Origin of the sequence: Saliphagus sp. GCM10025317 (assembly GCF_042663665.1) — an archaeon.
Classification (GTDB): Archaea; Halobacteriota; Halobacteria; order Halobacteriales; family Natrialbaceae; genus Natronosalvus.
In genome coordinates, this window is the sequence record NZ_JBHTAQ010000005.1 from 1919532 (window position 1) to 1977202 (window position 57671).

Genomic DNA, 57671 nt, shown 5'->3' on the forward strand with positions numbered 1-57671 from the left:
GGCCGCGAGTCGGGACACTTCCTCGGTCTCCGAGTACACCTGCGGTGTGTAGACGAGTCCCGTCGAGAAGCCGATGGCGCCGTCCTCGAGGCCCTCACGGACGAGCGCTGCCATCTCCTCGAGCTCGTCGTCGGTCGGCTGGACGTCGTCCATGCCGAGCACGTCGTAGCGGGCGGTGCCGTGGCCGACGAGCGTCGCGACGTTTGGCGCGATGTCGGCGTCGTCGACCGCGTCGAGGTACTCGCCGAGGGAGTTCCACGACCACTCGCGCTCGAGTCTCCCTGCGAGGCCGCTGAGGTATTCCTGCCACGGGCCGATCCCCTCCTCGCGGTAGAGCGGGGCCATCGAGAACCCGTCCTGGCCGAGGATCTCGGTGGTGATTCCCTGCCGGGTCTTTGGCGCGAGCGAGGGGTCGGCGAACAGCTCGAGGTCGGAGTGGGAGTGGGCGTCGATGAAGCCCGGGCAGACGACGCTCCCGTCGGCGTCGATCCGCGTGTCGGCGTCGAGGCCGTGGTCGGGGGCCGTCGCGATTCGGTCGATGCGACCGTCGACGACGCCGACCGCGCCGCGGATCCAGGGCGCGCCCGTGCCGTCGACGATCCGGGCGTTCTCGACGAGTAAATCGAAGCTCATGCTCACCCAATTCGTTGCCCGCGTCCTAAATCCACCGCTCGGACGAGGCAAATGGCTCGCTGAGTGGGCTCCAGTCGCGTTCCCTTGATCGGCCTCGGGCCACCTGTCCTCGCGCTGAGTGAGCCTTCCTTTCGTGTTATCGTAAAAATGTATTCTTGTAATGAAAATCTATATATCCTACGAGTCCGAGTGTTATTTGATGTCACAGCGCAAGCAGCGTGAGCGTGAGCGTGAGGAGTCCCCCTCCGAAACGGGTAACGACCACCAATGGGAAATCGATCAGCTGGGCACGGTTCGGAACCCCCCGACGAATCCGAATCTCTCGCGACGATCGGTCCTGACGGCGACCGGTGCCGGGTTGCTCGCCGGATTGGTGCCAGCGGGTACTGCCACCGCAGCCGAAGACGACGAGCGCTATCACCGCAAAACGCGACCGACGATGTGGACCGAAGCGATGCGGTCGAACGCACAGCGAAACATCGACCGCTACGACTGGGCGGCGGGCCAGCGCGACAACGCCGTCGAATCGGCCGATAGCTACCTCGAGAAGTACGGCCCTGATCTCGACAGCCTCTGGAGTCTCGTTACGTCCCAGCAGGTCCCCCGTGGTGGTGGCCTCTCGAACGAACGTCTCATCCTGGGTGGCGACAGCGACCCCGGCACCGACCGCCTGTGGAAGATAGAGACGAACGACGACGACCCCCACGGCGACGGGAAGTTGACGGTGCCGACGAACGACTTCGGCGCCTACCGCGAGAGCGGCCTGGACGACCGGGGAATGTTCGACCCGGACCTCGCGGACGACTCGTTGCTGGTCAACGAGGAACATCCCGAGATGGGCGAAGGCTGGGGCGTCGACGACGGCTGGGGCTGGGTCGACGAGAACGACGATCTCGGGATGGGCGAGGGCAATCGGTGGAACTTCGTCGCCTACTACAACCACTGGTTCGTCTGGCGCCCCGGTGGGGTTCGTCGGATTCTCGACGCGCTGGTCGACGCCTACCTGCTCACCGAGGAATCGAAGTACGCGGTCGCGGGGCTAGTACTCATGGATCGGATCGCGGACGTATACCCCGAGATGACGATTGCAGACTACCAGCAGAACGCCCACGGCTTCTGGAACAGCCACGGCGGCCGCCAGACCGGTCGCATCATCGGGTCGCACTGGGAGGGCAACCTCGCCCGGCGGCTGCTGGTCGCCTACGACGCGTTCTTCCCCGCGCTCGACGATCCGTCCGTCGCGGATGAAGTCGTGAGCTTCCTGGACGGGAAGACCGACGAATACCCCGGACTGGCCGACAAGGATTCGGTCGCGCGTATCCGAGAGAACATCGAGGAGAACTACATCCAGGAGATTTTCCCGGCCGCGAAGGCCTCCCAGATCGCCCCTGGGCGGGGTCAGTTGTCGGCACTCGCAATTTCGGCCCGGGTGCTCGACGACACGCGCGAGAACGGCTATACGCGGGAGGCCATCGAGTGGATATTCCAGCCCGGCAACGAGTACTTCGACGGCGACGTCTGGAACGAGGAACCCGAGAACTGGTACACGACGGGTGGAAACGTACTCGCTCCGGTCGTCGACCAGTGCGACCGCGATGGGTACTGGCACGAGGGCTCACTCGGCTACAACCGGATCCGGATGTCCTCTATCCTGCAGGTCGCCCAGAACCTGCAAGGCTACGACGGGTTCGACGGCGCCGATCTCTACCAGCATCCGAAGTTCCAGAGCGCACTCAAGATCAACTCGGATCTCCTCCTTCTGGACGAGTTCTCGCCCGCACTCGGGGACACCCACCACCCGGCGGGCAACGAGATGAGCCAGAGCGGCATTTCGGACGGCTACGAGGTGACGGGCGACTCCCGATTCGCCAAGCTGTGGCACTACTCGAACGGCTACTCCACGGCCGGAATCAGGGGCTCGATCTACGACGCCGAACCCGAGGGACTCGCCGAGGAGATCCAGTCGATCATCGACGCCGATGGACCCCTCGACCTGCCGAGCCAGAACCTCGCCGGCTTCGGCTTTGCGGCCCTCCGGGATGGCGAGAACTACACGACCGAATCCTTCGGCGAGACCTACGACACGTCCGACCTGTTCGCTGAGGCCTCCGCGCCGATCAACGACAGCTTCGACGAGGCGATCCAGTTCGAAGCCAGCCAGGCGGGCGAGTGGTGGACGTTCGAGTTCGACGTCGCAGACGCCGACGAGTACGAACTCGAGCTCGAGACGCTGTTCGTCAGTACCTACGGCATCTACGACCTATCCGTCAACGGCGAGTACGTCGACACCATCGACTTCATGGCCGACGGCAGCGGTCGAGACACCATCTCGTACCTGCTCGAGTTGCCCGCGGGAACCAACACGATGCGCTTCGAGTGCGTCGGCAACAACGACGACTCCGGGGGCTACAAGATGGCGCTGTACTACCTGACGTTGCTCGACGAAGAAGCACGCGAACGTCGGGACGCGGCCGAACTGGGGAACGCGAAGCGCGCGTTCTGGATGTACTACGGCCGCAACGGAATCGGCGGTGGTGGAACCCCCCACGCCCACCGCGACACGCTACAGATCGGCGTCGCGGCCCACGAGATGGAACTCTCGCGAGACCTCGGCTATCCGGAAGCCACTGGCACCTATCCGCCTCGGCAGTTCTTCACGGACAACACGATCAGCCACAACACGGTCGTGGTCAACGAGCGCGGCCAGGATCACCACTGGGTCGGCACGCCTCGACATTTCGAGGGTGACGACGAGCGGGTGAACCTGATCGACGTCGAGGCACCCCACGTCTACGAGGAAGCCGACGAATACCGGCGAACGACCGCGTCGATCACCGTCGACGAAGAACACTCCTACGCCGTGGACTTCTTCCGCGTCGCCGGCGGCGACGACCACCGCTACAGCTTCCACACGACGAAAGCCGACCTTTCCACCGAGGGCCTCGATCTCGAGGCCCAGGACGGCGGGACGTTAGCCGGTGAGGGCGTTCCGTATGCAGATTCGTCGTACAACAGTGCGCGGTCGCCGGACTCGCGGGGGTCCGGGCTCAACTACTTCGATCAGGTCGAGCGCGACGACGACCCCGCAGACCGGGTCGTCCTCGACTGGGATGTCGAGGACCACTTCAATCTGCGTGACGACGACGCCGACGGCGTTCACCTGCGACTTACGTCGTTCGGCGACTTCGACGACGTCGAACTGGCCAACGGGTATCCACCGAACAGCTCCGGCGGCGCCGCGCCAGAGTCCAGTCTCAGGTACGCCTTCCTCAACCGGCGCGGGTCGGACCTCGAGACGACGTACACCTCCGTGATCGAACACTACGACGGCGACCGGGTTGTCGAGTCGATCGAGGAAGTTCCGGTTTCGGGCGGGCCGGGCCACGCCGTCAGGGTCGAGCTGACGAACGGGCGCACCGACTACGTGGTCTGCGCGTTCGAGAAGACCGACACGCTGACCGTCGACGACGCCTTCGAGTTCAAGGGCTTCTTCGGCCTCTACTCGGTCGAAGACGGCGAGTCCGAGTACGCTTACGTCCAGGACGGGACACACCTCGAGCCCCTCGACGAATCACCGCTCATCCGGGAGGCCGAGGGGTTCGTCCGGGGCACCGTCGAGGACTTCACCCGCGAAATGAGTCTCGAGAACGACCTGACGATCCGGGTTGCTGCCGATAGCAGCCTCCTCGAGCGCCACACCGGGTTCGTCTACGTCGACAACGACCAGCGCGACCCCTGGCGAGGCGAACCCGACCCCGAGAACCCGGTCCTGGGTCGCGATCAGCGCGGCCGAGGGAACGGTTCCTACCCGGTTGAGGCCCTGGAGGACGGGCGTGGAAACCTGCTGACGGTCGACGTCGGCGAGAAGACGTTCACCCGAGACTTCGTCGACCCCGACCAGCTCGAGGACGGCGGGTACAACTACATTATCGAGGAAGGCGACGACGTTCGGATTCCGTTGACGTCGGTGTGGTCGCGGGAGTAGGCGGTCGCGGTTCCCGTTTTTCTGTCCTCGCGTTCACGGTCTCGATTTTCTCTTCTCACGTTCGTAGTCTCGATTTTCTTCCCTCGCGTTCGTGTTCCCGACCCTCGCCGAGCCCCTCCCGACTTCCAGTCGGTGCATCTGGCTCGCACGTCGTCTCGTGTTCCGGCGCTCGAGCGAGTGGGATTCGGTCGAAACATTACAGCGCTCGAGCGGAGATCAGTTGGAACGGCGGAGTGCTCGAGCGGGGCTCGGCTGGAACGGCGGATCGCTCGAAAAACGGTCAGGCTCGCGATTCGTTCGTCGGCCGATCAGCCGACAGCGTCTCGACGTACTCGAGGAAGTTGTCGAACAGCACTTTGGCGTCGGCCGCCGTGACGACGTTCTCTTCGGTAATTCCATCGAGGACGGCGGCGATTCGATCCTCGGGCAGGTCCTTCTCGCGGGTGATCCGCTCGGCGGTCGCGCGGTCGTACTCGGGATGGAACTGGACGCCAAAGACGCGCCCGGCACGGAAGCCGTGAATCGAGTAATCGTTCTCGGCCGTGAGTTCGGCTCCAGGCGGGAGTTTCGTCACCTCGTCAGAGTGGGTCGTGAACGCCAGGAACCGGTCGGGGAGTCCCGACAGCAACTGCGAGTCGCCAACGCGTTCGATTTCCCGGTAGCCAATCTCGTACTCTCCCATCGGTTCGACCCGGCCGTCGAGGACGTGCGCGAGCAACTGGTGGCCGAAGCAGACGCCGAGCACGGGGAGGTCGCGGTCGATCGCCTCGTCTACCCACTCGAGCAGTGGCGGAATCCACGGTTCGTCGCCGTAAACCGACGCACCCGACCCGCTGACGATCACGGCGTCGTAGTCGTAGGTCTCGGGGAGATCGCCTTCGTCCACCGCGAACGAGCGGAGGTTGGCCTGTACGTCTCGATCGAAGTTCCGCGCCGTCGCCTCGTCGTGGTACGAGGCGTTCAACAGCGCGACTCGGAGTGCGTCCATATTTGTTGACCGGTACGAAACACTGGAGGGGGAAATACGTTACCGTCCCGTCGAGACGATCGATCGGATAGTCTCGAGGTCGGCCTCGATCGCCTCCCGGTAGGGACGTTCGTCGGTCACGAACTCCACGTTCGCGAAGCCGTCGAATCCACCCTCGAGGAACGGCTCCAGGATCGCCTCGAGGTCGTAGTACGCCTCCGCAAGCGGGGCGCGAGCGCGTTCGGTTCGCTCGCGCGTCGTCTGGAGGTGGAGCTGATTCGAGAGCGGCGCGAGTTCCCGGGCCTCGCGCTCGAGTTCGGGTGCTGGAATCGAAAAGCCTGGCTGGTAGTTCAGGCGACAGCGCTCGTCGTCGATCGCTTCGATCAGCCGTCTGGCACCCTCACGGGTGTGCGTGACCGTGTTGTTGTGCTTCTCGACGGTGATCTCGATGTCGTAGTCGGCGGCCCGTTCGGTCAGTCGCTCGAGGTCGGCGACGACTCGATCCCAGTGGTCCTCGTCGTGATCACCGTATTCCTGGCTGCCCGCCCAGACCCGGATGATATCCGTGTCGAGGCGATCCGTCACCGCGAGTTCGTGCTCGAGGTCGTCGGCGAAGTCGTCGCTGCCACAGCGCAGGTACGAGCCGTAGGAGGCAATCTCGAGGCCGCGAGCGCTCGCCGCCTCGTTGATCCGCTCGCAGGTCGCCTCGGAGCCGTCACCGACGTGATCGCGGCCCCAGAGTTCGACGCCGTCGTACCCGGCGTTGCTGGCCAGCTCGAGGATCTCCTCGAGGGGGCGCTCCTTGGCGGAGATTGTACACAGGCCGACGCGGATCGTCATCGCTCTCCCTCCACGTTAACGTAGGCGTCCGTGATACGCTCCAGCTGGTCGTCGGTCACCGACAGGTCCATCGCCCCCGCGTTCTCCTCGAGTTGGCCGACCGTCCGGGCACCGACGATGGGGACGCAGGTGAATCGGTCGCGATCCATACACCACCGGAGGGCGACCTGCGCGGGCGTCGCCTCGGTCTCGGTCGCGACCGACCGGACGGCCTCGAGGACGCGCCACTGCCGCTCGTCGAACCGGTCGTTCCACCCGTCCAGGTCGCCCCGCGATCCGGCGGGCACCTCGCTGTCGCGGTCGTACTTCCCCGTGAGGAAACCGCCCTCGAGGGGCGAGTACGGACAGACCGCCAGGCCCTGGTCGGCACAGACGTCGAGGTACTCGGCGACCTCGTCCCGGTAGGCGGCGTTGAATCGCGGCTGGGTAATCTCGAAGCGCTCGAGGTCCTCGCGGTCGCTCTGCCAGAGCGCCTTCGTCAGCTTCCAGGCCGCACCTGCAGACGCCCCGAGGTAGCGGACGGTGCCCTCCCGGACGAGGTCGTCGAGAGTTCGCAGCGTCTCCCGGAGGGGCGTCCCGTCGTCGAATCGATGGATGTAGTAGACGTCGAGGTAGTCCGTGTCGAGTCGCTCGAGCGTGTCCTGGATCTCCGAGCGGATCGACTTTCGCGAGAGGCTCGTCTCGGGCACGCCGCGCGTTCGCCACCAGACTTTGCTGGCGATCACGACGTCCTCGCGGTCGTGGTCGGCGAGCCACTCGCCGATCCAGCGTTCGCTTCGCCCGCCGCCGTAGCTGTTGGCCGTGTCGACGAAGTTGATCCCCTGCTCCCAGGCCGCATCCAGCAGGTCGTGTGCGGTTTCGCGGTCCGTCTCGAGCGTCCCGTTCGACTCCTTGCCGAACCGCCAGGTGCCAAGACACAGCGGCGACACCGTCAGCCCGGTCGAGCCCAGTCGTCGGTACTCCATGTGTGGGTACTGTGACCCCGCCACCAAAGAGATAGGGGGAGCGGCAGGGTACGCGGTCGGTCGCTGGTGTGTCGCCTCGCGGCTATCGATTCTCGAGGGGTACCGTTCGCCATCGCTCGCTCGACTCACTCAAGTCGCTCACTTGCTCGACTCACTCACTCGTCCGGCGGCAACTCCCCCGACTCGATGAGCGCAGCCAGCGGATTGTCCTCGATTTCCAGCGGGAGGCTGACGCGCCCCCGTTTGCGCGCCGACTCCCAGATACCGAAGACGAGCTCCGTCGATCCGAGCGCTCGTCGGCCACTGATGATCGGCTCCTCGCCGGTCTCGAGGGCCTCGAGGAGCGTCACGATGGCCGCGTCCTGGGCGGCGTCGCCGCCGACCTCGACGGTCCGCCACTCGCCGTCGGTTCGGATGCGATACTCGTCGCCGAGTTGGAACTCGATCTCGCCATCGGTCCCGACGAAGCGATTGGTGTGGTGGCCGACGGCCTCGGCACCCGCACCCGTCGAGCAGAGTGCGTGAACGCCGGATTCGTACGCCCACATGCCGAGTCCCTGGCGTTCGGACGGCATGTTCGTGTACCAGACGTGCTCGTCCGGGTAGTTGATCTGCCCGAGCACCCACGCCACCGATTCGTCGCCGAGGACGTAGTTCGCGAGGTCGATGTGGTGAAGCCCCGTCTGGAGCAGGTCCTGGCGACCGATCTCGACGCGCTCGAGGTCGCCGATCGCCCCGTTTTCGATGACCCGCTTGATCTCGCCAGCGGCGTCGCTGCACCGGTTCTGGAGGTTGATCGTCAACTGGACGTCAGCGTCTTCACAGACCTCGACGAGACGCCGGCTCTCCCCGACCGTCTCGGCCATCGGCTTCTCGCAGTGGACCGCCTGCACCGACTCGTGGCGGGCACACGTTTCGACCAGCTCCCCGTGCGTCGACGGTGGGGTGCAGATACTGACGACGTCGGGGGTTGCCCCATCGAGCATCGCCTGGACGTCCGTGAAGACCTGGTCGTCGTCGAGACCGAACTCGTCCCCGAACGCGGCTGCGTGATCGGCCACGATATCCACGCAGGCGGCCACCCGACAACCGTCGGCCCGTCGAAAACTCCGTGCGTGACGGTGACCCATTGAGTAGCCGTCGTGATCCGAGTCCTCGGGGTGTGGCCCGGTTCCGACGATTCCAACCGTGTAGTCGCTCATGGTGTGACGGGTCGTAGTTCCGGCGACCGTCCTATAAGCGTGCCGGTGGCCTCGAGGACGGCTACGTCGCGGACGCGTCGGTATCGACGTCGACCCACTCGCCCGTCTCCGCGGAATCGTAGGCGGCGTCGAGAATGCGAAGAACTGCAACGGCGTCCTCGAGCGTGACTGGTGGGTCGCCCTTTCCGTCGCAGGCCTCGAAGAATTCCTCGACGAAGTCCTTCCCCCACGATCCGCCGTAGCCCGGGGTCGGGTCGTACTCGTGGGTGATCCTCCGGTGGGGCGTACACGCCCACTCGCCGCTCGTGTCGTCGAGTTCGAGCGTCGTCTCGCCCTCGAACCCGAACTTCCGTCCCATCGGATCCCAGCTACTCCGACCGTCGCTTCCGTACAGGTCGATTCTGGTGTCGTAGACGCCCTCGCCGAGATGGTAGCCGCAGTGGAGCGTGCCGATCGCACCCCCGGCCGTCTCGAGCTGGAGCGTCGCGACGTCCTCGACAGTGATCCCCTCGGTACCTGATACCATGTTCGCGTTGACGCGTACGATGGGTTCCTCGAGGAGGGAGTCGATCAGCTGGAGCCAGTGGATGCCGAGCCACTGGAGGATGCCACCGCGACTCGCGTCCTCGTCGAAGATGAAGTGGTCGGTGTCCCGGAACGACAGCTGGGAGGCGACGTAGCGCGCCTCGAACGCGCGGACGTCGCCGAAGAAGCTGTCCTCGACCAGTCCACGAAGGTCTCGAGTGATCGGGTGCGATTGCCACGGATACGACACGCAGACAGTTTCGTCGGCAGTGGCGGCTCGCTCGAGCACGAGCTCGAGGTCGGCGACCTGGCGGGCTGCTGGCTTCTCCGTGTAGACGTCGACTCCGGCGTCGAGTGCCCGTTCGATGGCGTCGGGCGTATCGCGGTTCGGCAGCGTGAGGAAGACAGTATCGACCGACTCGGCTGACAGTAGTGCCTCGAGCGAGTCGTAGATGGGGACGTCGCCGAGGGAGTCGACGGTGGACAGATCGAAAGCCGGATTCGGTTCGCACGCGCACGTCACCGTCGCCTTCGCCTGTAGGGCGTCGAGGGTCTGCAGATAGGGCTCTGCGTGGTGGTGATCGAGGCCGACGTAGCCGACGGCTCGGTCCGTCATTTCGTTGCCTCCAGGCCGTCGCCAGTTCGGTCGAACGTGTGACCGATGCGATGACGGCCCTCGTTCCTGTTGCACCGAGTCGTTCGCCACCGGTAGCGGACGAGGATTGTCGGCATTGCTGTCTGCCTGGCGACGGTATTCGATTCGCACGGTCCAGTGACGTGTCCGGTTCGGGGACCATGAGGGATCACGTCAGGCTCACCTGCGGAAGATCCGATTCGCATAGCTGCATCGTTATCACTCGGTTCATGGTGGCAAGTTGTAATGTACGTTGTGGTGAGAGACGTGTCACGACTCGATGGACGGGTGTTTCGGGAATCCAAATTCGAACACACTTTACCACGGATGATGGAGGGTGCCGGTCGCGATAGTACCGTACTCGAGCCAGAGCGGTCGAAGACGCCGTTACGACCAAACAGCGAACGTGGACAAACCGGAAATCGTTTTGCACACGTAAACAGCCATTCACGCTCGAGAACGAACGTCGTTACTGCCGTATTTCGCCATTATATCGGTAATGACTGCCACAGAGAACCATAACGTGACTCTCATACGTCTGTAACAGCCTGTGACTATTTCACACTCTCTGTTTTGTTATGTAAAACAGTGGCCGGAACTCTTCGAACGTACCGTCCCTCTGAGGTACTCGTTCGTCAGCACCGTCGACTTCGTCGGTTCGTCTGCGAACCTGAGCCCAATTCGAGGTGATTCGAACCGTTTCAGGTGCCCACACCGTAGTTTGGTCATTCGTGTATCACCCTCCCAGGCGACCGTCCCGTCGCCGTTGTAGCCGGACCAGACGGGCAGGATCGGGTCGGCGTCTCGGACGGGGAGAGAGGAATAGGTGTTTGACGATCGGAAACGACTCGACCAGGACCGACGTCGATGGTCGGTGACCGACTTCGACGGCCAGTGACTAACGTTGGTGGTCGACGACCAACGACCGGTGGCTTGATACCCGGACGCTCCCTCGTATCGAGCGACCCATGACGAACGTACTCCTCGCTGGTGAGTCCTGGCAACTGCTCACCTTCGAGATCAAGGGACAGGACGTCCTCACCGGGGCGTCGTACGACGAAGCGCCGGATCACCTCGTGGCGGCCCTCGAGGTCGCGGGCGCGTCGGTGACCTATCAGCCCTGTCACGTCGCGACCCGCGAGTTCCCTCGCACGCGGGCCGACCTCGAGGCGTACGACCTTGTAATCCTGAGCGACATCGGCGCGGACACCCTCCAGCTTACGCCGCAGGTCCGGCGGGGCGAGGCCGACGTCGACCGTTGTGAACTCCTGGCGTCGTACGTCGAAGACGGCGGCGCACTGGGGATGATCGGCGGTTACATGAGTTTCGGGGGCGTCAACGGCCAGGCGCGGTACGACCGCACCGCGCTCGCCGACGTCCTGCCGGTCTCGATCGGTCCCGGCGACGACCGGGTGGAGGCGCCGGCCGGCGTTCGACCGACGAACGAAGGGGTTCCAGGAGCGGACCTCGACGACGAGTGGCCTGCCGTTCTCGGCTACAACCGGGTCGTCGCCGACGCCGACGCAGACGTCTGGGCGAGGGTCGGCGACGATCCCCTGGTCGCCGTCGGCTCGTACGGGGACGGACGATCGTTCGCGTTCACCACCGACTGTGCGCCCCACTGGGCGCCGCCGGCCTTTCTGGAGTGGGACGGCCTTCCCACCCTCTGGGAGGCACTGCTCGAGTACGTCACCGGCTGACCAGAGTGGTAGGAGATCGGTCGCCTAATTAGAGATCCAAAAGAAGATCGATCATACGGCCTGGCGACCCAAACGTACTTTTGCGTGACCCACGCTACGCCAACGTATGAAACGCTACGAAACGCGCGTCGAGGGCGGCACGGTCTACCTCGAGACCGACGGGGGGGACCTCGAGATCGGTGACCTCGATACCATCGTGGACGTGATCGGCAACGAGACGTACACGATCACCTACGACGAGAAGCAACGAACCCAGACGTGGCTCGAGACCGACGAGGACGGAAGGGTGACGTTCGACGTCCGTGAGACCATCGTCGACCTCGACCACCGGCGTGAGTTCGTCGAAAAGATGCGGGCGATCGATCGCTCCGAGGAGAAGTACGGACTGCCGGAGCGGGCAGTCGAATTTGCCGAGGAGATCGTGTCGATCTTCGAGCAGCAGGGTGCCTCGACGCAGACAACGTAGCGGCTAGAGCGCTCCGAGCACGAAACGCCGCCACACCCATATGGGATCGGAACCAACCGACAACCGATCTTCGATGCCACGGGACGCACGCGATACGTCTTCGAGCAGTTACGGGTGGCAAGCCGGCACCGCCACTCGCGTCATTACGCCCGAGCAACCGATGTGGATGGCGGGCTTCGCAAAGCGCGACGACCCCGCCACGGGCGTCGAGCACGACCTCGAGGCGACGGCGCTCGCGCTCGAGGACGAGTCGGGAACGATCGCGGCCATCGTCTCCGCCGACGTATTGTTCGTCCCGAGAGCGATCCGGGACGCCGTCACGCACCGCTGTGAGGCGAAATACGGTATCGATCCCGATTCCATCGTGCTCGCGGCGACGCACACCCACTGCGGACCGGAATTCCGGGATTTCAAGGTGCGAATGTACGCCGACGACGTCGAGCGGTATCGAATGAACGCGGCCGACTATCGCGAGCGACTCGAGGACGAACTGGTCGCCGTGATCGGGGAGGCCCTCGACGGTCGAGCGCCAGTACGGATCAGCTACAGCCACGCCCGGTGTGGGTTCGCGATGAGTCGACGACTGCCGGTCGAGGACGGGATCGCCCACGAGCAAAACCCCGACGCGCCGGTCGATCACGAGGCTCCGGTTCTCGTCGTCGAACCCGACGACGGGCTCGATAGGACTGACAGAGGGGGCAACCCAACCGACGGAGCGACGCCCTCGGCCATCGTGTTCGGCTATGCGTGTCACACGACGACCCTCTCTTTCACGAAGTACTGCGGCGATTGGGCCGGGTTCGCCCGCCGATATCTCGAGGAGCGCTATTCGGGAGCCACCGTACTCTGTCTCCTGGGCTGTGCCGGCGACCAGAATCCGTATCCACGCGGTGACGTCGACTTAGCGAAACACCACGGCCGCACGATGGCCACGACCGTCCGCGCGGCGATCGAATCCCGGAGACGGCCGGTTCGAGGGCCGCTCAGAACCGGCTTCGAGAACTGTGAACTCGAGTTCGAGGACCCGCCGAGCAGGGACGAACTCGAGGCGATGCGGCGAGGCGACGTGCGACACCTACGCGTCCGCGCGGAGGCGCTCCTCGACGAACTCGACGAGACCGGCACGATTCGAACTGAACACCCGTATCCGATACAGGCGTTCGGCTTCGGCGGCGATCTCACGCTGGTAGCCCTCGGCGGCGAAGTTCTCGTCGAGTACGGGATTCAATTGAAGGATCGCCTCGAGGGACCGGTATGGGTAGCCGGGTACGCGAACGACGAGTTCACGTACGTGCCGACGGCCAGAGTGAGAGCCGAGGGTGGCTACGAGAGCGAGGGGGCGATCCGTCGGTCGACGTTTTCGGGGCCACTCGACCCGAACGCCGAGGATCGGATCCTACAGCACGCGCAGGCGCTAGGCGAGCGGGTAGGCGGCTCGAGAACGGTGCAATAGGTGCAATAGGTTCAATAGATGGAGACCGGCGCATCAGGTCCAGTGAGATAGACGGGGACGTCCACCGAGTTCGAATGGGCGAGTGCGTCGAGCCGCGAACACCGATCCGAATACCTCGACTCGAGGACGTCGGGCTACGGACACTGATCTGAGGACGTCAGTCCGAGGACGTCGACCCAACCGACCCAATGACTTTAGTCTCGAGCCCGACCAGTACCCATCGAACCCAGACGACACCATGCCAGCCGACACACCTTCCGACGACTATCCACTCCACCCCGAACGGATTCACGGGCAGCCATCGTCCGCCGCGGAGAGACAGCGGCGACGGGACTACCTCGAGGAACTGCGCCCCCTACTCGCGCCCCAGGCCGACGAGTACGGCTCCGACCCGCGCCTCTCTCACCGGGACGACAGCTGGCTTGCGTGGCAGGAACGAACGGGCGAACTTCCGCCCGACTTCGAGCGGTTGCCGGCACTCGCCGAGCTTCCCGACCCCCTCGTTCAGTACGGACTCGGAGGGGAACGCCAGGCCGAGGTCACGACCAGCGAGGAGTGGGAACAGCAACGTGAGCGATACAAACACCAGCTCGAGTACTGGCTCTACGGACGGATGCCCCCCGCGCCGGGAAACGTTCGGGCGAGCGAACTCGACTCTCGAACGGTAGAGGGAGCGACGATACGCGACGTCCGACTCGAATTCGGTCCGGACCACAACCTGACGCTCGACCTCGAACTCATGGTTCCGGACGGGACGGGGACGTTTCCGGTGTTCATGACCCAGTGGAACCACCGCAAGTGGGCGCTGCTCGCCCTCCAGCGGGGCTACGCGGCCGTCGTCTACGCGGCGGCCGACGCCCGGGACGACGCGGCCGACTACGGGGAGTACTACCCCGACTACGACTTCCAGTTGCTCGCTCGGCGGGCGTGGGCCGCCCATCGCGTCGTCGATTACCTCGAGATGGTGCCCGAGGCCGACGACGATCGAATCGCGATCACGGGCGCCTCGCGAAACGGCAAGCAGTCGCTGATCGCCGCGGCGTTCGACGAGCGAATCGACGCGGTCGCCCCCTGTAGCGCCGGGAGCGGCGCCGTCGTCCCGGCGCGGTTCGATAGAGACGACTGCTACGCCGGCGACATGTCGGTCCACGCGCGCCTTCGGCGCAGCTGGTTCCACCCGCGCTGGCGCTTCTTCGTGGGCCGGGAGAATCGCCTCCCCGTCGACGCCAACCACCTCGTCTCGCTCGTTGCGCCACGGGCCTGTCTGCTCCACACGGCGCTGAACGAGCGGACGACGAGCGCGTGGGCCGTCGCGCAGGTGTACCGATCCGCCAACTCCGTCTACGACCTCCTGGAGGGTGACGACCGACTCGCCCTGCAGTATCGCCAGGGTCGTCACGCCAGGACCACCCGAGACGTTCACCAGATCCTGGACTTCTTCGACGACGCGTTCGGACGCGGCGAGTACGACGATCCGACGCGGCTCTACCACGACTTTTCGTTCGAGGAGTGGCGTCGGACGGCTGCCGAGGACGTCGACGTCGGCGAATTCCCCGAGCGCGGGCTCGATGACCCCCTGGTAGACGACGACGGTAACCGGGCCGAGTCGATCGAGGAGTGGACCGATCGAAAACCGGCTGTCCGGGACCGTCTCCGCTGGAGCTTCGGCGAGCGACCGCCGCGCGCGTCGAACTCGCCGGCGTCCTCGCTCGAGGAGGCGGGTCGAGGCGGGAAACCGGACTACCTCGCGGACGTCATCGGTCGACCCGACCCGCCGGATGGCGTCGAGAAACGGTGGCTGTCACCGTCGCGCACCTACGGCGAACGCGTCGAGGGCGACCTCTACTATCCGCAATCGGCCGATAGTGACCGCCCGGACGAACAGTTGCCCGCCATCGTCTGGCTGCACCCCTACGCCTACAACACCGGCTACGGGGCGGGCGGACGCGGACAGGTCCCGATCGAGGGAGCCACCGACCGCGGGTTCGCGCTGTACGCGTACGACCAGCTTGGCTTCGGCACCCGGATCGAGGAGGGCGAGCACTTCTACGAGCGCCACCCGAACTGGTCGAAGATGGGCAAACTGGTCGACGACGCGCTGGCCGCCGTCGAGACGCTCTCGGGGCTCGAGTGCATCGACTCTGACCGGATCTTCGTCCTCGGATACTCCCTCGGCGCCACCGTCGGTCTGTACGCGGCGGCGCTCGACGAGCGCATCGCCGGCGTCGCCTCGGTCTGCGGGTTCGCGCCGTTTCGGACGAGCGATTCCGAAACCGAACGAGCGAACGCGGTGATCGGACGACTGTCTCAGATGCACGGGCTGCAACCCCGTCTCGGACTGTTCCGGGACGACCCCGAACGAGTCCCGTTCGGCTTCCACGAGGTGCTCGGACTGATCGCACCCCGACCGACGCTCGCGGTGGCCCCGTCGCTCGACTGGACCCACCCACAGGCGGACGTCCTTCGATGCGTCTCCGAAGCCCGGTCCGTCTACGACCTCTACGGGGTGCCCGAGGCCCTCGAGGTCCGCGCACCGGACGACCTGTTGAGCTTCGATTACCACGAGGCTCGTCTCGGCGGCGGGTCCGGGGAGTCACCCGAGGCGTTCTCCACGGACCGACGGGACGCCGTCTTCGACTGGATCGCCGACCAGGCCTGAACGTTCGCTCGAGCAAAGGTATATGGTCGAGCCGAAAAAACCGGTGGCCGATGGACGTCCGATCGCTCGAGAGCCGGTTCCGAATCGATCCCGAAACCGCTGGCCAGGGAAGCGAGGAAGTCAATGAGTGACGGTGGCTCGAGGGGCACGAGCGACGACCGCTCGAAGGACACGAGCGACGAAGGCGCGACCGTCGTGAGCGACGACCTGGAAACGGTGATCGACCCCGACCCCGGAACGGGTCCCGACCAATCCGGCGGTGACCGCTGGTCGATGGTCGTCGCCGGCGACTGCGCGCTCAATCGGGACGCCAGGCCGACCGCCGATCGAACGGTGTCGTCGCCCCTTCGGGAACGGATCGGCGCGGCCGACGTCTCGATCCTTAACGTCGAAGCCCCCATCGTCTCCGAGAAGGCGACGCCGATCGACAAGAGTGGGCCGTGCGTCGAGAACCCGGACGGGACGGCCGAAACGGTAGCGAACGTCGGCTTCGACGTCTGCACGCTCGCGAACAACCACGTCCGCGACTACGGACCCGAGGGCGTCGTGACGACGCTCGAGGCGCTTCACGACGCCAACCTCGCGACCGTGGGCGTTGGCTCGACGCCCGATGAAGCGTACGAATCGCTCGCGGTCGGGCCCGACGGGCCGGTCGCGGTCGTCAACGTCTGTGAACAGGAGTTCAACCTCGTCGACGAACGGGGCCACGGAGCGGCGTGGCTCTCCGATCGTCGCGCTCGAGAGGCCATCCGTGCGGCCGATCGCGAGTACGACTGCGTGATCGTCGTCGCCCACAGCGGCGTGGAGTACGTCCCGTTCCCGGCACCCCAACTACAGGGGCTCTTGCGGGAGTTCGTCGACATCGGGGCCGACCTCGTCGTCGGGCACCACCCGCACGTCCCCCAGGGCTGGGAACGGTACGACGACGGAGCGATCTTCTACAGCCTCGGTAACTTCCTGTTCGACAGCATGACCGACGAGGAGAACACCTCCTGGGGGCTCGTTCTGGAGGTCGAATTCGACGGGTCGACGCCGGTCGCCGTCGAACTCGTGCCGACCGAAACCGTCGACGGAGTCGTTCACCCGCTCGGGCTAACTCGAGATCGCGAGGACTACCTGTCGTACCTCCACCGTCTCGCCGAGATCACCACCGACGCGGCGACGCTCGAGGCCTACTGGCAAGAAATCGCCGTTCAGGTATTCTACGAACGGTACTCCAACTGGCTCCACACCGGCGTCGGGGCGAACCTCTCGCGTGCGCGGTCGGCGCCGAACGACCCGCGACTCCAGCGATCGATCTGGGATCCCGAAACCCGACGGGCGGAACTCTTCGTCCTGTTGAACGTCATCCGGGCGGAGTCCCACCGGTGGCTCACGACCACGGCGCTCGAGGTGCTCTCCGGCGAAGGGATCGACAGGCGGACCCCGGAGATCCGCGACGAAGCACAGCAGTTGCTGGCTCGAACCGCCCGCGAGTGAGGTCGCTCGAGCGGTCGAACGATACGGAACGATGTTGGCGGGTACGGATAACTGCATGCCAGTCATGTCGAGTCCATGAGATAGATTGTGGATTGATAATACGCTTCATTTTCAGAGCGAGACGATCCGTTCGAGGTCACCACTACCAACGACAATCGACTGATGAAACCCTCGTCGGCGCCTCCCAACGACCCGAAAGTAGTTCGATTTCTGGATGCGTCAAGCAGGATACAGTGGTCTGAATCGTACGTCCAAACCGACCGCCAGAATCCGTCCACAGGAGTCTATCCGTCCGTTACCGTATCTGATTGGTTACCCGTTCGACCTGGGGACCAGCGACACCCCCACTCGCCGATGACAGTCCCTGATTTAGCTGACGCCTCGCTTGCTTGAGACTCGAGTCGGAAAGGAACGATTCCCTCAGAATTCAGAGTAATAGTCGAAACTCGTAGAATCTACACATATTTCCGGGGGTCCGTTTTCGACGAGTTGAAACGGGCCCGTCGTCCTCGAGGGGACGCGTTGTCCGAGTGGTGACACCGGAAGAACGGCGTCAATCTCTTCGAGCTACATAGAGAGGCTCGAATCGATGGCGGGTCGTATGATTGCCTCGAACGACGAGCTTCACCGTTCCGTTCACCGTTCTAACCGACTGGACACTTACCCGATGTGTGGAATTTCTTCGACGCGATCGGGATCGCGATAGTGAATGCCACCGGTGGCCGCCGTTCCGATCAGCGAGAGGAGCGACGGCAGCGTCGTGCGCGTTCGAGTTCGATACTGATCGACCGACTTCGGTTCGACGACTTCGTAGATGATGCTCCCCCGGTCCTGTAATCCGTACGCCTTGTGTGCGACGCCGGGATACGCCGCCGTCGCCGGATACCGGCTGACGACGCGATCGAATCGGCTGAGGTGATCGTAGACCTGGACGCACATCTTTTTGGACAGTGCGAGCCCGTCCTCGGGAATCGGCTTTTCTCCCAGGACGGGCCACATCACCGAGTGCGTGACGGCTGCTCCGTCCTCGGTCGTTTTCTCGCCCTGTCCGTGGATGTCGACGAACAATTCGGGGTCGACGCGATCGACGGCCTCGGTTACTGCTCGCGCTTCTGGAACCGGATTCTCCGGGAACTGCTCCGGATGGTGTTTGTAGAGGCGACTCTCGGTCCAGTCGGGGAAGTGATACCGGTTCGGATCCCAGCCACGACCCTGGTAAGTCGTCGTGAAGATTCCCTCGTCAGTATCAGGATCCGGCGCGTCCGGATCGACGTTCCCCCGGAACTCGATCTCCGCCCCGTCCGGGTTCGCCCGCGGGACGACGTGAACGGTCACGTCGTCCAGGTGCGCCTTGGACTTGCCGCTCGCGAGGTAGTGCAAGAGCGCGACGAGGCTCGTCGAACCGGACGATTCGTTCCCATGTTGCTGTCCGACGAACAGAATGTCTGTGTCGCCGCGACCGACCGAGATCATGTCGATGTCTCGGCCCTGGTTCGACGTCCCGACCGTCGTCCTCGAGAACGGGCGTCCGGCCATCTCGAGGTGGTCGAGCACCCGCTGTAGTTCAGCGTAGGGTCGATGTTTTTCGTCGCGGGAGGTCGCGTCGGTGCCGAGCGGTGCGTCGCCGAATAAGCCGTCGTGGTGCGTTTCTGTCAATGGTTGAATTCGTGTCATTCGTGTGTTCTCGTTGTTGTTTTCGAACGGTCAGTCGGTGCGCTCCCAGGTGTGCGATAGCGGAATGCGCAACGGTGCGCCCATTTCGATCGTGTACTCGTAGCCGGCATCGGGGTTCGACGGGTCGACGTACCCCTCGACGGTCGTCGCGTCGCCGATATCGAGCGAGAGTTGATTGCCCCGGTAGCTCGTCGCGCCCTCGATTCGGTACGCTTCGACGCCTGTTCCCGTCTCGACGTGGAGCCACTCGCCGACGAGGTCGTCGGCGTCGTCGGGTCGGTGCTCCGACGTCAGTCGGACCTGAATCTCGTTCGTCCGCGACAGTTCGCGCGTGAAGTCCGCCACGCGACCTTCGAATGCGTCGGGTTGATCGCGAATCAGCGGCGGTCCATCGCGAGCGGGCGCCAGCATCGATCCGTCCTCGAGGAACGCCGACTCCGCGGTGCCCTCGCGCTCGGAGTAGACAGCCAGGAATCCGTCGAACCGGAACACGTCCCCGACCCGGCAGGTCGAATCGCCGGGTGCGTAGGCGACGTAGTCGGTACGGCCGTTCGTCAGCGTCACCTGGACGGCCCTCGCAACACCGTCGTCCGAGTGGGCCGGCACCGGTTCGATCGACTCGACGCTCCGCGATCCGCGGTAGGGTTCGATAACGGAGGTGAACGTGCTCTCGAGATTCGATCCCCGACGTCGGGCGAGAGCGTACCGGAGGCTCCAGGGGTTCCCGGTGTGACGCGGCGGCCGGCCGTCCGCGAGCGCGAGCTCGTTGACGTCGCCGACCATCGTCAGCCGGAGGTGGGCATCACCCTCGTCCTGGACGATTCCCGGCGTGTCCGTGACCTCCCAGTCGACACTGAATCGGTCCGCTGGGTCGTCGTCGCGGGCGACGGCGTCAAGGTAGTCGAAGCCGTTGCTGGCCGCGCTGTCGTAGTCGGATTCCTCGCCGTAGGCGGGCCGGGGAATGTCTGGTCCGGCGTAGGTTCCGCTGTCCTGAGCCTCGAGGTCGAGCCCGCTGGCCGTGGCCGACCCGGCCGCACCGTGGAAACTGAAGCGATGGTCGTCGCCACCGACGACCCGGAAGAAGTCGACCGCGTACGAGTGGTGGTCGTCGATTCGTACCATCGCAGTGGTTCGGCGGTACTGACTCGTCGTCGGGTACGCGTCCGCCGACTCGACGTCGGCGAGACGTACTCGTTCCGTCTCCCTGAAGTGGTGCGGGGACCCGCCCTCTGTTTCCGACTGCGGTGACTCGTCGACCACGACGGTGTTGTGACTGATCGTGTTCGACGTCCAGTGTTCGCCCCTGGGCCACGCCGGCGACTCACCAGGCGAGTCGGGGTCCGGCCAGAAACCGGTGTGCTCGGGGTAGCCCGGGGCCGGAGCGAGGTCGCCGCCGTAGGCGTGGACGTCCAGGTGTAACGCGTCTCGATACGACTGGTCAGATCCCTCGCCGTCCGGCGTCGACGCTCCGTACCGGAGGGCGAACGATCGCTGGGTGTTCCCGCGTTCCGCCTCGAGTTCCTCCTCGCGCTGGGCGCGCTCGTCGAGGAACTTGCACTCGATGACGCCCATCTTGTAGTTCGTGGCGGCAGGTCGCTTGCCGGTGTTCTCGAACGTGATTCGGTGCTCGCCCCTCGAGAGGTCAACCTCGTCGGCGAGCACGATGAACTCCTTCGCGCCCGTGACCTCGTCGTAGAAGTCGTACTCGGCGATCCGCTCTCCGTCGATCAGCACGTCGTAGGTGCCGTACCCCGACGACCTGAACGGCTTCAGGCTGAACTCGTAGGTTTCGGCGACCGGAATCGAGAACTGGAACGAGATCGACTGGCCCGCCGTGTTCGCCTCGAACTGGACCGTGCCGCTGTTGCTGTAGACGGTGTAGTCGGTCGTGTGCTCGAGGACGGTCATCGAGGGGAACTGATCGACGACGCGGTAGCCGCCGCGGATGTAGTGTTCGCCGTCCCGGAGCGCGGCGAACCCGGTTCCCGCCTGGTTCGTGCTCGTGAGTTCCAGCGGGCCATCGGCGTCGATCACCTCGCGCACTGCCTCCGCAGTGCCCGCCGGATCCGGGCTGAAGATGCTGCCGTGGAGGTCGTCGTAGCCGTACCCGTTCGCGAGGAACGCCCCCTTCGCGAACTGGCTGTCGCCGAACGACTCCAGGGCGGTCGTCATCGCTTCAGTCTCGATCGGCAGCCACGGCACGCCGGTTCGTCCCATCGCCCCGATACTGGGCAGGTACGCTTCGCGAAGCACCTGCGGGAGTCGGCCGGCAGCCGCCAGCTCGAGTTTCGGGTGGTCGGCCAGCGCCGAACCGTCGTCTCCCTCGTACTCCTCGAGGACGGCCGTCACTCGCTCGAGCGCCCGATACGCCCGTTCGGCGGCCGCTGGCGATCCCGGCACATTGCCGTCCCGATCGACGGCGTCGACCAGCTCGGCGCGCAGGTTGCCGCCGGTGACGCCCCACTCGCCCCAGTACGAGCCGTCGTCGCGGTGGGTTCGCTCGCCAGGTCGAAGGAGAAACTCGAGGATGTCGCCGGTGTAGCCCTCGGGGTCGTTCTGGACGGCGCCGGCCATCGCGAGGGCCGTTCGGTGACCGCCCGATGGCGAGTGAATCTGGTGGTTCCGTACGGCGGGTAGCACCGCCTGTACGACGTTCGATTCGACGTTCTCGCGGAGGTTGTCGGCCGTCCCTTTCGAGCCGATCTCGTACTCGGTCGCCCGCTCGTCCAGGAACGCCAGCAGTTCCTCGTCGTCCGTCGCGGGGAGAAACGCGTCGTACGCGCTCAGGAGGACGCGAATGGTGATCGTCTCCTGGACACATCCGCAGATTTTCCCCTGGCCGGTCCACTGGTGGACGCCGGCGTAGCCGTCGTCGTAGCGATGGGTAGACAGATCCATCTCGGAGTAGACGTCCGCGATCCGGTCCAGGAGGACGAGTCCGGCCCGCGCGTACTCCACGTCCTCGGTGAACAGGTACGCGTCGCGAAATGCCCGGAGCGCCTCGAGCAGTTGCTCCCAGCGGTAGACCCGATTGTAGTAGGCCACGAAGTGGTAGCGGGCGCCTTCGACGCCGAGGTAGCCGTCCTCGTCGACCCAGCCCGTGCCGTCGTCGACACCCCAGTCGTCGGGTTTGTCGGGCCGTCGCTCGTTGACGAGCAGCGAGTTGTCGGCCAGGTCCGGGTCGAAGACGCCGCGGTCGTCGCGGCCGCTCTCGCGGTAGGCCCCGAAGTCGTTCGTCGGGAACTCCCGGCCGCTCGAGGGTTCGACGACGGTCCACGGTTCGTCGGTCGCGAACGTCACGTCCTGGCGCTCGACGCCCGGGGTCGAGTCGATCAGTTCCCACGGCCGTCGCGTCGACTCGGCCTCGAACGGAACCTCGTCGAACGACTCGTAGACGCCCGCGTCGTTGAGCGGGCGATCTCCCTCGGCCGTCGCGGAGAGGGCCACGTTCCGAGGAACGGATTGCCCGGTAACGGCCTGCCACAGCCCGTCCAGCCCGCCGTAGGCCTCGAGGTACGCGGTCGCGGTTTCGACGGCCGACGCTCGCCGGTCGGCCGCCCAGGTGTAGTTCTGGACGTTCTCGAGCGCCGCGTTTCGCCGCTCCGGCGTGTACAGATTCGATCGGCGCTTCTCGGCCTGGATTGCGGTTGGCCCTGGGCCTTCGCCCCGCGTCGGTTCGGCCGACAGAAGCAAACCGAGAGAGAGCAGGCTCGTGGTCTGAAGAAATTCTCGACGGCCGTGCCCTCGGGAATCCGATATCGCGTCATTCGGACGATTCGTCCGCTCCTCACTGTTACTCATTATCAACCACACCACACCTTTCGAAGATTTCGTAATATAATTTTGGGTTACATTCTGTGAGGGTGATGAAAATCTCCTATGGGATTAATCTAACGAGCTCGTAAAACAACTACCGAATATTTTGGTTTATTTAGGCGTGATACGACACGCCACCGGACGGATGGGCGGTTACACACTTCGTGAGAGAGATGAACGCGTTCCGGCAACGTGAACGGACGCCCACCGTCAGGTACGGGGCGGCTAATCCGCTTCGTCCTCGAGAACCGACGAGCGATTCGATATCGGCACGGACGGAGGTCACCGCGGAGCCCCATCCGAACGAGGTCACCGCGGTGCTCCGTCCAATCGGATGCTCAGTCGTCGGTGGCGACCGATCGTCGCATACTCGAGAGCGTCGAGCCTCCGTACTTCTCCTCGTGTGACTCTACGGTTCGATCGGGGTCCGTTTCGTCACCCTCCTCGTCGAGGAAATCGGCCTGGATCAACGTCTCGACGGCCCGCTCGGCCGCGAGATCCGTCGCCTCAGCCACGAGGTCGGCGTGCGCCGACGGCGCCTCGGCGGCCGTCGTCTCCACCGTCGTCGAGAACTCCTCGAGCACGTCGTCCAGCTCGGCGTCGAGGTCGACGGTCGCGAACCGTTCCGTGACGAAGGCGGCTACCCGGTCGACGACAGTCTCCTCGTCGCCGGGAGCCTCGAGCACGCTCTCGAGCGTCCGATCCATCCCACCGGCGTCGGTCGAGGGGCCGGGATTCGCGTGAATCTGCGGGTCGAGACCGAGCCCTTCGTAGAGGTCCGTTATCGTCGGATCGTACGCTGTAATCCCGGCGTCGAGCCAGTGGGCGTCCGTCGCCTCGACCAGGTAGCCGGTGAAGGCGGTCAGCTGGCCGTCGCCGATTTGCCCACCGGGTGCGTGCAGCGAGTCGTCGATCGAGTCGACGACGTCCATCTCAAAGACGTCTCCCTCGTCGCCGTACGCCGGCGCAGCGACGAAGTTCCAGCCCTCCTGGAGGTGAGTTTTCTCGAGGTCGGAATCACGGTGACCCGGTGGCGTTCCGTCCGGCCCGACCGGCGGGTCGTCCGCTCGCTGGAAGTGGACCTCGGCGCGCACGCCTTCCACCGGCGTCACCCTGAACGCGTAGAGCGTGTCGACGTACTGCAGGTTCCCGTCGCCGGTGACCGACTTCCACTTGCCGGCGTCGTGGTTCCACATCTCGATTTCGCCGGCGAACTCGCCGTACCCGTCGACGCCGAGGACGTCGTAGATCGTCTGATCGGTCGGTCCCGGGAAGCCGATGGCGTACGAGCCACCCGGATCGAGGGACAGGTCTGTCGCGATTTCTGTCGGTTCGAGTGCGTCGACGTCGAGGGCTCCTGCATCCCCGGTACCCGACTCGAATTCCGCTGGCGGGACGGTCAGGTAGGGATCGTACGCGACGTCGCCGTCCACGATGGTGTCACCGTAGCTCCGATCACCGAGGTAGTTCTCGCGACAGTCGAACGGTCCCTCGGGTGCGTTCCACCCGTCGCCGGGCTCACCGCGGAACGGCAGATCGGTGGCAGAGAGGTCGTTGTACCGCGCCAGGACCGCGTCGGCGTCGAGGCCAAAGTAGCCGGGTCCAAGGTCGAGACCGGTCGCGGCCTCGACGTCGTTGAACGCGAACAGCGCCGTGTCGCCGAACTGCCGGAAGCCGATCCCGGCGTTTTCGATGGTGTTCCGTTCGACGGTGACCGCTGGCGGGTCGGTACCGAACCCGTACTCCGCGACGCGAATCCCCGTGTAGGAGTCGACGATGTGATTGTCCTCGATCTCGACGTTAACGCTGTCGACGTAGATGCCGTTGTTCCGATCGTCCGAATAGGGTTCCTCGTCGGGGCCGACGATTGTGTTGTTCGCGATGCGGCAGTCCTCACCGCCGTCGAAGGGACCGAAGAGCGCCACGCTGGCCTGGTCGCCGTCCTCGTGCTCGAGGTGGCAGTCGGTGACGGTGACGCGGGTCGCGCCGTTGACGATCACGCCGCCCTGGAACGAGTAGTCGGGGCTATCGGTCACGGTGACGTTCCGGATCGTCGCACCGTCGACGGTGCCGAAGAACCCGGAGTCGGTACCGACGCCGACGACCGTCCCGAACGCGGTGACGTCCTCGACGAGCACGTCGGTCGTCTCGCGGAGCTGGACGCCGAACGTCCCGGCCGCGGTCACGTTCCTGATCGTCACGTCGCGCGCGCCGTCACCGGCGAGCACTCCGGTGCCGATAGCGTTCTTCTCGTCCACCTCGCCGTCGATCACGTTCGCCTCGACGTTCTCGAGGGTGACGTCGTCGGCGCCGATGTGGATAATCCGCGGCCCTGGCAGGTCCCGTTCGTGGACGATCGAGGGCGTCGCACCGCCGACGCCCCGGATCGTGATTCCGGGCGTACCGACGTACAGACCGGTCTGGAAGCCGCGGTCCGGCGCGTCGACCTCGTAGACGCCGTCGGCGAGTTCGACGGTGTCGCCCTCGCGCACGAAGTCCACCGCCGCCTGCAGGTCGTCGACCTGCTCCGGGACACGAAGCGGCGACTCGTAGACGGTCGTCGGCCGGAACGTCGCCGCCGTCTCGATCGACTGACCGCGCTCGCCGAGCGTGACGAATCGGGTACTGATCGCGAATTCGCCGACCCGGTCGGACGTGTCGACCGTGATCTCGACCGTCCCGTCGAAGGCGTCGTACTCGAGCGGGTCGTCGAAGGCGACGCTCTCGCCATCGATTGAGAGCGAGAGGTCGCTCTCGTCGAGGAACTGGAGCCCGGTGACGCCAATTTCCAGTTCCTCGAGGTTCTCGACGGCGACCTCGAGTGAGACTGACTCACCGGGAGCCACCCGTTCGGCCGGCGCGGTGACGACGTCGATCGGCGGCGTCGTGGCGGCGTGAGCGACGAGATTGCCCAGCAGCGATTGTCCAGCGTCGGTGACGGCGTCTCGGTCGACGAACGTCCCGAGGCCGAGCGACGACGCGTGGACGACTCGAGAGAGGTCGTCGGTCGCGAGGCCGTCGCCCGTCTCCGTGGACGCGACGGCCGTCGAGGCTACCGTCGAGCCGGCGACGCCGCCGCTGTACCCCTCGAAGTAGCTGTGGAACCCGCTGTAGTACACGCCGATCCCGACCGAAACTGGCTCGGGTTCGGTGATGGTGATGCTCTCGCCTTCGGCGGCGATTCCCTCGAACACGGGGTGTGCTGCCGAAACGTCGTACTCGATCGGATACGCGATCGGATACGGTACCTGGGCGGCGACCTCGCTCGTCTCGCGCGGGTCGCCGGTGGCATCGGACACCTGGGAGACGGCGTCGCTCGCGTCGCCGAACTGGTCGAGATAGACCGTTCCGATTTCCGGCGCCGAGGCGACGTCGACGAAGTCGGCGACGAGGTCAGCGTCGTCGCCCAGGTTCTGCACGACGTAGCCCTCGTGTTCGCGGCTCTCGGCTGCGTCGAGGGCTTCCGCGGGCTCGAGACGGTCGAACCGGTATCGCGGGTGCATCGCTTCGGCGAGAATCGTCTCGAGGTCGGCCGCGTAGCCGCTCCCGGCGTCGACGATGCCGATCGGAACCGGCTCGTCGTAGACGAACGTCGGCCCCGTCGAGACGGTGACGGAGTCGCCGAGCCCTGCGAAGGTGTGCTCGAGCTCGAGGTTGCCGACGCCGTCGGATTCGGTCCCGACGGTGGTCGTGATCTCGTCCGAGCGGGCGGATTCGAAGTCGACGCGTTCGCCGAACGCGGCTGGCTCGCCGTCGACTTCGAGCCAGGCCTCGCCGACGTAGTCTCCGACCTGTTCGACGGTGACCGACTCGACGTGGGCGACGTTCGCCGTCACGTCGAACGACTCGCCGGCCTCGAGGCCCTCGGGCTGGCCGTCGACGACGGCGATTGCGAAGCTGTCACCGAGCGTGAAGTCGACTGGCTGAAAGCCGTCGTCGACCTCGACGGTGACGGTGTCGGCGGTGAAGCCGAACGCGTCGGCGGTCAGTTCGTACGCGCCGGGGATCGCCCGGACCTGGAACTCGCCGTCGGCGTTCGTCTCGACCGGGAACCCGTCGAGCGTGACGGTTGCTTCGTCGATGGGGGCGCCGTCGGAGTCGGTTACGGTCCCGGTGACGCCGCCATCAGCGGCGACGCGACCGACGGCGGCGAACGCGTCGACGATCCCGCGCCCGTACCGAATGTCGGGGTCGTCCGACTCGCCTTCGGGTTTCCAGGCAGTGGCGGCGAGGGCGCGTTTCACCCGCTCTGGCGTGGCTTCCTCGAGGGCCGCCGACCTGATGAGGCCGACGACGCCCGCGACGTGTGGCGACGCCATCGACGTCCCGGAGATGGCGTGGTACGGCCCGTCCGAATGGTCGACCGGGAACGCGCTGGTTACGTCCACACCCGGCGCCGACACGTCCGGGACGACGTACTCGTCCGGCCAGTCGTCCGGAGCGAGGTGACCCCAGGCGCTCTCCGTCGAGATCGATTCGCCGCTCGAGAACTCGGCGATCGCCTCGTCCTCGTTGGAGGCCCCGATGGCGAAGGCGTCGTAGACGTTGGCGGGCGACCCGGACGTTCCGACCCTGCTGTTGCCCGACGAAGAAACGACGACCGTGCCAGCTCGATCCGCGTTCCGCACCGGTTCGATCAGCTCGCCCACGTAGCCGTCGATCCCGAGGCTCATGTTGATCGTGTCGGCGTCTTCCTCGACCGCCCACTGCATGCCGCCAATAATCTGGGCGAACGACCCGCCCCCATTCGGGAGGACGAGTCCACCGAGCAACGTCGCGTCTGGAGCGACGCCGATTGCAGTGCCGGAATCGTTTCCACCCGCGACCGTTCCGCTCACGTGCGTGCCGTGATAGTGCGAATCGTGGGGCTCTGAATCGACTTGCTCGCCGTCGCCGTCGAACTCGGCGAAGTGCTCGGACTCGAGGTCGATGTCCGGGTGGGTCGGATCGACGCCAGTGTCGAGCACGGCGATCCGGGCGCCCTCGCCGCGCGCATCGTACGCGTCCCAGGCCGCGGGCGCGTCGATTTGCTCAAGGCCGTACGTCACGTCGCCCGTCTCCTGGTTGGTAGTTCCGGCGTCTGGTTCTGGGATTTCGTAGCGAAAGTTGGGGTGGACCTCCGAGACGCCATCCTGGGCGGTCACCTGCTCGAGGTCGACGACGCTGGTGTCGACCTCGAGGAGGAGCGCGTTCGCGAGCCAGAAGCGGTTTTTCACCGCGAGTCCGTCCGTTTCGTCGACGTACTCGACGATGGGGGCCTGGCTCTCCTCGGCCGTCGCCTTGAGTTCGTCGACGACGGACGCGGATGCGACGAGTGGAACGTCCACGTCCTCGGCACGGACGACGACTTCGGTCGTCTCGCCGGCGCTACCACTCGCCGTCGGGAAGAGCGCGAGTAGACCGGCGCCCGCCGTTCCCTGGAGGACCTGCCGGCGCGACACGACGGATGGCGATTCGTCTACTCCTTTGGGGGGACGCTCTGTCATCTGTTATCGACTGGTCTGGGAACCATACGAACCCCGCCTCACCCGAATATAGTAAAGAGACGTACAGTCGTCGTATTCTGAAAGTCGCCAAAAATAATATGTGTCTGGATGATGTATTTAGGCAATTATTTCCGGCTATAGGCGAGCCGATCCAGCATCGGGGGTGGGATGCGTATGGACCCCGAGGATAGCACCCCATCGATGCGCTATTAGGGAACGAATCGCTAGACGGAGTATGCACACGCTCGACGAAATCGACGTGGAGATTCTGTCGCTCTTAGGGGAGGACGCTCGCCGTCCGTTCAGCGACATCGCAGAGACGGTCGGACTGTCCGGACCGGCCGTCTCCGACCGCGTCGCCCGCCTCGAGGACGCCGGCGTCATCAACCGGTTCACGATCGACGTGGACCGATCGACGATCCAGGGGGGCGTTCCCGTCTTCGTCCAGGTTGACGTTGGGGGCGCGAGTGCGGACGTCGATTCGCTCAGAGAACGGATCGGCGACGCCGACGCAGTCGAACACCTCTTCGTGACCGCCGAGGGCGACATCTGGTTTTACGCCCGTGCAGAGGGGCGAAACGTCCGTCGCTGGCTCGAGGAGTTGCTCGGAAACGGCGACCTCGAGTATCGCGTCACGCTGATGGACGACGTCGAGTGGCGCCCGTCGCTCGGTGGGACCGCGTTCGCGCTAACCTGCGCGGAGTGCGGGAACACCGTCGACAGCGAGGGCGAATCGGCGACCATCGGCGGCGACGCCTACCACTTCTGTTGCCCATCGTGTCGGGAGCGATTCGAGAATCGGTACGCCCGACTCGAGGAAGGGGCGTGATTGGACCGGAGTGAACTCGGCTCGAGTCGATGGGCGTCGCTCCCTGGTGATGTGGTTTTCAGCTAACCGCTCGAGATGCGCTCGAAAACGGCCGAGAGAGTCAATACTGCGACCGGTCAGGGACGAACCGTTCACTGTTGTCCGAACCAATGGACCCCTTCAGCACGGAATCAGTGCTGCGGATACGATCGAAGCATGACGGATGATGACTCTCATGGCGGGAGAATCGCCGGTCGATAAACAATCGTCGCGAACGAAGAAACAGGTATGATCGCGGCTGCTCGATCCTGGATCGCCCAGCACCGTATTGTGAGCTTCCTTCTCATCACGTACGCGTTCACGTAGGCGATTCAGGCAGTCCTCGCAGCGACGGACATGGAGGCCTCGTGGACGCTGTCAATTCTGGTCGGCTTCGGTGCGTTCGGGCCACCGGTCGGTGCGGCGGTGGTCCTCTGGGCGAGCGGCGGCGACCTGCGTTCCTGGATTTCACAGTTATTCATGTGGCGAATCGGAGTACGATGGTGGGTCCTCGCGCTCGGTCTTCCGATCGCTATTCTCGCTGCGGGAAGCGCCCTGTACGCGCTCTTTGGCGGTCCAGTCGACGTCGGCTCGCTCCCGTTCGTCGGCATCTACGTCTTCGCGATGGCATGGGGCATTATCTGGGGTGGCGGCCAGGAGGAACTCGGCTGGCGCGGCTTCATGCTCCCAGTCCTGCAAGCGCGCTACAGCGCGCTCACGTCGAGTCTCGTCGTTGGGGTCGCCTGGGCAGGGTGGCACCTGCCACTGTTCCTCAATGCCAACACTACCCACGGCGGGTGGCCGCTCTCTCAGCAGTTCATTTGGGTCGTCACAATCCTCGCCGGATCGGTGCTCTGGACGTGGATGTACAACAGCACGGGCGGGAGCGTCCTCGCCGTCGCTGTCTTTCACGCAGGCATCAACGCCATGGGAATCTTCCACCCTGCGGACAGGGACGCACTCGCTCCCGGTGGGGTTCCAGATCCGTGGCTGAATCTGCTGGCCGAAGCTACCACCGGTGTCGTTCTGGTCGCGATTGCCGTTGGACTCGTCCTCGTGTACGGTTCGTCGCACCTCTCACCGCGACGGCGTCCTGGTCCCGAAGCCGCCGGTCTCGAGGGTTCTCGAGAGTCTCGCACACGTACTCACGACGACGCCAATCGTAACCGTGGTTCCGATAGGGGTGACAGTCGATAGTAGTTCTATACCGGTCTGTGGATCTTCCTGGTCCTTTGTCTCATACGTCTACCACACGTCACGGGCCCACTTCCGTCCTAATCTCCTCAAGACGGCGGCGGGTTGACGTTCGGCGTAGAGGCCTGGGCAGCGGAAGCCGAAGCGAACGCAAACTGGAGGAAACGGTCCAGTTGAAACCCTAAACGGGAGACATCAATCGCCACCCGCGCTGAACACGGGGCGCGACTGTTGCACGAGTTGAGAGTGGGTCAGCGAAGATTCGTATTCGGTCAGGCAGGGTGCGAATGGAACACCAACCAGAAACGCGCATTCCAGGGAAGTCGTTGTCGAGGCCATCAGTGATTCGAGAGCATAAAATACGACGTAAAACGTTTCTCCCCATTGAAAATAAAGAAGTTTTTTGTAGAGGAGTTGTTAGGATACGATTATGACACCGCCCTCTAGAGAGGCCCCCAGTAGTAACCCGCCCTCACTTGACGGTCTACTCTCCCGTACGTTCGCGCACCTTGACCGTCTCCTCGTACTGGCACTCGTGCCACTTGTGACGTCGGTGCTGAACGTGAGTGATCTGCTGGCCACAGCCCAGAGTCATGGTATGTCCGTCTCCGCGTCATTTCCTATCTACCGGTACGATCTCTGGAGTTTCGTCAATGCGCCCGATGGCGGCGGCCTCACAGTTTCAGTGCCATTCGGAACGATGGAGTCAATCGTGCTTGCTGTCCCACTGCTCGTCACGTATCTCGTCATTTCCGGTGTGCTCAGTGCGGGGTACTTCGGGAGTATCGCCTCGGGCATCACGACTGGGTCGTTCGATTTCATCGCCAACCTGCGTAAATTCGCCGTTCGAATAATCGCGCTGGAAGTGCTCGTCGTCGTCGGGATACTCGTCGTCTTCCTCCCATTGCTCGTCGTGCCTCCGCTGTTCGTCCTTTCGATTTTCCTCTTGCTGGTCGTCGGGTACCTCCTGTTCCCGACTGTGTACGTTCTGGTGCTGGAAGATATCGGGATCGAGTCCGCCATTAAACGAGCGTACGACCTCGTTAGCGAGCACCAGTCGATCTGGTTCTTTCTCACCCTCGTCGTCGCGACGCTCGTCTGTGCGATCCCGTTGAGTGTTCTTGCTCACTCCGGGATTGGTGGTGCGATCATAGCGGCAATCGTCGCCGCACCGATCAGCCTTGCATTCAACGTCGCTACCGCATTGATGGTGGCCGAAATGGCCGGTCTCGAGGTTTTGGAGTGAGTTACTCGGTACGTTTGCTTCAATAGAATTTTTGCGAGGGAAGATCGCTCCGTGTGATCTTCCGCATCTCGTTCGGCGCGGCATGCGCCTCACTGCGATGCGAGGGGAGGGAATCGAACCCACGAACGTCTACACGAGCGGATCTTGAGTCCGCCGCCGTTGGCCGCTTGGCTACCCTCGCACGCGCTAGCGAGTAGGCAGGTGGCCTTTGAATACTCTACGGTTTCGTTCACCCCTCGTCCTCGAGCGCCGAAAGCACGTGCTCCCCGAAGTCCTCGACGAACGCCGTCTGGTTCGTGGTGACGTTGTGCAGATACACCCGGTCGACCTCGAGGTCGAAATCAGCCTCGAGCCACGCGACGTGCTCGTCGAGGTCGGCCGAGACGCGGACGTTCTCCTCGACCTGCTCTCTGTCGACGCCTTCGGCCAGTTCGTCGAAGTCGCCGGGCGTCCGCAGTTGCTGGGTCACCGGCCCCGGCACGCAGTTGGTTCGCCACTGGTCGTAGGCCCCCTCGAGGGCGGCCTCGTCCGTCTCGTCGTAGGCGAGCTGGACCTTGAGGTAGACGGGTTTGTCCGGCGCCCGCTCTTTGAACGCCCGGACGCGCTCGGCGTCGGCGTCGTGGTCGGGCGTCCCGAGCGTGAGCAGGCCGTCGGCCCACTCGCACTCCGCGAGCCACGCGGCGGTCTCGGGCGAGAGGGCGGCACCGACGAGCGGCGGCGGTGTTTCGGGTCGCGAGTAGAGTTTCGCCGCCTCGACCGTCACCCGGCCCTGGTGGGTCACCTCCTCGCCGTCCCAGAGCCGTCGCATCACGTCGGCGCACTCCTCGAGGCGAGCGTTACGCTCGTCTTTGACCGGCCAGTCGACGCCGGTGATGCCCTCGTTGAGCAACTGGCCGCTGCCGACGGTCAACCAGAACCGATCCGGGTGGAGTTCGCGGAGGGTGGCCGCCGCCTGAGCGATCACGGCGGGGTGGTAGCGGTAGCCCGGTGCGTTGACCGTCCCGAAAGTCATCGACGTCGCCTGGGCGGCGGCGCCGAGCCAGGACCAGACGTGCCCGGATTCCCCCTGTCGCTCGCTCCAGGGGTGGAAGTGGTCTGAGGCCAGGCAGTGTTCGAAACCGTGCGCTTCGGCGCGTCGAACGTACTCGAGCAACTCGCTCGGGGCGAACTGCTCGTGGGAGGCGTGGTAACCGATGGTCATGTGGATCACTCCGGAGACGGAAACCGTCTCGAGATGAGTGCGGTTTCAATGACGGTGACCGTATAAGTCGGGGACGCATACGGAAGGCGGTCGAAACCGTTCCCGTGCCGTGCACGGTCGGGCAGACATTTCAGGAGCCACGTTTATCCACGACGTCGTGGAACGGGTCGGGTAGATGCGACGGCTTCGAAGAACGACCGATGCAGGGACCAGATGAGCATGGGATATACGCCACTCACCGAGTACGGAATCATCGGTAACGACGACCGGATGGCCCTCGTCGATCGATCGGGATCGATCGACTGGTGTTGTTTCCCCCACAGCGCGGGACCGAGCGTGTTCGCCCGCCTGCTCGACGACGAACGCGGCGGTCACTTCGCCGTCAGGCCGACGGACAGCTACGAGGTCCAACAGGCTTACCGCGACCGAACGAACGTCCTCGAGACCACGTTCTCGACACGCTCGGGGACGCTCGAGATTACGGACTTCATGCCGGTTTGGGGTGACGACGACCACGAATACGATGGCGATCAGAACCACGACGACCGAGACCAGCTCGCAATCTACCGACGCGTCCGGTGTACGGACGGGACACTCACCGTCGAACTCGAGTTCGAGCCGCGGTTCGAGTACGGCCAGGCGCCAACGACCGTCTCGCGGACGGAGACCGGCTACGTGGCGACCGGGGACTCGAGTACGAGCCCCGACTGGATCGAGCGCCAGGACGACCTCGTCCTCGAGGTCCGTGGCGAGTTCGAACCGCGCGCGCTCGAGGACCGCGTCGTCGGCACGCGAACGCTGGTCGCGGACGACGAGGTCTGGTTCCGTCTCCGATACGGGGTGAGCGATCGCGACGACGAAGGGGAAGGAAAAGAGGCACAGAGACAGGAACCAAGGTCGATCGCCTCGTGTCGAAGCGCGCTCGCCTCGACCGTCGACTACTGGCAATCCTGGACGGACTCGCTGATTAACGACGCGGCCCCACTCGTCGACGACACCCCCTGGGGCGAGTACGTCCTCCGGTCGGGACTGGTGCTCAAACTCCTGATCAACGAGGAGACGGGCGGCATCTACGCTGCAGCGACGACGTCGCTCCCGGAGAAGTACGGCACCGACCGCAACTGGGACTACCGGTACAACTGGATCCGGGACGCGAAGTTCACGGTTCAGGCCCTGCACAACCTGGGTCGAGACGAGGAAGCCCGCGACTACTTCGAGTGGTTTCGAGACATCGTCACCGAACCACCGGGTGAGATGCAACCCGTCTACGGCGTCCACGGCGAGACGGACCTCACCGAGCACGAACTCGAGGGACTCTCGGGCTATCGCCACTCGACGCCGATTCGAGTCGGGAACGCGGCCGCGACGCAAAACCAGCACGACATCTACGGCGCCATCGTGCAGGCGATTTACGAGACGCTCGTCCGCGACGGCGACCTCGACGAGGACGAGTGGGCGGCGATCGAAGCGCTGGTCGATCACGTGTGCTCCGTCTGGTCGGAGCCCGATCACGGCATCTGGGAGTACCGCGACGAGCAGCGTCACTACGTCCACTCGAAGCTCCTCTGCTGGGTCGCTCTCGAGCGCGGGATCACGCTCGCCGAGGACCACGACGTCGAGGCGCCGCTCGAGCGGTGGCGATCGGAGCGCCGGGCGGTTCGCGAGGCGATCCTCGAGCACGGCTACAGCGAGCGCGCGGGGTCGTTCGTCCAGCACTTCGACACGGACACCGCACTCGACGCGTCCTGTCTCCTGATCCCGCTGTACGGGTTCCTCCCGCCGGACGGCCCCCGGGTGACGGCGACGCTCGACACCGTCCTGGAGGAGCTCGCGACCGACGAGGGGCTGGTCTACCGAACGAAGGGGAGCGAGGCCGTCCCCGACGTCCACGGGACGTTCGTGTTCTGTACCTGCTGGCTCGTCGACGCGCTCGTGCTGGCCGACCGGGTCGACGCGGCCGAGGACATCTTCCACACCGTGCTCGAGCACGCCTCGCCGCTCGGGTTGCTGTCGGAGCGAATCGAACCCGAGACCGGCGAACTCCTCGGCAATTTCCCGCAGGCGTTCAGCCACATCGGCCTCGTCAACAGTGCGATCTACCTGGCGAGTGCTCGAGGCGAGGTGGACGAGTTGAGTCACGATCCGCGTGAAATTGATCTGCGGTAACGTCGGTGATAGCAGGACTGAACGCGATACGAACGGCAGAAAACGAGTGGCGGTACGCTACTCGCGAGGACCCCGGGAACGGCTCAGGACGATGGCGTCTCGAGGAGAATCGGCGTCGCGTTGCGGTTACGTTTATCGTCCCGTTCGTGAGCACGCTCGGTCGGTTCGGGCGGGTCGATGTGCGAGACGGCCTCGACGACGAGTTCCGTCTCGCTCCCTCGGGAACCGCCGGAGTCGGGGGACGAAGGACCGTCCGAGGATTCGCCCCTTCCGTCGGAATCGTCCTGGTCGTACCGGGCCCCGCAATTGTGACACACGACCCCGCCGTCGACGTGGGCGAACAGCCGTTCGCCACACGCCACACACCGTTGCGACGGATAGATCATTACTCCCATTCGTCAATCGAATCCTATAAGCGCTCCGGCCAATCTACGACCCCGGGAACGGCTCGGCGGTTCGCGCGGAGGCGCCAAGACGTTTTACCCTGCCCCTCCTCTATCCGCCCGTGGACGAACACACACGAGCCCCCGACGTGGACCCGCCGTCGGACTCGAGCGCGCCGACGGGCTGGCGGCCCGAACTCGACCGCTGGGAACACGGAACGCTCCGGCAGGCGACGGTTCACGGCGTCAGACTATTCAATGCCGGCGACTACCACGCGAGCCACGACTGTTTCGAGGACGAGTGGTACAACTACGGCCGCGGAACGGTCGAGAGCCAGTTCCTCCACGGCATGGTACAGGTCGCCGCTGGCGTCTACAAGTACGTCGACTTCGAGGACGACGACGGGATGCGAAGCCTGTTCGCCACCGCCCTGCAGTACCTCCACGGCGTTCCGAACGACTTCTACGGCGTCGACCTGCTCGAGGTCCGGACTACGTTGACGAACGCGCAGAACGACCCGTCGGTCCTCGACGGGTGGAAACTCCCGCTCGACGGTCGGCACCCGGAAGCGACCGAGGTCGACGTCGCCTACGCCGAGGGACTCGAGTAAGGGCTGCGTCGACATCGTCCCGATGACTGTCGTCACGCGAGCGATTGTCATCACGCGAGTACGAATCGCCCGGCTCGAGTAGGTGAGTACGTGAGCGACGGTCACCGCCTGCATTCACCGTCAGAACGACGACCGATTCATCAGAAACTGAAGCTTTTTGTCCACACCGAGCGAGGGTGAGACGTATGCGAGAGGCGCTTGCCGAGTGGCGGCCGGTGATCGACGACGCCATCGCCGAGATACTCCCACGGGAGGTCGACGGCGACGACCTGGAGGCGTTCTTCGGTGAGCCAACGTTCGCGTACGATCCGGAAGGGATCCAGCGCGCGCTCGCCGATCCGCTCTGGGACCTCCTGGACCGCGGCGGCAAACGGTGGCGGGCCGTCCTGTTTCTCGTGTTCGTCGAGGCGCTCGGCGAGGATCCCGAAGCGTTCCTCTCCTACGCCTGCATTCCCGAGATCCTCCACAACGGGACGATCATCGTCGACGACGTCGAGGACGGGGCGTCGATTCGACGCGGCGAACCGGCGCTCCACCACGTCCACGGCGAGGACGTTGCCCTGAACGCCGGCAACGCGATGTACTTTCTCCCGCTGAAGATCCTGACGCACGATCCCGCTGACCTCGATGCAGAAACGCGGCTTCGAGCCTACGAGATGCTGCTGTACGAACTCAACCGAACGCACCTCGGCCAGGGGATGGACATCTGCTGGCACAACGAGCGCGGGGTCCGCATCTCGACCGAGCAGTACCTCGAGATGTGCGCCTGCAAGACCGGGTGTCTGAGCCGGATCGTCGCCAGACTGGCGGCTATCGTCACCGACCAGTCGACGGCCGTCGAGGACGCGCTCGCCAGGTACGCCGAACTGACCGCCATCGCGTTCCAGATCGGCGACGACATCCTGGACGTCGAGCACTCGCTGGGACGGGCCGGTGACTTCGGCAAGGAGTTCGGCAACGACATCCGGGAGGGGAAGACGACGCTGCTGGTGTTACACGCCATCGAAAACGCAAGCCCCGACCGAGCGGGTCGACTCGAGGAGATCCTCGAAACGGACGCCAACACCGACGAGGAGATCGCCGAGGCGCTCGCGATAATAGAGGCCGCGGAGAGCATCGAGTACGCCCGCGAGCGCGCGCTCGAGTTCTCGGAACAGGCACGGGGGGCGCTCGAGGACCTGCCAGTCGACCTTGAGACGGAACCGAGAGAGCAGCTGCTCGAGTTTACCGAATTCGTCGTCGATCGGGACGTCTGAGGCCCATTTGCCGATTTCTCCGGGGCTCAGGCGTTATCGCTCGTCGTTCTCGTCAGCCTCGAGGTACGGCCGACAGACCCGCTCGACGCCGTCCTCGAAGTCGATTTCGGGGCGCCATCCAGTCGCATCCCTGAACGTCGAACTGTCGGCGCAGGTGTCGTGAACGTAATTCGTCAGTGGGATGGGTTCGTAGACCGGTTCGACGTCGGTTCCGAGGGCGTCGTTGAGCAGGTCGACGACCTCGTTGAACGAGTACGACTCCCCGGTCCCGAGATTGTAGACGCCTTCGAGCCGGTTTTCGGCTGCGAGCTCGAGGCCACGGACGACGTCCTCGACGTGCGTGAAGTCCCGGGTCTGGCTGCCGTCGCCCCACAGGACCGGTGGGGTGCCGCTGGCGATCTTCTCGGCGAACTGCGAGACGGTGTTCGCGAACGTCCCTTTGTGGCTCTCGGCCCCGCCGTACCCCTGGTAGACCGAGAAGAATCGCATGCCGGCCAGCGCGAGGTCGTCGTAGAAGTCGTTGTAGTACTCCGCGTAGCGCTCCCTGGCGAGCATCGAGGCGTCGTAGCCGGTCGAGGCGTCGATGGGGACGTCCTCGGGGGTCGGTTCGGTCCGGTCGCCGTAGATCGAGGAGGTCGACGCGTACACGATCGTCTCACAGCCGTCGGCCATCGCCTGCTCGACGACGTTGACGAACCCCTCGACGTTCACTCGCGTCCCCTCCCGCGGGTGGTCCTCGAGCAGTTGCCGACTCGAGAGCGCCGCCAGGTGGTAGACAATGTCGACGTCAGTAGGGAGGTCGTCGTCGAGGACGTCCGCCTCGACGTATGTAACCTCGTCCTCGAGGTTGTCGACCGTGCCGAGAAAGCCGTTGTCGAGGGCGACGACGTCGTTGTCCGTGGCGAGCGCGTTTGCGAGGTTCGAGCCGATGAACCCCGTGCCGCCGGTGACGAGGACTCGCTTTCCGTTCATAAAATATCGTTCCGACCTTCGTCATATAGGGATACTGATTGCTGAATGCTGATTGCCCGTATCGTCGCGTGCGGGCCGCGCTCGGCCTGTGGTCGAGCGGTGCTCGGGGCACCGTCGAACTACCGTCGAACTGCCGTCGAACTACTGACAATCAATCCTCGTGGGATGGCCCCCACTGCAAATCCTCGAGCGCGGACGCCGCCGGCGTCGTCAGCGGTACGTTGTGATACAGTTGCTCGAGGTGGACCAGCGTCCGGTCGATGGCGTAGCGCTCGACGGCCGCCCGTGTATCGCGGTCGGTCTCGAGACAGGACTCGATCCCCCCGGCCATCGCCTCGAGGTCCCCCAGGGCGAACCGGTCGCCGTTCTCGGGCCTGATGGTCTCGTCGAACGGCGGGACGTCGGCGGCGGCGACCGGCGTCCCGCAGGAGTTCGCCTCGAGCGTCGACAGGCCCAGGGTGTCGCCCGTCGAGGCCGTCACGAAGACGTCGATGGAGGAGTAGAAGGTAGGGACGTCCTCGCGCGGGAGGAAGTCCCGCAGGGTGACGTTCTCGGGCGCCTGCGCCTCGAGTGGTTCGCGGTACGGCCCCTCGCCGACGACGACGAACTCGTACTCGGGCAGTTCGGCGGCGACGCGCAGGATCTCGTCGACGTTCTTCTCCATGCTCAGCCGACCGCTGTACCCGACGACGGTCTGGTCCGGGTCGGGATACCAGTCCTCGTCGGTCGGCTGGAAGAACTCCATGTCGATGCCGACCGGGAGTTCGATGTACTCGACGGCGCGGTTGATCCGACTCGTCGAGGCGGTGACGACGTCGAAACTCCCGAGCAGGGCGTTCTCCCAGGGGACGTACAGCTTGCTCAGGCCGCGAGCGACCGTCTTCGACTTCACGCTCTGGTGGAAGTACTCCTCGAGCGGCGTGTGGTGGGTGTAGATCGACGGCACGTCGTGCTTCCGGGCGTAGTAGCGCCCGAGGATGCCCACCGGAGCGGGCCCGTGGCAGTGGACGACGTCGAGATCCGGTAGTTTGGAGGTTCGCTTGAACAGGGGAATCCGATACCCCCGGTAGAACGGGTTCGGCAGGGACCGGACGGGAATCTCGTTCTCGTCCGGTTCGTACTCGCCGTCCGGATACACGATGTACACCTCGTGTCCCTTCGCCTCGAGTTCCGCCCGCCAGAGGTCGATCGTGTACGTGACGCCGTCGATGCCGGGGAAGTAGCTGTCGGTGAAGAAGCCGATCTTCATTCAGGTCACCTCCGCGTACAGGGTCTCGTAGCGACCCGCGACCGCCGAGAGCGAGAACGCCTCGCTTCGCTTCGCGGCGTTGTCGCCCAATCGCTGACGGACGTCGGGATCGCGAAGCCGTTCGATCGCCGGCTCGAACCCCTCGGTGCCGTCCGCGTCGACTTTCAGGCAGTCCTCGCCATCCTCGAGCCACGCGAACGTCTCGATGTCGCGGACGACGACGGGTTTGCCGGCCGCCATCGCCTCGAGCAGGGCGATGCCCTCGTTCTCCTCGTGGGTCGGGAAGAAGAAGACGTCGCCCGCCGCGAACGCGCCACGGATGTCCTCGACGTAGCCGGTGAACGTGCAGTTCGACGGGGAGTCGTCGACGAGACGAAGCGTCTCCCGACCCTTCAGCGAGCGATCCACGGGGCCGAACCAGACGAAATCGACGTCCGGAAGCCGCCGCGCCGTCTCGACGAACGTCTCGAGCCCCTTGCGCTTGATGACGTGACCGACGAGGAAGACGACGGGAGGTTCGAGGTCGTAGCGCTCTCGGTAGGTCTCCTCGAGCGACTCGAACCCCTCGAGTTTCTCGACGTCGACGCCGTTGGAGATGACGGTCGTCGGCACGTCGGCGTACGATTCGATCAGTTGCTGGTTGTACGCCGAGGGACAGACGAGCGCGTCGGCCAGGCCGTAGGCCCGCTCGAGGTACGGCCGCAACGGCTTCGCCAGCGCGTTGGTGAACCGGAAGCTGTCGCCGAAGTCCTCGGCGGTGACGTGGGTGTTGGCGACGACCGGAACTCCCCTCGAGCGAGCGCGCCGGGCGTACCAGACCGACCGCGGCCCCATGAGGTTGCAGTGAAACACGTCGACGTTGAGGCGGGGTTCGGTCGTGTACGTGACGTCCAGTCGGTCCAGCATCTTGCGCTGGTGGGCGACCGACTCCCGGATGCCGCCCGTAACGTGCGCTTCGAACTCGAAGTAGTGGGAGACCTTCACGCGATGTCACCCCTCGCTGCCGACCCGTTTGGTGGCAACCGGTTCGACGCTGGCCGATCCGATGGCGACTGGTTCGTCCCCGCGGACGGACCGCCCCGCCTACTCACTCGAGGACGAGCCACGGGACCTCCACGAGCGGCGGAATGTGTGTTTCGATGTGGTGCTCCCAGACGCCCTCCTCACCGAAGGCCTCCCCGTGATCGGCAGTGACGACGATCCGCCCCTCGAGTTCCGGGACGAGGGCCGCGACGGACTCGAGGGCGATTCGCAGGTTCTCCTCGTAGAGGGCCATCGCGGCGTCGCGGGTGCCGTTGCGGACGAGATCCGCCGGGTCGAGTTCGAGCCAGAGGCCGGCCTTCTGGGCGAGTTCGCTCCCTTCGAGGGTCGACTCCACCTTCGGCCTGACCGTCTCGCCGAGGGAGTCGAGGACGCCCCCGTCGTCGTCCTCGTCGGCTTCGTCCTGCCGTCGGATGCCCTTCTGGATCTGTTTCAGTTTCTGCCCCGTGCCACGGGCGAGGTACGGCGCGTGGGGTTGCATGTAGTGAAGGACCGTCCGATCGGCCGTCTCGACCAGGTCCCGATGCTCGGCGAACGACTCCGCTACGCTGTCGGGCGGAACGGTACCGAGGTCGTCGTCCCACCCGTGCTTCCAGACGTCGACGACGTCGCTGATGTGTTCGTTCGCCGTCCACTCGTAGTCGCAACTGGCCCCCCACTTGAGTTCGTTCAGCGGAATCCCGAGGTCGTTGATGAACGGGTTCCCCGAAAAGTACGCGATGTCGTGGTCGCCGGTGAACGTTCGAGACGCCCACTCCGGCGTCGACGACCCCGTACTCCGTCGCTTCTCGAGCGTGCCCTCGAGGTACTCGTCGTACACCTCGCTAAACACGTCGTACCGACACGCGTCCAGGACGAGACAGTAGTCCCACTGTGAGTCGAGGAAACGCTGACTTTTCATCTGTTATGTCCCGTTTGCTATCCAATCGACGTATCTTTACTGGTTCGTCGCCTGGCGGCAAAAAACCGGTACTTGCGCCGGATTCGAGGCGAATCAGGACGTTCAAGGGGATCGGTCCGTACTCTCAGGTATGGCACCTGGGAGTCGGCGGGCCTTGCTTCTCGGCGCGTTCGGCGCGCTCGCGGTGTTCGTCGTCCTGTTCGTCGTCGTCGGCGCCGAGTACGTCGTCGACGCGCTGCTGGCGGCCGACCCGGCGTTCGTCGCGGCGACGATCGTCCTCGGCCTCGCCTGGCTCGCCTCCTGGAGTCTCATGCTCCGAACCGTGCTCGAGACACTGGGCGTCGGCGTCACCGTCGGAAAGGCGTTCCTGGTCTACGCGGGGGCCGTCTTCGCGAACAACGTGACGCCGTTCGGACAGGCCGGCGGGGAGCCCTTCTCCGCGTTGCTCATCTCGCGGAGCACGGGTGCGAAGTACGAGACCGGCCTCGCCGGCATCGCCACCGTCGACGTCTCCAACGTCGCCCCGTCCGTCCTCCTGGCGCTCGTGGGCGTCGGCTACTACGCGACGACCGCCACGGTCGGTCCACGCCTCGAAAACGCACTGACGGGTGCGATCGCGCTCGTCGCCGTCCTCGGCCTGGTGCTCGCGCTCGGGTGGGCCGTTCGAGAGCGTATCGAGGCGCACGTGCCGGCGACCATCGCGAAGGTAGCCGGTCGATTCGGCGGCGGACGACTCAATCCGGTCGCGCTCGAGCGCGAGATCGCGGGACGGGTGGCGCACTTCTTCGCCAACCTCCGCCAGGTCGGGACGAGTCGCCGACAGCTCGCGTTCATCGTCGGCCTCTCGCTCCTCGGCTGGCTTTTCCAGGCGGCAGCCCTCCTCGCGGCGTTCGCTGCCGTCGGGTACAGCGTCCACGTTTCGGTCGTTCTCTTTGCGATTCCGCTGGCGAATCTGGCTGGCGCCGCGCCGCTCCCGGGTGGACTCGGAGGCATCGAAGCGGCGTTCGTCCTCCTGCTCGTCCCGACGACCGCCGTTCCGCTTCCCGAGATTACCGCCGCCGTCCTCATCTTCCGTGGAGCCGTCTACTGGCTCCCGGTGCTCATCGGTGGGAGTTCGACGGCCGCGATGGGGATTTGGACGGTCGCCTGATCCATTCGTCGTCGGGTGTCGGTTCTCTATTTCCCCGTTCGACCATCACCATCGGTCATTGGTAGGAGCCGATACGAGACGCCAATCGCCTCAATCACCGAGTTCGGAGGCGACGCTCTCCTCGCCGTCCTCAAGCGGCGACGGCGCGTCGGATTCACCCTCGACGGTTTCGACGACGCGCGTCGCCACGACGACGCTCCAGGTGCCGAGCACGAGGCCGGCGACGACGTCCGTGAGCCAGTGGATGCCGAGCACCATCGTCGAAAGGGCGACTGCCGCGGCCGTGATCGAGGACACGTACGTCCACAGCGGGTACGTCTTTCGGGTCCGCCAGGCGAACAGCGCGACGACGACTGCGAGCGAAGTATGTAGCGACGGAAAGACGTCGGTGTTGGAGGACACCGCGGCCGTCAACGTCTGCGTCTCCGGGTAGACGTCGTACATCAACCCGGAGACGTGATGTGGCACTCGATTTCGAGGGCCGTAGGCGATAAAGAGTGTGTACAGAATCGCCCCGACGGCGTAGTTGAGGACGTAGGCGGTAAGGACTCCCTTGAGGTGCCGGCTCGAGGTGTGCACGAAGTACAGCACGAGCGGGACGACGAGCAGGTACGGGAACCCGAACATGTACATCGCCGAGAAGAACCCGATGAGCGGCTCGGGAACCGCTGCCTGCAGGTCGGCAACGAACAGTCCCTCGAGTTCGTACAGCGAGTCGGTGATGTCCCAGCCGAGCGCGCGGGAGATACGGAGACTCAGACCGTTCGTCGCCTGCTTCGCTACGAAAAAGAGCCCCGCCACGGCGAGGTATGGCGCGATGTCGCCGAGTCGTCGGTCGAAGTCGGCGACGGCGTGACGGAACTGCTCGATACTCGTACTGAACGCACAGGTCGTGACGAGACCGGTTGCGACGATCAATCCAGTGACGAAGACGACGGTGAGGAGGGCCATTGCGGATAGTTAGTGGAGGGATCGCGGAGTGGATGAACTGTCAACGGTGGGCGTTGAAACGTTTTGGGGAGAAATATGCCGGGTGTGGCTCGAGAGGTGACAATTTATCGTCATGTATTCGTATCAGACGGGGTCGTATATGGAAGTATCGATAGTCGGCCCCATCGATACGTCGTTCGGGCGCCCGTCTCACCCGGCCTTTTATTCTCGTCGCAGCGTATCATCGGCTATGGTCGACGTTCTTGCAGACGAAATCGCCCGGTTCGTCCGGGCGACCGGCCCGAAACCGGACGAGACGCTCGCCGAGATGGACGAGTACGCGGCCGCCGAGGGCTTCCCCCACGTCGGTCCCGAAGTCGGCGGCTTCCTCCGCCTACTCGCTCGCCTCGCCGACGCCGAGCGCATCTTCGAGTTCGGTTCCGGCTACGGCTACTCCGCGTACTGGTTCGCCGAGGCGCTCCCCGACGACGGCGAGATCGTGCTCACCGAAGTGGACGCGGACGAACTCGAGTTGGCGAAGTCATACCTCGAGCGCGGTGGCTACGACGCCCTCGCCAGCTACGAACTCGGTGATGCGCTCGAGACGGTCGAGGACTACGAGGGGCCGTTCGACGTGGCGTTGATCGACTACCAGAAACACCGCTACACGGAGGCGTTCGAGGCCATCAAGCCGAAGCTCGCCGTCGGCGGCGTGATCGTCGCGGACAACGCGATGCGAGCGGGGATCATACAGTTCGAGAAACTCCTCGAGATCGTCGAGGGTGGCGATCCGGACGACGTCAACGAGCACACGCGGGGTATTGCGACGTACCTCGAGACGGTTCGTGCTGATCCGGACTTCGAAACGGTGGTGCTTCCGCTGGGGGAGGGAATCGCGGTGAGCTATCGAGTTCGGTAGCCGTGGCAGGCTGCGACGGCGACGTCTCGAGTCCCTCTCTCTGTTCGGAGCAAGACACAGATTCGCGGGGGATTCGATGCGAATCGCCCCGATTCTATACTATCGAATGTGCACCAATTTACTATTATTTTTATAGCATAGCCAATCGTCGACCAACGTCTCGGCGCGGAGCGTCCCCACCAGTCGCTCGGAATCGCTGCTCGAGAGGGGAGGGGTACAGAAAAACGGCGGCGCTAGTAGTCGTAGTCCTGGTCGACGACGGATTCCTCGGCCGGAATCGCGTCAGTGCCGGCGTTGTACTCCTGGAAGGCGAGGAACGTTGTCGTCGAGGCGGCGCCGACGAGGGTCGCCCACGTCAGTGCGGTAAACCCGGCGACGATGCCGCCGGTGGGCGCCGGAAGGGCCGCGCCGGTCGCCTCGAGCCCCGGCAGGTGGAGGGCGGCGATGGCGATGAACGCGAGCCAGAGCCCGATCGAGAGGCGCGCCAGCGTCGGTCTGGAAACGCGTCGTGCGTAGCACGCGACGCCGTAGACGCCGACGACGGCGAGGGCGGCGCCCAGCGTCGTCTCGAGCGTCGTGGGTTCCAGAGAAGCGGTTCCTGCAGTTACCAGTCCCGAGACGCCGAAGGCGCCGAGGGACAGGGCGAGTAGGGGTCGAACCGAGTGTGTGCGGAAAGCGCTCACGTCGTGCACCGGTCGTTGGTGGGTGCAGAACACGGTGGGGTATATACCTGTTGGCTATCCCAGTGACGCGGGAACGAATCACACAGCCGCGTCCGATTCGAGTCGCCAGGACAGGACGACACCGCCGTCGAGTCGTTCGACGTCCTCGAGTTCGAGTTTCGGGAAGTCTGCGACGAAGCCCTCGCCGTCGGCCAGGGTCGGGGCGTCTCTTCCACCGATGAGTCGCGGACCGACGAACACCCGCAACTCGTCGATCAGGTCGGTTTCGACCAGCGAGAAGATGAGTTCGCCGCCGCCCTCGACCATGATGGACTCGAGACCGACCGACTCGAGAGCAGCGAACGCCTCGCGGAGGTCGACACGGCCCGTTCCCGCGGGTACGACCGTCGCACGCTCGGCGAGGGCATCGACGGTCTCGGCGGGTGCGTCCTCGGTCACGCAGACGTAGGTCTCGGCGTCGTCGTCGAGCACAGCTGCGTCGGGCGGCGTTCGACCACTCGAGTCGACGACCACGCGGGCGGGCGACGGTGATTCGCCAGCCTCGAGCCGTCGCTGTCGCCGTTCGTCGTTCTTGACGATCAGGTGCGGATCGTCGGCCAGCACCGTCCCGACGCCGACGACGATGGCGTCGCTCGCCGTCCGGAGCGCGTCCATCCGGTCGAAGTCCGCCTCGCCGCTGATACGGACCTGCTCCCGTCGCCTTGAGGAGAGTTTCCCGTCGGCGCTCATCGCAGCGTTGACGACGACGTGCATACGCTCTCTCCGGAGCGGTGGGTAAAGAAAGCACCGCGAGGCTCGTCGACGTCGAGAATCGACCATCGGTCCGGGAGACCAATGGAGAGTCGTGTCGCTCAGCGCCCGACGCCGAGGGGACGCTTGCAGTTCCGACAGAGGAAAAGGTCGCGATTTCCGTAGAGGGTCAGTCCATCCTCGTTCGGTTCCAGTTCGGCGACCTCGTGGCCCGCTTCCAGGTGTTCTCGTGAGCGAATCGTGTCCCCGCATTCCGGACAGGTCAGGGTATCGGCCATGCTCGTTCAACGGGCGCGAGCGGTAAAGCGTTCACCGCAGCCCAGACCGAAACGGATTGCTCCGTCGAAGTTCGTCGTCCCTGACAGTAGCGGACGTGAGCAACGTGTGGTGCGAATTAGACGGCTAGTCAGTGGCAGTTTGCGTCATCGACACGTTCTCGAACTCGAATCGAGCCCCACCAGTATCGCTCTTCGTCACCGAACACGTCCAACCGTACACGTCCGCTAACTCTTTGACGAACGTCAACCCCAATCCCATCCCCGCTCCCGTGCTCGCCGTCGTATATCCCTCCTCGAAAATCTCATCGCGGTCGGCTGGAGGGATTCCGACCCCATCGTCGGCAACGAAAAACCCGGTGGGGAGGTCACCGACCGTGATTGTGACGTCCGCTCCGCCGTGGTTGACCGCGTTCTCGAACAGATTCCGAAAGAGATGGCGGAGATACGTGCTATCAGCTTCGATCGTCTGGTTTGCCTCCACCTCCAGTCTCGCCTCGGGGGCGTCCACCTCTCTCCACGTCTCCTGTGCCGTTTCCACTACTGAGACTGGCGTTGGTTCAGACAGCGCGTCGCTCCCCCGCGTGATAACCAACATGGCGTCGATAATGTCTTCGATGCGGTCGAACGCTTCGGTGATGTACTCCTTCACTTCTGGTTTCGTTTCTGTCGGGAGTTCTCGGCTGTATATCTGGCCGATGCTCACGGGGTTCCGGAGTTCGTGGGCCAACATTCCCGCGAACCTGTCCAGTCGATCGTTCTGTTCGGCGAGTTGCTGTTCGCGTTTGTTCCGCTCGGTTACGTCACGGACAACGCCGACTCGTTCGTACTCGCCATCGTCCCGGATAATTGCAAACGAGGCTTCCGCCCGAATGGTCTCCCCATTCGCAGTATGAACGTCAGCCTCGAACGTGACCGTCTCCTCTTCCTGCTCCTCACCCACAACCATCTGTTCTTGATAGTCGTACGCCGCTTCGACCGTCTCTTCGTCCACGACGAGCGAGCCATGGCTGCCGAGCAGCTCCTCGCGATCGTAGCCGACCATCTCGCAGTAGGCGCTGTTGACCAGCGTGAAGTAGCCGTCTTCATCCACGAGATAGATGCCATCGTTGACGGTCTCGACGATCGTTTCGTAGCGCTCGAGGTTGCGGTTCGCCCGTTCGAGGTCGTGGTTCACCTGCTCGAGTTTTCGGTTTGCCTGTTCGAGTTCACGCTGGCGATCTTCGGCGTCTAACGCACGAGTTTTGGCCCGTGCATCCTTGTACCCTAACCCAAGCCCAGCAATGCTGGCGAGCGCCGGGAGCACGACGAAGCCAGCAATGGGGTCGTTGACTCCCCCCGTCAATGCGCTAAACAGTACGATACCGAGCATGGCGCCGATGGCCCGGACACACCAACTGGCGACGTCTGCGTAGAGGTCGGGGCGGAGGTCGGTGCGTGGGAGATGATAGGCACCAGATACGAGAACGATTCCACTTGCACCAAGTAGCACGCAATTAGTGAAGAGGTCGTCGAACGAATGGATCCCACCAATAGCGATGAGCGCACATCCGATAGCACCCGCGAGGTAGACACTTCCGAGACTGAAGATGAAGCGCTGGCCCCCAACGGAGGTGATTCCACGTGAGAAGTACCCCATTGAGCGCTGTATTGTATCAGGGTGTTATGAGGATTTGGGTTCGTCGTCGGTCAATCTACGCGCTGTATTGGGCACAGTCGATCCAATCCTCTCAAATTAGAAGACTATAACCAAGTCCAGGCGAATCGAAATCGGCAGAACCACTAGTAGAACACGGCGGTTCGACCCATCTGGTTACCATCCCCGGGCCTTCGACGACGACGTTTACTTTCACTCCGTTCCGGGAACGCTTTTTACCTCTCCGTTCGAAGTGAACCCGATGGATATCGATACCCATGCCGAGGATCTCGCCTCCGATCTCGGTGTTGACAAAGAGGAGGTCAAAGCAGACCTGCAGAACCTACTCGAGTACAGCGTCCCGCTCGAGGAGGCCACACAGAGCCTCCGTCGAAAGTATGGGGACGGCTCGAGTGGCGGCTCGAGCGGCGCACCCTCGGCCAGAGACGTCGGGGAGATCACGCCCGACGACGGATCGGTGACGGTCACCGGGGTCGTCCTGAGCGCGGGCGAACGGTCAATCCGTTACCAGGGCTCGGACCACGTCATCGTCGAGGGCGAACTCGCCGATGAAACCGGCGTGATCGACTTCACCGCCTGGGAGGACTTCGGCCTCTCGCCGGGCGACACGATCACCGCGGGCAACGCCGGCGTCCGCGAGTGGGACGGCGAACCCGAACTCAACCTCGGGGAGAGCACCTCGCTGTCGTTCCTCAAGGACTCCCTCGAGGTCCCCTACGAGGTCGGCGGAGACGCCAATCTCGCCGATCTCCGGACCGGCGACCGCGCGAAGACGATCGAGGTCGCCGTCCTCGAGTGCGAGGAGCGGACGATCAACGGGCGAGACGGCGAGACCGAGATCCTCAGCGGAGTCTTCGGCGACGAGAGTGGTCGACTGCCGTTTACGAACTGGGATCCCGTCCCAGAGATCGAAGAGGGCGCCTCGGTTCGCATCGAGAACGCCTACGTCCGCGAGTTCCGCGGCGTACCCGAAGTGAACGTCTCGGAGTTCTCGACGGTGACGGCCCTCGAGACGAACGTCGACGTCGGCTCCGACGCACCCAGACTCCCCATCGGGGAGGCCGTCGCGACCGGCGGCGTATACGACGTGGAACTCGTCGGGAACCTGCTGGCCGTCCGCGACGGTTCCGGACTGATCCAGCGCTGTCCCGAGTGCAATCGCGTGGTCCAGAAGGGGCAGTGTCGGACCCACGGCGACGTCGACGGCGTCGACGACCTCCGAGTGAAGGCGATCCTGGACGACGGCACCGGCGCCGTGACGGTGATCCTGGACGACGAACTCACCGAAGCGGTCTACGGCGGCGACCTCGAGGACGCGAAGGACGAGGCCCGCGAGGCGATGGACCAGGAGGCCGTCGCGGACACCATCCGGGAAAACGTCGTCGGCACGGAGTACCGCGTTCGCGGCCACCTCTCGGTCGACGAGTACGGCGCAAACCTGGACGCCAGCACGTTCGAGGAGAGCGACGACGATCCGGTCGAACGTGCTCGAGCGGTCCTGGATGAGCGGGACCGAGCCTCGGAGGTGGAGGCATGAGTTCCGTTGACGGCGAGGAGGTGCCGGGACGCGAGGTCGCCTACCGGGTCTTCGCAGCGGAGTTCGACGACGCCGACTACTCCCACGCCGAGAGCGACGAGGAGCGGGCGCCGAACTACGTCATCACTCCAACGGGGGCGCGACTCAACCGAGTGTTCGTCGTCGGGGCGCTCACGGAGGTCACGGCGGTCAACGACGAGATGCTCCGCGCACGCGTCGTCGATCCGACCGGCGCGTTCGTCGTCTACGCCGGCCAGTACCAGCCCGACGAACTCGCCTTCCTCGAGCGGATCGACCCGCCGGCGTTCGTGGCCGTCACGGGTAAGGCACGCACGTTCCAGCCCGACGATTCGGACGTCGTCTACACGTCGATTCGCCCCGAGAGTATCGCCACGGTCGACCCCGAGACGCGGGATCGCTGGGTCGTGTCGGCGGCCGAACAGACCCTCGAGCGCGTCGGCACCTACGCGGCGGCGGCCGACCTCGAGGCCTCGGGTGACGCGCTCGAGACGGCTCTGCGCGAGGCGGGCGTCGAACGCGGCCTCGCCGCCGGCATCCCGCTCGCCCAGGGCCACTACGGGACCACGCCCGCCTACCTCGAGGGCGTTCGCGACCTCGCGCTCGATGCAGCAGCAGTCGTGGCCGGCGACAGAGACGAGGTGCGCGGATTGAACCGACAGCCGAGCGATTCGCAACCGGGTGCGCCGAGCTTCGCCGCGCTGGCGAGCGCCGAGTCCGTCGACCTGGACGTGGATGTGGATGTGAATGTGGATGGCGACAGCGACCTTGAGGACGCCCCTGCTCGGGATGAGAACGAACCCGAGGCGCCGGCGGCAGCCGAAACCACAGACTCCGCGGTGACGAGCGACACCGGGACCGAATCCGCCGATCTCGAGGCCGACGACGCCAGCGGAGACGACGCGAGTGGAGGCGACGAACTGGGTGACTTCGACGCCGGAGAATCGGATTCGACGGCCGACGAACTCGGCGATTTCGACGCCCGTGTCGAGGCCGAGGGCAAGGGCGAGGACGAGGCAGCCACCGCCGAGGAATCGGATTCGACGGCCGACGATGGATCCGTTGACGAAGAGCCCGTCGACGAGGAATCCGTCGACGTCGGCCAGAACGGCGACCTCGAGGAAGACGAACTCGAGGACGCCTCAGGCATGTACGAGATGGACGACGAGGAACGCGAGCAACTCGAGGCCGAGTTCGGGACCGAGTTCTCGACGGGGGCGGACGTCGACGAGCCGGGTGAGGCAGATATCGACGTGCCAGCGGGCGACGAGTCGGTCGAGGACGTCGAAGACGACGAAGACGACGAAGCGGAACCCGAAGTCGACGAAGAGAGTACCGAGGAGGCCGAGGGAGTCGACGAAGACGAAAACGAAGACGACGGCGACGAGGAGACCGACCTCGAGGACGTCGACCTCCAGGATCTCGTCGTCGAGACGATGACGGACCTCGACGACGGCGAGGGCGCGGATCGCTCGGCCGTGATCGACACTGTCACCGACGAGACCGGTGCCGACGAGGACGACGTCGAGGAGGCCATCGACGACGCCCTGATGGGCGGGCAGTGTTACGAGCCCGGTGACGGCAAATTGAAGGCTATCTGAGCCGATGGCCCGCCTCGAGCCCGTGCCCGACGAACCGGCAGCCGTCGCGGAACTCGGCGACGAGCGCGCGCTCGTGGTCGCGGACTACCACGCCGGCTACGAGGTCGGGTTGCGCTACGAGCGCGGCGTCGACGTCCCCAGTCGAGCGGCCGAGCGTCGAACCCGACTGTGCTCGCTGCTCGAGCGAACCGCCGCGAATCGGCTGATCGTCCTCGGCGACCTGATGCACGCCATCGGTGATCCTGGCGGTGCGGAGCGTGGCGAACTCGAGGTGCTGTTCGAGTCGCTTCCAGATGGCGTCTCGGTGACGCTGGTCCGGGGTAACCACGACGGAGCCATCGAGGGGTGGCTGGGGACGGGGTACGACGAACCTGGCGACCTCGAGAACCATGACGGCGACGGCAACGCCACCGTTGAGGGCGAACTGGGCGGTACACCCCTTCGGATCACGGACGGCAGCGGCGTCCGGCTCGATAGTCTCGGCTGTTGTCACGGTCACACCTGGCCCGACCGATCGGTGCTCGAGGCCGACATTGTCTGCCTCGGCCACGAACACCCCACCGTCCGACTCGAGGACGACGTCGGCGGCGCCCGTGTCGAGCGCGTCTGGCTTCGCGGACGGCTCGACCCCGCTCCGTTTCGTGGACGCGACGGCGAGGCCTACGACGGACTGCCGTGGCTCGAGGGCGACGCGGATCCGCCCGAGGTCGTGGTCGTGCCGGCGTTCAACGACCTGGCGGGCGGGACGTGGACCAACCGCGAGAACCAGTCGTTTCTCGCACCGTTTTTGCCGGAGGCCCTCGCCTCGACGGAGTCGTACCTGCTCGACGGGACTCGACTCGGGCCCTACCAGCGCGTGTGAGAACTATCAATCGTCGACCGCGAACTCAGGCCTCGCTCTCCTCCCTCTCGAGCGCCCGCCGCACCCGCTCGAGGACGACCGGATTGTCGCTGGGCCGACCGACGCTGACCGCGTCGGCGCCGTAGGCGAGGTACTCGCGAACGGTCGATTCGTCGCGGACGCCGTTGTTGGCGATCACGTACAGGTCGCAGGCGTCGGTGACGTCGGCGATGACTGATTCGGAGTCCATCGCGTCGACGTGGACGAACGACGCGCCGGCGGCCTCGAGCGAGCGACACAGCGCCGACAGGTCGACGCCCGAAACCTCGGCGCGAACCTTGACACCGACGGTCGCGCCGTCGTCGGCGGCGGTGGCGACGTACTCGCCGAGTCGGTCTGCGTCTCGGAGGAGCGTTTGACCACAGCCAACCGCACAGAGCTCGGGCTGGCGGCAGTGGGCGTTAATCTCGAGCAACGCGTCCCGCTCCCGACAGACGCAGGCGACGGCCGGGATTGCGTCGACGCTGGCGCTCCTGACGTTGATTCCCGCCTGCAGGGACTCGTCCTCGAGGGCGGCGAGTTGATCGTCGACGAATGCGACCGGGTCGTCGGGCAGGAATTCGGTCCGGTCGCGGGCGACGAGTTCGCGTGCGGCCTCGCGGGACGGGCCGTCGAGCGCGATACCGCCGAGGAACGCACAGCCGGCCCACTCGGCGGCTGCGAGCGCCCATTCGGCGTCCGATTGTCCCGAGAGACTGGCCAGTGCGAGTGGCGGGGAGAGCGAGAGTGGTGCGGAGAGCGAGTGCGATGACATCGGTCAGGCGAGGATCGAGAGCGCCTCGTCGATGGCCTGAATCACGCGACCGGCGTCCTCCGGTGAGTCGATCCGGATGTCGGTCTGGATCGTCGGCCGGTCGAACTCGGTCGGGTCGTCGCTGTCGATGACGAACGCGTCGGCGAAGGGATACGCCGTCGCCAGACCAGCCGTGTTCGGCGTCGCACCGACGGCCTCCATCAGGTCACCGGCCGGGCCCGAGAACGCCTCGTCACCCAGGAACGGCGAGACGGCGACGACGGGTGTCTCCATCAGCGCCCTCGCGACGCCGGGCAGCGCGAGCATCGGCCCAATGCTCGTCACCGGGTTCGAGGGCCCGATCACGACGGGGTCGGAGAGCGCCTCGAGCACCCCCGGTGCCGGTTCGGCGTTCGACGAACCGCGGAACTCGACGTTCGTGATCGTCGGTTTCCCGCGGTGGGCGACCCAGTACTCCTGGAAGTGCATTAGGCCGTCCTCGGTGTGGATCAGGCTCGCGACGGCGTCGTCGCTCATCGGCAGGACGTCGATCGTCAGCCCGAATCCGTCGGCGAGGACGTTGGTAGCCTCCGAGAGCGTGTGTCCCTGGTCGAGGAGGCTGGTCCGCGTGAGGTGAACTGCTCGGTCGCGGTCGCCAATCGTCATGAACTCCGCGATGCCCGAGAACCGACGCCACCGGGCGATGTCGCGGCCCTCGGTCTGTCTCGAGGCCTCGAGATACTGCGGGCCGTCGGGGAGGTCGGCCGCTGCGGCGATGTCGGAGAGCGCCGAGTGCGTGCGGTGCGTGTCGCCCCTGATCCCCCACCACCGTTCGCGGTCAAGGACGCCACCGCCCTGGAAGAGAAGCGTGTCGACGTCGGGAGAGACGAAGAGACCGCCGAGTTCGATGTCGTCGCCGGTGTTGGCGACGACGGTAATCTCGTCCGGCGAGAACGCCGCTCCGGCCCCGTCTAACAGCTTCGGCGTGCCGGTACCCCCGGAGAGGAACGTAACCATACGCGTCAGTTTCCACTGCGGGGCTTAAGCAGTTGTGGCCCGATACCGATCATCGACTGCTCGACCGACTCGAGCGCAACGCTTGCGTCCCGGGCTGGCGTGGGTCACGCCCAGTCCGCGAAACTCCCCTCGAACAGCGTCTCGGCTTGCTGTTCGACGTACTGACGTTGCATCACCTCGAGGGCGCCCGCGAGCGACTCCCCCGAGGCGACCTCGTCGGCCACCAGTTCGTGTTTCCAGCGGGCGGGAGTCAGACCCTGGCGGACGCGACGCCGAAGCGGGTGGAGGTAGGCCGCGACCTCCTCGTCGGTCAGGCCGCGACTCGAGAGGCCGTCTTCGGCGTGTGCGAAAAGGTCTGCGTAGACGGCTTCCGTGTCGCTCGTCGTCTGTCCGTCGTTCGTGATCCACTCGAGGTCGGCCGCCAGCCCGTCGCGCATCGCGGCGTAGAAGTTCTCGCGGGCGATCTCCCAGTCGAGTTCGCGAACGGGGTGCTCGAGGTGAGTGAGACTCTCCAGAAGCCCCGCGTACGCCGCGAGGAACGCGACGGAGTCCCGGACGGTCGGCTGGGCCGGAATCGGGCGAAACTCGATGCGGGCGTTCGCCGCCGACCGACTCGAGCCGTCGAAGACCGGGCGCACCCACCGCCAGTAGGTGCCGTGCTTGCGCCGGAAGTGGGCGAACTGGTCGTCGAACCGGTCGCCGTCGCCGACCGGCATCGGCACGAGGGTGTCGTCGGTGGCGATTCGCTCGACGGCTTTCTCGACGCTCTCGAGGTCGTACGGGAAGCGAACTTTGCCGGTCCCGGCCGAGGGATCGTTCAGGACGGTCTCGAAGATGCTGATCCGGTGTTCCATCCAGGCGTCGCGAAGGACGTCCTCGGCGGCCGCCCCGTCGTCGTAGAGGTCGGCGGGAAGGAACGGCGAGTTGACTCCCAGTGCGAGCAGTGGACCGGCGATCCTGACGGCGTAGTTGAAGTACGTCGGCAGGTCCGGGGCGTGGGGGACCTGGTAGTGAGGCTGAATCGAGGTGATGAGGCTCTCGGGCATCGCGGTCTCGGCAGCGAGCGAGACGTGCGGGCAGTCGAGGACCATCCCGGCGGCCTCGGCACGGTCGGTGTTGGCCATCGCGTGGTAGCGCGCGGCGTCGCTCATGTTCGTTGCGAGCGTGACGGTGCGCGAGTTGGTGCCCGCTTCCTCGCTGTCGCCTGAGGAATCGCCGACCTCGAGCGTCCGTTCGACCGTGTCCGTCAGGTACTCGTAGGCGGATTCGCCGGCCGGCGGCAGGGTCCAGAGTCCGTCGCTGACCAGGCGCATCCCCTCTGCTTTCGCGACGTTCTCCGCCGCGCGCAGGCGGGCGAGAATCTCCGACTCCTGGGCGCGAAGTCCGTCGGCGTTGAGCGGTTGCGGACTCGTCGTCATCTCCGCGTTGTGGAGGCCGAGTTCCTTCTCGAAGCCCATCAACTCGAGGAGACGCCGAGGAACGCGCTTGAGCGCGGCCGTTTCGGCGTCGATGGCGTAGAATTCGTACTCGAAGCCGACGATCGCCTGTGGGTTGTCAAACGCGCCCGACTCGATTCCCTCGACGATGACGTCGGCTTCCTCGATCGCGCGGTCGCGAAACGACTCGGCATCGACGGCGAGTACCTCCTCGAGACGCGACGCGAGTTCCTCGGCTCCCATACCACCGGGTCTGCTTTCCAGTGGGTTAAATGCAGTTATCCCTCGAGCGGACACTGTACTCGAGTGTTCGGCTCGCTCCGGAGAGTGGTGGCCTGCGTTCTCGGACGACTGGTCCGGTGCGGTGCGATTGCGCCACGGAAGGGTGCGGGTGGTGTCTAGCGTTTCGCGGTTGGCGTCTCGCGTCTCGCGACCCGCTGGCGGGTCTCACGGTTCGCGCTTTCAGCTAGCTCGAGTGGGAACGTCTCGAGAGCGCATACCTACTCGTTGACGCGAGCGATCTATTGGCAAGCCACCAAAACACTCTTCAGAATCGGACCATCACTGAATGTGAGAGTTGGTCGGATTTCGTCGTTCTCCTGCCAGAGGCACGAATGCCCCATCGAACGGTCTCCGAGCCGTTTGAACCAGAAACTCGCTCCTCGAGGAAGACACCCATCGGCAACCAACAGTAGTGACGGAAATATAACACCTAATTCGTCCTAAACGTTAATAGGCCAGATTTTGTACTTTTACCGGATTACGGATGTCACCGAGTGATCCCCCCTACGAGAAATTAATCGAAAATGCTCCTATCGGCATCTTTCGGGTTCCGGTCGACGATCTGGATCTCGAAGCGTCCCAGGTCGACTCGGAGAATCAGTACGCCAATCAGCAACTCGCCAGAATGCTCTCTTTCGATTCGGTCGAACAGTTACGCTCAGAGATCTCGTCCATCGAATACGCGGATCCACAGGACAGTGAGCGACTCGAAGAACAGCTCAAGAGAACGGGTCACGTGGATGCATTCGAGACGCAACTGATCGCGAACGACGGGGAAACGGTGGACGTTCTCGTCTCTGGAACTATCGACGACGGGGAGTTCATCGCCTACGTCACCGACATCTCCGAGCGCAAGCGACTCGAGCGGAAGACGGCTGAACAGGCCGAAGCGATTCTCGAACAGTCGACGCCGATCGTCGAGATCTGGGATTGCATCACGCTCGCAACCGTGGTCGGAACGCTGGATACGACTCGCGCACAGCGGCTCACCGAGGAGTTGCTCATCGAACTCACAGAGAACGGGTCGGAGATTGCGTTGATCGACATCACTGGTGTTCCCAACGTGGACACGGCGACGGCACAGCACCTCACCGATACGGTGAACGCCGTGTCGCTGCTAGGCAGCGAAGTCATCATCACCGGGATCAACCCCAACATCGCCCAGACGCTGGTCCAGCTCGGGATCACGATGGACGACATCCGAACCAGGTCCACGTTGAGCGAGGGGCTGGAACTCGGATTGCACCTCACCCAGAACATCGACATCGTGACGAATGCGTCCCAATCCCAGTAATATGACCCACACAGATCGCGTCACCGTTATCCAGGTGCGAGGAACGCTGATCGCGACCCTCCCCCCACACCCGTCGGACAGTACGATCGACGACCTCCAGGAGCGCATTCTCGAGCGTATCAACCAGACGAACCTCGAGCGCATCGAGGGAGTCGTGCTCGACGTCTCCGACGTGCAAACGGTCGACTCGTTCTTCGCCCGGGTGATCGTCGAGACGGCAAAGATGGTCGAACTGATGGGCGTTCGACCGATTCTCGTCGGCATCAGCCCTGCCATCGCCATCACGGTGACCGAACTCGGGTTCGACCTGGGTGGTGTGCAGACGGCCAAGAGTATCGATGCGGCGCTAGACGCCCTCGAGATAGATTCGAGATGAGTCACATGGTGAGCGAAGAAGGGGTCCTCGAGATCGCCTCCGAATCGGACATCGTCACCGCCCGGACCACGATTCGCAACGTCGTTTCGAACGTCGGCTTCGGGCTGACGGACACCACCCGGATTGTGACCGCAGTCTCCGAACTCGCCCGGAACATCTATCTCTACGCCGAGGTCGGGACAATGCGCTGGCGCGTCCGCTCGGAGGGGAGTCGGCGCGTGGTCGAAATCGTCTTCGACGACAATGGCCCGGGAATTCCGGACGTCGATCGCGCCCTCGAGGAGGGGTACTCGACGTCGAGCGGAATGGGCCACGGCCTCTCCGGCGCCCGGAAGATGATGGACGAGTTCGAGATCGACACGAGTGCCGAGACGGGGACGACCGTCACCATTCGCAAGTACGTGCCACGAGTGGTCGCCAATGACGGGTGACGACGAGACGTCGATCACGATTTCCAAACAGGCCGACGTCATCCTCGCTGGCCGCCGGGCGAAGCCGATCCTTGCAGCGTTCGAACTCGACGAGTCGACCATCGAAGAGGTCGTCCTCGTGATCCACGAA

44 protein-coding genes and 1 tRNA gene (2 of these 45 cut by a window edge) are annotated in these 57671 nt (G+C 64.8%); 21 read left to right on the forward strand and 24 right to left on the reverse strand.

The annotated features are described in order from the left end of the window. Positions 1-633, reverse strand: the beginning of a protein-coding gene (locus tag ACFQS4_RS11400) for an N-acyl-D-amino-acid deacylase family protein (RefSeq protein ID WP_497901625.1). The gene continues 966 nt to the left of window position 1, outside the view; 633 of the gene's 1599 nt are visible here — the first part of the coding sequence; it begins with the start codon at positions 631-633; its stop codon lies beyond the left edge, outside the window. A 199-nt stretch (positions 634-832) separates the two neighbouring features. Between ACFQS4_RS11400 and ACFQS4_RS11405 the strand changes: the two genes are divergently transcribed. Beyond that, on the forward strand, positions 833-4618 hold the full coding sequence (locus tag ACFQS4_RS11405) for a carbohydrate-binding protein (RefSeq protein ID WP_497901626.1): 3786 nt from the start codon (positions 833-835) through the stop codon (positions 4616-4618). A gap of 280 nt (positions 4619-4898) precedes the next feature. Here the strand turns inward: ACFQS4_RS11405 and ACFQS4_RS11410 are convergent, their stop codons facing one another. The 5 genes from ACFQS4_RS11410 to ACFQS4_RS11430 form a co-directional block, all read right to left on the reverse strand. Then, positions 4899-5606: a type 1 glutamine amidotransferase gene (locus ACFQS4_RS11410; protein ID WP_497901627.1), complete on the reverse strand. Its 708-nt coding sequence runs from the start codon at positions 5604-5606 to the stop codon at positions 4899-4901. A gap of 39 nt (positions 5607-5645) precedes the next feature. Further along, entirely contained in the window at positions 5646-6425 is a 780-nt protein-coding gene (locus tag ACFQS4_RS11415) for a sugar phosphate isomerase/epimerase family protein (RefSeq protein ID WP_497901628.1), read from the reverse strand. Continuing rightward, complete coding sequence (locus ACFQS4_RS11420) at positions 6422-7390, reverse strand: aldo/keto reductase (protein WP_497901629.1); 969 nt, start codon at positions 7388-7390, stop codon at positions 6422-6424. The genes ACFQS4_RS11415 and ACFQS4_RS11420 overlap by 4 nt, the downstream gene beginning before the upstream one ends. Before the next feature lie 155 nt (positions 7391-7545). Then, entirely contained in the window at positions 7546-8592 is a 1047-nt protein-coding gene (locus ACFQS4_RS11425) for a Gfo/Idh/MocA family protein (RefSeq protein ID WP_497901630.1), read from the reverse strand. A 61-nt stretch (positions 8593-8653) separates the two neighbouring features. Beyond that, the gene (locus ACFQS4_RS11430; RefSeq protein WP_497901631.1) at positions 8654-9733 is read right to left on the reverse strand and encodes a Gfo/Idh/MocA family protein; all 1080 of its coding nucleotides are present in this window, start codon (positions 9731-9733) and stop codon (positions 8654-8656) included. A gap of 986 nt (positions 9734-10719) precedes the next feature. On the opposite strand from ACFQS4_RS11430, the gene ACFQS4_RS11435 reads away from it, so the two are divergent. From ACFQS4_RS11435 to ACFQS4_RS11455, 5 genes are all read left to right on the forward strand, one after another. After that, positions 10720-11451 (forward strand): glutamine amidotransferase, encoded by a 732-nt coding sequence (locus tag ACFQS4_RS11435; protein ID WP_497901632.1) that lies wholly within the window; start codon positions 10720-10722, stop codon positions 11449-11451. A 106-nt stretch (positions 11452-11557) separates the two neighbouring features. Continuing rightward, entirely contained in the window at positions 11558-11917 is a 360-nt protein-coding gene (locus tag ACFQS4_RS11440) for a hypothetical protein (protein ID WP_497901633.1), read from the forward strand. 73 nt (positions 11918-11990) lie between these two features. Continuing rightward, complete coding sequence (locus ACFQS4_RS11445; protein ID WP_497901634.1) at positions 11991-13370, forward strand: neutral/alkaline non-lysosomal ceramidase N-terminal domain-containing protein; 1380 nt, start codon at positions 11991-11993, stop codon at positions 13368-13370. Between the two features lie 238 nt (positions 13371-13608). Next, positions 13609-16029, forward strand: coding sequence for an alpha/beta hydrolase (locus tag ACFQS4_RS11450; protein ID WP_497901635.1), 2421 nt, complete (start codon positions 13609-13611; stop codon positions 16027-16029). Positions 16030-16152: 123 nt separating this feature from the next. After that, on the forward strand, positions 16153-17508 hold the full coding sequence (locus ACFQS4_RS11455; RefSeq protein WP_497901636.1) for a CapA family protein: 1356 nt from the start codon (positions 16153-16155) through the stop codon (positions 17506-17508). A gap of 660 nt (positions 17509-18168) precedes the next feature. Here ACFQS4_RS11455 and ACFQS4_RS11460 read toward each other — a convergent pair. The 3 genes from ACFQS4_RS11460 to ACFQS4_RS11470 all read right to left on the reverse strand — a co-directional run bounded on the left by ACFQS4_RS11460 (position 18169) and on the right by ACFQS4_RS11470 (position 28484). Next, positions 18169-19182 (reverse strand): M14 family zinc carboxypeptidase, encoded by a 1014-nt coding sequence (locus ACFQS4_RS11460; protein ID WP_497901637.1) that lies wholly within the window; start codon positions 19180-19182, stop codon positions 18169-18171. A gap of 30 nt (positions 19183-19212) precedes the next feature. Continuing rightward, positions 19213-22875 carry a carbohydrate-binding protein gene (locus tag ACFQS4_RS11465; RefSeq protein ID WP_497901638.1) on the reverse strand — a complete coding sequence of 1221 codons (3663 nt, stop codon included), beginning with the start codon at positions 22873-22875 and terminating at the stop codon, positions 19213-19215. A 461-nt stretch (positions 22876-23336) separates the two neighbouring features. Next, positions 23337-28484: a S8 family serine peptidase gene (locus tag ACFQS4_RS11470; protein WP_497901639.1), complete on the reverse strand. Its 5148-nt coding sequence runs from the start codon at positions 28482-28484 to the stop codon at positions 23337-23339. A gap of 235 nt (positions 28485-28719) precedes the next feature. On the opposite strand from ACFQS4_RS11470, the gene ACFQS4_RS11475 reads away from it, so the two are divergent. The 3 genes from ACFQS4_RS11475 (at position 28720) to ACFQS4_RS11485 (ending at position 31771) form a co-directional block, all read left to right on the forward strand. Beyond that, on the forward strand, positions 28720-29313 hold the full coding sequence (locus tag ACFQS4_RS11475) for an AsnC family transcriptional regulator (RefSeq protein WP_497901640.1): 594 nt from the start codon (positions 28720-28722) through the stop codon (positions 29311-29313). Between the two features lie 375 nt (positions 29314-29688). Next, the gene (locus ACFQS4_RS11480; RefSeq protein ID WP_497901641.1) at positions 29689-30528 is read left to right on the forward strand and encodes a CPBP family intramembrane glutamic endopeptidase; all 840 of its coding nucleotides are present in this window, start codon (positions 29689-29691) and stop codon (positions 30526-30528) included. A 595-nt stretch (positions 30529-31123) separates the two neighbouring features. Continuing rightward, the gene (locus ACFQS4_RS11485) at positions 31124-31771 is read left to right on the forward strand and encodes a hypothetical protein (protein WP_497901642.1); all 648 of its coding nucleotides are present in this window, start codon (positions 31124-31126) and stop codon (positions 31769-31771) included. Positions 31772-31869: 98 nt separating this feature from the next. Here the strand turns inward: ACFQS4_RS11485 and ACFQS4_RS11490 are convergent. Then, positions 31870-31952, reverse strand: a tRNA-Leu gene (locus tag ACFQS4_RS11490). Positions 31953-32000: 48 nt separating this feature from the next. Continuing rightward, positions 32001-32972 carry a TIGR03885 family FMN-dependent LLM class oxidoreductase gene (locus tag ACFQS4_RS11495; protein WP_497901643.1) on the reverse strand — a complete coding sequence of 324 codons (972 nt, stop codon included), beginning with the start codon at positions 32970-32972 and terminating at the stop codon, positions 32001-32003. A 213-nt stretch (positions 32973-33185) separates the two neighbouring features. On the opposite strand from ACFQS4_RS11495, the gene ACFQS4_RS11500 reads away from it, so the two are divergent. After that, complete coding sequence (locus ACFQS4_RS11500; protein WP_500193330.1) at positions 33186-35138, forward strand: glycoside hydrolase family 15 protein; 1953 nt, start codon at positions 33186-33188, stop codon at positions 35136-35138. 83 nt (positions 35139-35221) lie between these two features. Here ACFQS4_RS11500 and ACFQS4_RS11505 read toward each other — a convergent pair whose 3' ends face one another. After that, positions 35222-35524, reverse strand: a complete 303-nt coding sequence (locus tag ACFQS4_RS11505) for a hypothetical protein (protein ID WP_497901645.1) — start codon at positions 35522-35524, stop codon at positions 35222-35224. A 119-nt stretch (positions 35525-35643) separates the two neighbouring features. Between ACFQS4_RS11505 and ACFQS4_RS11510 the strand changes: the two genes are divergently transcribed. Further along, entirely contained in the window at positions 35644-36132 is a 489-nt protein-coding gene (locus ACFQS4_RS11510) for a DUF309 domain-containing protein (protein ID WP_497901646.1), read from the forward strand. 185 nt (positions 36133-36317) lie between these two features. Then, the gene (locus tag ACFQS4_RS11515) at positions 36318-37388 is read left to right on the forward strand and encodes a polyprenyl synthetase family protein (protein WP_497901647.1); all 1071 of its coding nucleotides are present in this window, start codon (positions 36318-36320) and stop codon (positions 37386-37388) included. A gap of 33 nt (positions 37389-37421) precedes the next feature. On the opposite strand, the gene ACFQS4_RS11520 is transcribed toward ACFQS4_RS11515, so the two are convergent. From ACFQS4_RS11520 to ACFQS4_RS11535, 4 genes are all read right to left on the reverse strand, one after another. Continuing rightward, positions 37422-38360: an NAD-dependent epimerase/dehydratase family protein gene (locus tag ACFQS4_RS11520; RefSeq protein WP_497901648.1), complete on the reverse strand. Its 939-nt coding sequence runs from the start codon at positions 38358-38360 to the stop codon at positions 37422-37424. A 151-nt stretch (positions 38361-38511) separates the two neighbouring features. Further along, positions 38512-39609: a glycosyltransferase gene (locus tag ACFQS4_RS11525; RefSeq protein WP_497901649.1), complete on the reverse strand. Its 1098-nt coding sequence runs from the start codon at positions 39607-39609 to the stop codon at positions 38512-38514. Beyond that, positions 39610-40593: a glycosyltransferase family 4 protein gene (locus ACFQS4_RS11530; RefSeq protein WP_497901650.1), complete on the reverse strand. Its 984-nt coding sequence runs from the start codon at positions 40591-40593 to the stop codon at positions 39610-39612. A gap of 103 nt (positions 40594-40696) precedes the next feature. Continuing rightward, positions 40697-41551 carry a hypothetical protein gene (locus ACFQS4_RS11535; RefSeq protein ID WP_497901651.1) on the reverse strand — a complete coding sequence of 285 codons (855 nt, stop codon included), beginning with the start codon at positions 41549-41551 and terminating at the stop codon, positions 40697-40699. A gap of 130 nt (positions 41552-41681) precedes the next feature. Between ACFQS4_RS11535 and ACFQS4_RS11540 the strand changes: the two genes are divergently transcribed. Then, positions 41682-42701: a lysylphosphatidylglycerol synthase transmembrane domain-containing protein gene (locus tag ACFQS4_RS11540; RefSeq protein ID WP_497901652.1), complete on the forward strand. Its 1020-nt coding sequence runs from the start codon at positions 41682-41684 to the stop codon at positions 42699-42701. Between the two features lie 90 nt (positions 42702-42791). Here ACFQS4_RS11540 and ACFQS4_RS11545 read toward each other — a convergent pair whose 3' ends face one another. Beyond that, positions 42792-43652 (reverse strand): phosphatase PAP2 family protein, encoded by an 861-nt coding sequence (locus ACFQS4_RS11545; protein WP_497901653.1) that lies wholly within the window; start codon positions 43650-43652, stop codon positions 42792-42794. A 229-nt stretch (positions 43653-43881) separates the two neighbouring features. On the opposite strand from ACFQS4_RS11545, the gene ACFQS4_RS11550 reads away from it, so the two are divergent. Further along, on the forward strand, positions 43882-44550 hold the full coding sequence (locus ACFQS4_RS11550; RefSeq protein ID WP_497901654.1) for an O-methyltransferase: 669 nt from the start codon (positions 43882-43884) through the stop codon (positions 44548-44550). Positions 44551-44783: 233 nt separating this feature from the next. On the opposite strand, the gene ACFQS4_RS11555 is transcribed toward ACFQS4_RS11550, so the two are convergent. The 4 genes from ACFQS4_RS11555 to ACFQS4_RS11570 all read right to left on the reverse strand — a co-directional run bounded on the left by ACFQS4_RS11555 (position 44784) and on the right by ACFQS4_RS11570 (position 47897). Next, the gene (locus tag ACFQS4_RS11555; protein WP_497901655.1) at positions 44784-45233 is read right to left on the reverse strand and encodes a hypothetical protein; all 450 of its coding nucleotides are present in this window, start codon (positions 45231-45233) and stop codon (positions 44784-44786) included. A 78-nt stretch (positions 45234-45311) separates the two neighbouring features. Next, positions 45312-45986: a 2,5-diamino-6-(ribosylamino)-4(3H)-pyrimidinone 5'-phosphate reductase gene (locus tag ACFQS4_RS11560; protein ID WP_497901656.1), complete on the reverse strand. Its 675-nt coding sequence runs from the start codon at positions 45984-45986 to the stop codon at positions 45312-45314. 98 nt (positions 45987-46084) lie between these two features. Next, on the reverse strand, positions 46085-46261 hold the full coding sequence (locus ACFQS4_RS11565) for a hypothetical protein (protein ID WP_497901657.1): 177 nt from the start codon (positions 46259-46261) through the stop codon (positions 46085-46087). A 124-nt stretch (positions 46262-46385) separates the two neighbouring features. Beyond that, a complete protein-coding gene (locus ACFQS4_RS11570) occupies positions 46386-47897 on the reverse strand; it encodes a PAS domain S-box protein (protein ID WP_497901658.1) in 1512 nt (503 codons plus the stop codon). 259 nt (positions 47898-48156) lie between these two features. Here ACFQS4_RS11570 and ACFQS4_RS11575 point away from each other — a divergent pair, with 259 nt between their 5' ends. Genes ACFQS4_RS11575 through ACFQS4_RS11585 form a run of 3 tightly spaced genes read left to right on the forward strand, consistent with a single transcriptional unit; the run spans position 48157 to position 51933 of the window. Further along, complete coding sequence (locus tag ACFQS4_RS11575; protein WP_497901659.1) at positions 48157-49452, forward strand: Single-stranded DNA binding protein; 1296 nt, start codon at positions 48157-48159, stop codon at positions 49450-49452. Next, on the forward strand, positions 49449-51071 hold the full coding sequence (locus tag ACFQS4_RS11580; protein ID WP_497901660.1) for an RPA family protein: 1623 nt from the start codon (positions 49449-49451) through the stop codon (positions 51069-51071). The genes ACFQS4_RS11575 and ACFQS4_RS11580 overlap by 4 nt, the downstream gene beginning before the upstream one ends. Before the next feature lie 4 nt (positions 51072-51075). Beyond that, entirely contained in the window at positions 51076-51933 is an 858-nt protein-coding gene (locus tag ACFQS4_RS11585; RefSeq protein ID WP_497901661.1) for a metallophosphoesterase, read from the forward strand. Between the two features lie 25 nt (positions 51934-51958). Here ACFQS4_RS11585 and ACFQS4_RS11590 read toward each other — a convergent pair whose 3' ends face one another. From ACFQS4_RS11590 to ACFQS4_RS11600, 3 genes are all read right to left on the reverse strand, one after another. Further along, positions 51959-52726 carry a tRNA-dihydrouridine synthase gene (locus tag ACFQS4_RS11590; RefSeq protein WP_497901662.1) on the reverse strand — a complete coding sequence of 256 codons (768 nt, stop codon included), beginning with the start codon at positions 52724-52726 and terminating at the stop codon, positions 51959-51961. Between the two features lie 3 nt (positions 52727-52729). Then, entirely contained in the window at positions 52730-53722 is a 993-nt protein-coding gene (gene cofD / locus ACFQS4_RS11595) for a 2-phospho-L-lactate transferase (protein ID WP_497901663.1), read from the reverse strand. A gap of 104 nt (positions 53723-53826) precedes the next feature. Further along, complete coding sequence (locus ACFQS4_RS11600) at positions 53827-55401, reverse strand: glutamate-cysteine ligase family protein (protein ID WP_497901664.1); 1575 nt, start codon at positions 55399-55401, stop codon at positions 53827-53829. A 523-nt stretch (positions 55402-55924) separates the two neighbouring features. On the opposite strand from ACFQS4_RS11600, the gene ACFQS4_RS11605 reads away from it, so the two are divergent. The 4 genes in view from ACFQS4_RS11605 to ACFQS4_RS11620 are tightly spaced (at most 5 nt apart) and all read left to right on the forward strand, a layout consistent with a single transcriptional unit that may run on beyond the window. Then, positions 55925-56734 carry an STAS domain-containing protein gene (locus ACFQS4_RS11605; RefSeq protein WP_497901665.1) on the forward strand — a complete coding sequence of 270 codons (810 nt, stop codon included), beginning with the start codon at positions 55925-55927 and terminating at the stop codon, positions 56732-56734. A gap of 1 nt (position 56735) precedes the next feature. Continuing rightward, a complete protein-coding gene (locus tag ACFQS4_RS11610) occupies positions 56736-57110 on the forward strand; it encodes an STAS domain-containing protein (protein WP_497901666.1) in 375 nt (124 codons plus the stop codon). 5 nt (positions 57111-57115) lie between these two features. Beyond that, the gene (locus ACFQS4_RS11615; RefSeq protein ID WP_497901667.1) at positions 57116-57541 is read left to right on the forward strand and encodes an anti-sigma regulatory factor; all 426 of its coding nucleotides are present in this window, start codon (positions 57116-57118) and stop codon (positions 57539-57541) included. After that, on the forward strand, positions 57531-57671 hold the start of the coding sequence (locus ACFQS4_RS11620; protein WP_497901668.1) for an ATP-binding protein. Its footprint extends 879 nt past the window's final position; only the first 141 of its 1020 coding nucleotides appear in the window; it begins with the start codon at positions 57531-57533; the stop codon falls past the right edge of the window. The genes ACFQS4_RS11615 and ACFQS4_RS11620 overlap by 11 nt, the downstream gene beginning before the upstream one ends.

What these genes read in the sequence shown, in the direction of transcription:
- ACFQS4_RS11405 (WP_497901626.1), top strand. Translation starts at nt 833, where the DNA reads ATGTCACAGCGCAAGCAGCGTGAGCGTGAGCGTGAGGAGTCCCCCTCC.
- ACFQS4_RS11410 (WP_497901627.1), bottom strand. Translation starts at nt 5,606, where the DNA reads ATGGACGCACTCCGAGTCGCGCTGTTGAACGCCTCGTACCACGACGAG.
- ACFQS4_RS11415 (WP_497901628.1), bottom strand. Translation starts at nt 6,425, where the DNA reads ATGACGATCCGCGTCGGCCTGTGTACAATCTCCGCCAAGGAGCGCCCC.
- ACFQS4_RS11420 (WP_497901629.1), bottom strand. Translation starts at nt 7,390, where the DNA reads ATGGAGTACCGACGACTGGGCTCGACCGGGCTGACGGTGTCGCCGCTG.
- ACFQS4_RS11425 (WP_497901630.1), bottom strand. Translation starts at nt 8,592, where the DNA reads ATGAGCGACTACACGGTTGGAATCGTCGGAACCGGGCCACACCCCGAG.
- ACFQS4_RS11430 (WP_497901631.1), bottom strand. Translation starts at nt 9,733, where the DNA reads ATGACGGACCGAGCCGTCGGCTACGTCGGCCTCGATCACCACCACGCA.
- ACFQS4_RS11435 (WP_497901632.1), top strand. Translation starts at nt 10,720, where the DNA reads ATGACGAACGTACTCCTCGCTGGTGAGTCCTGGCAACTGCTCACCTTC.
- ACFQS4_RS11440 (WP_497901633.1), top strand. Translation starts at nt 11,558, where the DNA reads ATGAAACGCTACGAAACGCGCGTCGAGGGCGGCACGGTCTACCTCGAG.
- ACFQS4_RS11445 (WP_497901634.1), top strand. Translation starts at nt 11,991, where the DNA reads ATGCCACGGGACGCACGCGATACGTCTTCGAGCAGTTACGGGTGGCAA.
- ACFQS4_RS11450 (WP_497901635.1), top strand. Translation starts at nt 13,609, where the DNA reads ATGCCAGCCGACACACCTTCCGACGACTATCCACTCCACCCCGAACGG.
- ACFQS4_RS11455 (WP_497901636.1), top strand. Translation starts at nt 16,153, where the DNA reads ATGAGTGACGGTGGCTCGAGGGGCACGAGCGACGACCGCTCGAAGGAC.
- ACFQS4_RS11460 (WP_497901637.1), bottom strand. Translation starts at nt 19,182, where the DNA reads ATGACACGAATTCAACCATTGACAGAAACGCACCACGACGGCTTATTC.
- ACFQS4_RS11470 (WP_497901639.1), bottom strand. Translation starts at nt 28,484, where the DNA reads ATGACAGAGCGTCCCCCCAAAGGAGTAGACGAATCGCCATCCGTCGTG.
- ACFQS4_RS11475 (WP_497901640.1), top strand. Translation starts at nt 28,720, where the DNA reads ATGCACACGCTCGACGAAATCGACGTGGAGATTCTGTCGCTCTTAGGG.
- ACFQS4_RS11480 (WP_497901641.1), top strand. Translation starts at nt 29,689, where the DNA reads ATGGAGGCCTCGTGGACGCTGTCAATTCTGGTCGGCTTCGGTGCGTTC.
- ACFQS4_RS11485 (WP_497901642.1), top strand. Translation starts at nt 31,124, where the DNA reads ATGTCCGTCTCCGCGTCATTTCCTATCTACCGGTACGATCTCTGGAGT.
- ACFQS4_RS11495 (WP_497901643.1), bottom strand. Translation starts at nt 32,972, where the DNA reads ATGACCATCGGTTACCACGCCTCCCACGAGCAGTTCGCCCCGAGCGAG.
- ACFQS4_RS11500 (WP_500193330.1), top strand. Translation starts at nt 33,186, where the DNA reads ATGAGCATGGGATATACGCCACTCACCGAGTACGGAATCATCGGTAAC.
- ACFQS4_RS11505 (WP_497901645.1), bottom strand. Translation starts at nt 35,524, where the DNA reads ATGATCTATCCGTCGCAACGGTGTGTGGCGTGTGGCGAACGGCTGTTC.
- ACFQS4_RS11515 (WP_497901647.1), top strand. Translation starts at nt 36,318, where the DNA reads ATGCGAGAGGCGCTTGCCGAGTGGCGGCCGGTGATCGACGACGCCATC.
- ACFQS4_RS11520 (WP_497901648.1), bottom strand. Translation starts at nt 38,360, where the DNA reads ATGAACGGAAAGCGAGTCCTCGTCACCGGCGGCACGGGGTTCATCGGC.
- ACFQS4_RS11525 (WP_497901649.1), bottom strand. Translation starts at nt 39,609, where the DNA reads ATGAAGATCGGCTTCTTCACCGACAGCTACTTCCCCGGCATCGACGGC.
- ACFQS4_RS11535 (WP_497901651.1), bottom strand. Translation starts at nt 41,551, where the DNA reads ATGAAAAGTCAGCGTTTCCTCGACTCACAGTGGGACTACTGTCTCGTC.
- ACFQS4_RS11540 (WP_497901652.1), top strand. Translation starts at nt 41,682, where the DNA reads ATGGCACCTGGGAGTCGGCGGGCCTTGCTTCTCGGCGCGTTCGGCGCG.
- ACFQS4_RS11545 (WP_497901653.1), bottom strand. Translation starts at nt 43,652, where the DNA reads ATGGCCCTCCTCACCGTCGTCTTCGTCACTGGATTGATCGTCGCAACC.
- ACFQS4_RS11550 (WP_497901654.1), top strand. Translation starts at nt 43,882, where the DNA reads ATGGTCGACGTTCTTGCAGACGAAATCGCCCGGTTCGTCCGGGCGACC.
- ACFQS4_RS11560 (WP_497901656.1), bottom strand. Translation starts at nt 45,986, where the DNA reads ATGCACGTCGTCGTCAACGCTGCGATGAGCGCCGACGGGAAACTCTCC.
- ACFQS4_RS11565 (WP_497901657.1), bottom strand. Translation starts at nt 46,261, where the DNA reads ATGGCCGATACCCTGACCTGTCCGGAATGCGGGGACACGATTCGCTCA.
- ACFQS4_RS11570 (WP_497901658.1), bottom strand. Translation starts at nt 47,897, where the DNA reads ATGGGGTACTTCTCACGTGGAATCACCTCCGTTGGGGGCCAGCGCTTC.
- ACFQS4_RS11575 (WP_497901659.1), top strand. Translation starts at nt 48,157, where the DNA reads ATGGATATCGATACCCATGCCGAGGATCTCGCCTCCGATCTCGGTGTT.
- ACFQS4_RS11580 (WP_497901660.1), top strand. Translation starts at nt 49,449, where the DNA reads ATGAGTTCCGTTGACGGCGAGGAGGTGCCGGGACGCGAGGTCGCCTAC.
- ACFQS4_RS11585 (WP_497901661.1), top strand. Translation starts at nt 51,076, where the DNA reads ATGGCCCGCCTCGAGCCCGTGCCCGACGAACCGGCAGCCGTCGCGGAA.
- ACFQS4_RS11590 (WP_497901662.1), bottom strand. Translation starts at nt 52,726, where the DNA reads ATGTCATCGCACTCGCTCTCCGCACCACTCTCGCTCTCCCCGCCACTC.
- cofD (WP_497901663.1), bottom strand. Translation starts at nt 53,722, where the DNA reads ATGGTTACGTTCCTCTCCGGGGGTACCGGCACGCCGAAGCTGTTAGAC.
- ACFQS4_RS11600 (WP_497901664.1), bottom strand. Translation starts at nt 55,401, where the DNA reads ATGGGAGCCGAGGAACTCGCGTCGCGTCTCGAGGAGGTACTCGCCGTC.
- ACFQS4_RS11605 (WP_497901665.1), top strand. Translation starts at nt 55,925, where the DNA reads ATGTCACCGAGTGATCCCCCCTACGAGAAATTAATCGAAAATGCTCCT.
- ACFQS4_RS11610 (WP_497901666.1), top strand. Translation starts at nt 56,736, where the DNA reads ATGACCCACACAGATCGCGTCACCGTTATCCAGGTGCGAGGAACGCTG.
- ACFQS4_RS11615 (WP_497901667.1), top strand. Translation starts at nt 57,116, where the DNA reads ATGGTGAGCGAAGAAGGGGTCCTCGAGATCGCCTCCGAATCGGACATC.